Annotated in this window: 39 protein-coding genes, 4 tRNA genes, 1 other RNA gene and 2 pseudogenes; 19 read left to right on the top strand and 27 right to left on the bottom strand. The window is 71.3% G+C overall.

Annotated elements, in window-relative coordinates:
- Positions 1–397: 397 nt before the first annotated feature.
- Both ABZ070_RS10890 and ABZ070_RS10895 read right to left on the bottom strand, forming a co-directional pair.
- Positions 398–2,809 (bottom strand): annotated as a pseudogene (locus tag ABZ070_RS10890) (PAS domain-containing protein); the annotation flags it as partial.
- A gap of 168 nt (positions 2,810–2,977) precedes the next feature.
- Positions 2,978–3,454, bottom strand: a complete 477-nt coding sequence (locus ABZ070_RS10895) for an SSI family serine proteinase inhibitor (protein ID WP_356632200.1) — start codon at positions 3,452–3,454, stop codon at positions 2,978–2,980.
- Positions 3,455–3,656: 202 nt separating this feature from the next.
- Between ABZ070_RS10895 and ABZ070_RS10900 the strand changes: the two genes are divergently transcribed.
- Positions 3,657–3,747, top strand: a tRNA-Ser gene (locus ABZ070_RS10900).
- Between the two features lie 186 nt (positions 3,748–3,933).
- A tRNA-Arg gene (locus ABZ070_RS10905) sits at positions 3,934–4,006 on the top strand.
- A 77-nt stretch (positions 4,007–4,083) separates the two neighbouring features.
- On the opposite strand, the pseudogene ABZ070_RS10910 reads toward ABZ070_RS10905, so the two are convergent.
- Positions 4,084–4,242, bottom strand: a pseudogene (locus tag ABZ070_RS10910) (site-specific integrase); the annotation flags it as partial.
- 126 nt (positions 4,243–4,368) lie between these two features.
- On the opposite strand from ABZ070_RS10910, the gene ABZ070_RS10915 reads away from it, so the two are divergent.
- The 4 genes from ABZ070_RS10915 (at position 4,369) to ABZ070_RS10930 (ending at position 7,506) form a co-directional block, all read left to right on the top strand.
- Positions 4,369–5,025, top strand: a complete 657-nt coding sequence (locus ABZ070_RS10915) for a hypothetical protein (protein ID WP_356632202.1) — start codon at positions 4,369–4,371, stop codon at positions 5,023–5,025.
- A 207-nt stretch (positions 5,026–5,232) separates the two neighbouring features.
- Positions 5,233–6,099 (top strand): DUF2797 domain-containing protein, encoded by an 867-nt coding sequence (locus ABZ070_RS10920; protein ID WP_356632204.1) that lies wholly within the window; start codon positions 5,233–5,235, stop codon positions 6,097–6,099.
- Positions 6,100–6,221: 122 nt separating this feature from the next.
- Positions 6,222–6,557: an antibiotic biosynthesis monooxygenase gene (locus ABZ070_RS10925; protein ID WP_356632206.1), complete on the top strand. Its 336-nt coding sequence runs from the start codon at positions 6,222–6,224 to the stop codon at positions 6,555–6,557.
- A gap of 109 nt (positions 6,558–6,666) precedes the next feature.
- Positions 6,667–7,506: an amidohydrolase family protein gene (locus ABZ070_RS10930; RefSeq protein ID WP_356632268.1), complete on the top strand. Its 840-nt coding sequence runs from the start codon at positions 6,667–6,669 to the stop codon at positions 7,504–7,506.
- A 119-nt stretch (positions 7,507–7,625) separates the two neighbouring features.
- Here the strand turns inward: ABZ070_RS10930 and ABZ070_RS10935 are convergent, their stop codons facing one another.
- Positions 7,626–9,404 carry a S8 family serine peptidase gene (locus tag ABZ070_RS10935; RefSeq protein WP_356632208.1) on the bottom strand — a complete coding sequence of 593 codons (1,779 nt, stop codon included), beginning with the start codon at positions 9,402–9,404 and terminating at the stop codon, positions 7,626–7,628.
- A gap of 319 nt (positions 9,405–9,723) precedes the next feature.
- Positions 9,724–12,522, bottom strand: coding sequence for a LuxR family transcriptional regulator (locus ABZ070_RS10940; protein WP_356632210.1), 2,799 nt, complete (start codon positions 12,520–12,522; stop codon positions 9,724–9,726).
- Positions 12,523–12,707: 185 nt separating this feature from the next.
- Between ABZ070_RS10940 and ABZ070_RS10945 the strand changes: the two genes are divergently transcribed.
- The 6 genes from ABZ070_RS10945 (at position 12,708) to ABZ070_RS10970 (ending at position 20,989) form a co-directional block, all read left to right on the top strand.
- Positions 12,708–13,445 carry a response regulator transcription factor gene (locus tag ABZ070_RS10945; protein ID WP_356632212.1) on the top strand — a complete coding sequence of 246 codons (738 nt, stop codon included), beginning with the start codon at positions 12,708–12,710 and terminating at the stop codon, positions 13,443–13,445.
- Position 13,446: 1 nt separating this feature from the next.
- A complete protein-coding gene (locus ABZ070_RS10950; RefSeq protein ID WP_356632214.1) occupies positions 13,447–15,021 on the top strand; it encodes a HAMP domain-containing sensor histidine kinase in 1,575 nt (524 codons plus the stop codon).
- A gap of 25 nt (positions 15,022–15,046) precedes the next feature.
- Positions 15,047–16,399 (top strand): glycosyltransferase, encoded by a 1,353-nt coding sequence (locus ABZ070_RS10955; RefSeq protein WP_356632216.1) that lies wholly within the window; start codon positions 15,047–15,049, stop codon positions 16,397–16,399.
- An 80-nt stretch (positions 16,400–16,479) separates the two neighbouring features.
- Positions 16,480–18,552, top strand: coding sequence for a glycosyltransferase family 39 protein (locus ABZ070_RS10960; RefSeq protein ID WP_356632270.1), 2,073 nt, complete (start codon positions 16,480–16,482; stop codon positions 18,550–18,552).
- A 57-nt stretch (positions 18,553–18,609) separates the two neighbouring features.
- Positions 18,610–20,133, top strand: a complete 1,524-nt coding sequence (locus ABZ070_RS10965; RefSeq protein ID WP_356632218.1) for an MFS transporter — start codon at positions 18,610–18,612, stop codon at positions 20,131–20,133.
- An 82-nt stretch (positions 20,134–20,215) separates the two neighbouring features.
- The gene (locus tag ABZ070_RS10970) at positions 20,216–20,989 is read left to right on the top strand and encodes a TetR/AcrR family transcriptional regulator (RefSeq protein ID WP_356632220.1); all 774 of its coding nucleotides are present in this window, start codon (positions 20,216–20,218) and stop codon (positions 20,987–20,989) included.
- Positions 20,990–21,134: 145 nt separating this feature from the next.
- Here the strand turns inward: ABZ070_RS10970 and ABZ070_RS10975 are convergent, their stop codons facing one another.
- From ABZ070_RS10975 to ABZ070_RS10990, 4 genes are all read right to left on the bottom strand, one after another.
- Positions 21,135–21,602 carry a PPOX class F420-dependent oxidoreductase gene (locus ABZ070_RS10975; protein WP_356632222.1) on the bottom strand — a complete coding sequence of 156 codons (468 nt, stop codon included), beginning with the start codon at positions 21,600–21,602 and terminating at the stop codon, positions 21,135–21,137.
- Positions 21,603–21,612: 10 nt separating this feature from the next.
- A complete protein-coding gene (locus ABZ070_RS10980) occupies positions 21,613–22,425 on the bottom strand; it encodes a YceI family protein (protein ID WP_356632224.1) in 813 nt (270 codons plus the stop codon).
- Between the two features lie 226 nt (positions 22,426–22,651).
- Complete coding sequence (locus tag ABZ070_RS10985; protein WP_356632226.1) at positions 22,652–25,090, bottom strand: MFS transporter; 2,439 nt, start codon at positions 25,088–25,090, stop codon at positions 22,652–22,654.
- A gap of 17 nt (positions 25,091–25,107) precedes the next feature.
- Positions 25,108–25,563, bottom strand: a complete 456-nt coding sequence (locus ABZ070_RS10990) for a MarR family winged helix-turn-helix transcriptional regulator (protein WP_356632228.1) — start codon at positions 25,561–25,563, stop codon at positions 25,108–25,110.
- A 200-nt stretch (positions 25,564–25,763) separates the two neighbouring features.
- On the opposite strand from ABZ070_RS10990, the gene ABZ070_RS10995 reads away from it, so the two are divergent.
- A complete protein-coding gene (locus tag ABZ070_RS10995) occupies positions 25,764–25,985 on the top strand; it encodes a hypothetical protein (protein ID WP_356632230.1) in 222 nt (73 codons plus the stop codon).
- Between the two features lie 35 nt (positions 25,986–26,020).
- On the opposite strand, the gene ABZ070_RS11000 is transcribed toward ABZ070_RS10995, so the two are convergent.
- From ABZ070_RS11000 to ABZ070_RS11040, 9 genes are all read right to left on the bottom strand, one after another.
- Entirely contained in the window at positions 26,021–26,782 is a 762-nt protein-coding gene (locus tag ABZ070_RS11000) for a hypothetical protein (protein WP_356632232.1), read from the bottom strand.
- Positions 26,783–26,902: 120 nt separating this feature from the next.
- Positions 26,903–27,760 (bottom strand): RNA polymerase sigma factor SigF, encoded by an 858-nt coding sequence (locus ABZ070_RS11005; protein ID WP_356632234.1) that lies wholly within the window; start codon positions 27,758–27,760, stop codon positions 26,903–26,905.
- A gap of 234 nt (positions 27,761–27,994) precedes the next feature.
- The gene (locus tag ABZ070_RS11010; RefSeq protein WP_356632236.1) at positions 27,995–28,840 is read right to left on the bottom strand and encodes an RNA polymerase sigma factor SigF; all 846 of its coding nucleotides are present in this window, start codon (positions 28,838–28,840) and stop codon (positions 27,995–27,997) included.
- 178 nt (positions 28,841–29,018) lie between these two features.
- Positions 29,019–29,312: a Dabb family protein gene (locus tag ABZ070_RS11015; protein WP_356632238.1), complete on the bottom strand. Its 294-nt coding sequence runs from the start codon at positions 29,310–29,312 to the stop codon at positions 29,019–29,021.
- A gap of 27 nt (positions 29,313–29,339) precedes the next feature.
- Positions 29,340–29,504 (bottom strand): hypothetical protein, encoded by a 165-nt coding sequence (locus ABZ070_RS11020; RefSeq protein ID WP_356632240.1) that lies wholly within the window; start codon positions 29,502–29,504, stop codon positions 29,340–29,342.
- 170 nt (positions 29,505–29,674) lie between these two features.
- Positions 29,675–29,759 (bottom strand) — tRNA-Ser (locus ABZ070_RS11025).
- 81 nt (positions 29,760–29,840) lie between these two features.
- Positions 29,841–30,335, bottom strand: a complete 495-nt coding sequence (gene tadA / locus ABZ070_RS11030) for a tRNA adenosine(34) deaminase TadA (protein ID WP_356632272.1) — start codon at positions 30,333–30,335, stop codon at positions 29,841–29,843.
- A 92-nt stretch (positions 30,336–30,427) separates the two neighbouring features.
- Entirely contained in the window at positions 30,428–30,964 is a 537-nt protein-coding gene (locus ABZ070_RS11035) for a hypothetical protein (protein WP_356632242.1), read from the bottom strand.
- Positions 30,965–31,115: 151 nt separating this feature from the next.
- A complete protein-coding gene (locus ABZ070_RS11040) occupies positions 31,116–31,304 on the bottom strand; it encodes a hypothetical protein (protein WP_356632244.1) in 189 nt (62 codons plus the stop codon).
- A 119-nt stretch (positions 31,305–31,423) separates the two neighbouring features.
- Here ABZ070_RS11040 and upp point away from each other — a divergent pair, with 119 nt between their 5' ends.
- On the top strand, positions 31,424–32,059 hold the full coding sequence (gene upp / locus ABZ070_RS11045; RefSeq protein ID WP_356632246.1) for a uracil phosphoribosyltransferase: 636 nt from the start codon (positions 31,424–31,426) through the stop codon (positions 32,057–32,059).
- A gap of 103 nt (positions 32,060–32,162) precedes the next feature.
- Here upp and ABZ070_RS11050 read toward each other — a convergent pair whose 3' ends face one another.
- Together ABZ070_RS11050 and ABZ070_RS11055 are read right to left on the bottom strand one after the other, a co-directional pair.
- Entirely contained in the window at positions 32,163–32,783 is a 621-nt protein-coding gene (locus tag ABZ070_RS11050) for a LytR C-terminal domain-containing protein (RefSeq protein ID WP_356632248.1), read from the bottom strand.
- Positions 32,784–32,910: 127 nt separating this feature from the next.
- On the bottom strand, positions 32,911–33,207 hold the full coding sequence (locus tag ABZ070_RS11055) for a type II toxin-antitoxin system VapB family antitoxin (protein WP_003955420.1): 297 nt from the start codon (positions 33,205–33,207) through the stop codon (positions 32,911–32,913).
- A 96-nt stretch (positions 33,208–33,303) separates the two neighbouring features.
- On the opposite strand from ABZ070_RS11055, the gene ABZ070_RS11060 reads away from it, so the two are divergent.
- Positions 33,304–34,902: a helicase HerA-like domain-containing protein gene (locus ABZ070_RS11060; protein ID WP_356632250.1), complete on the top strand. Its 1,599-nt coding sequence runs from the start codon at positions 33,304–33,306 to the stop codon at positions 34,900–34,902.
- Between the two features lie 58 nt (positions 34,903–34,960).
- Here the strand turns inward: ABZ070_RS11060 and ABZ070_RS11065 are convergent, their stop codons facing one another.
- The 6 genes from ABZ070_RS11065 to ABZ070_RS11090 all read right to left on the bottom strand — a co-directional run bounded on the left by ABZ070_RS11065 (position 34,961) and on the right by ABZ070_RS11090 (position 41,442).
- The gene (locus ABZ070_RS11065; RefSeq protein WP_356632274.1) at positions 34,961–36,496 is read right to left on the bottom strand and encodes a M28 family metallopeptidase; all 1,536 of its coding nucleotides are present in this window, start codon (positions 36,494–36,496) and stop codon (positions 34,961–34,963) included.
- A gap of 162 nt (positions 36,497–36,658) precedes the next feature.
- On the bottom strand, positions 36,659–37,333 hold the full coding sequence (locus ABZ070_RS11070; protein ID WP_356632252.1) for an HhH-GPD-type base excision DNA repair protein: 675 nt from the start codon (positions 37,331–37,333) through the stop codon (positions 36,659–36,661).
- A gap of 112 nt (positions 37,334–37,445) precedes the next feature.
- Positions 37,446–38,678 (bottom strand): sigma-70 family RNA polymerase sigma factor, encoded by a 1,233-nt coding sequence (locus ABZ070_RS11075; RefSeq protein WP_356632254.1) that lies wholly within the window; start codon positions 38,676–38,678, stop codon positions 37,446–37,448.
- A complete protein-coding gene (locus ABZ070_RS11080; RefSeq protein ID WP_356632256.1) occupies positions 38,675–39,091 on the bottom strand; it encodes a YciI family protein in 417 nt (138 codons plus the stop codon). Before ABZ070_RS11080 ends, ABZ070_RS11075 begins: the two co-directional genes overlap by 4 nt.
- Before the next feature lie 231 nt (positions 39,092–39,322).
- Entirely contained in the window at positions 39,323–39,595 is a 273-nt protein-coding gene (locus ABZ070_RS11085) for a hypothetical protein (protein ID WP_356632258.1), read from the bottom strand.
- A 137-nt stretch (positions 39,596–39,732) separates the two neighbouring features.
- Positions 39,733–41,442: a lysyl oxidase family protein gene (locus tag ABZ070_RS11090; protein WP_356632260.1), complete on the bottom strand. Its 1,710-nt coding sequence runs from the start codon at positions 41,440–41,442 to the stop codon at positions 39,733–39,735.
- A gap of 417 nt (positions 41,443–41,859) precedes the next feature.
- On the opposite strand from ABZ070_RS11090, the gene ABZ070_RS11095 reads away from it, so the two are divergent.
- Both ABZ070_RS11095 and ABZ070_RS11100 read left to right on the top strand, forming a co-directional pair.
- Positions 41,860–43,488 (top strand): alpha/beta hydrolase, encoded by a 1,629-nt coding sequence (locus ABZ070_RS11095; RefSeq protein ID WP_356632262.1) that lies wholly within the window; start codon positions 41,860–41,862, stop codon positions 43,486–43,488.
- A gap of 238 nt (positions 43,489–43,726) precedes the next feature.
- Positions 43,727–44,194 carry a DUF3592 domain-containing protein gene (locus tag ABZ070_RS11100; protein ID WP_356632264.1) on the top strand — a complete coding sequence of 156 codons (468 nt, stop codon included), beginning with the start codon at positions 43,727–43,729 and terminating at the stop codon, positions 44,192–44,194.
- Between the two features lie 137 nt (positions 44,195–44,331).
- Here the strand turns inward: ABZ070_RS11100 and ABZ070_RS11105 are convergent.
- Positions 44,332–44,419 (bottom strand) — tRNA-Ser (locus tag ABZ070_RS11105).
- A 97-nt stretch (positions 44,420–44,516) separates the two neighbouring features.
- Between ABZ070_RS11105 and ffs the strand changes: the two genes are divergently transcribed.
- Both ffs and ABZ070_RS11115 read left to right on the top strand, forming a co-directional pair.
- An RNA gene (ffs, locus tag ABZ070_RS11110) (signal recognition particle sRNA small type) lies at positions 44,517–44,615 on the top strand.
- Between the two features lie 56 nt (positions 44,616–44,671).
- The coding region (locus tag ABZ070_RS11115; RefSeq protein WP_356632266.1) for a DNA polymerase III subunit gamma and tau at positions 44,672–45,940 on the top strand (1,269 nt) is incomplete at its 3' end.

Consider the following 45,940-nt stretch of genomic DNA (forward strand, 5'->3'; position numbering starts at 1 on the left):
TGCACGATCCGGTACGCGGCCGCCTCCACGGCGGGCGGCATCGGGGCGCCGCCCGTCTTCAGCGTCAACTCGGCGCCCGCAGTGCGCGCGAGACCTCCTGCGGTCGCGCTTGCGCCTGGCCCTGGGCCGGTGCCGCAGGCGGCAGAGGCATCGATACGGAACCGGTGTCCTGGGACCGCCCCGGCGCGGTGGTGCCCCCGCCGGTCGCGCCCACAGCGCCCTGGCCGTCGCCCGAGGTGCCGTCCTGCACCCAGTCGGCCCTACCGGTCGCCGTCGGACCTGCGGGGTCTTCCGGACCCGCCGGGACGGGAGCCGACGGACCCGTCAGGACCTGACCGGCGCCGGTCGACTGCTGCGGCACCGACTGCTGCGGCACCGACTGCTGCGGCATCGGCTGTTCGCCGGTGCGCGCACGCCTGCGTCCCGTCGGCGCGGGGTGCTGCTGCGGCGGGGTGTGGTGCTGCGTGCCCGGTGCCGTGGTCACGGCGTCGTGCCGCTCCGCCGTGGAGTCGTCCGCCGTGGCCGGCGCGGCGGGCACCCGGTCGGCCTCGGCCGGCGGCAGCGCGAACGCGGTGCGCGGTCCGCTCTCGGCCTCGGCCGGTGCGGCAGCCAGCGCACGCCTTGCGCGCCGGCCGGCCGGCTGGGCCGGCTGCTGAGTCCCGGCCTGCGGTGCCTGCGGCGGGTCGGCCGGCGCGGCGGAGAGTTCGAGCCGGCTGCTCTCGACGGCCCGCCGCGCGCGCCGCCCCGAGGGCTGGAGGCCCTGGGCGTCGACCGGTACTCCCTGGGGCGGCACGGTCTCCCCGCGCGCCGCGCGTCCGCCCGCACCCTCGGCGGCGGTCACCACGGCGCCCTCCGCGGGCCGGAGGGCGGCCGCGGCGTTCTCCGCGGGGCTGGGACGACCGCGTCGCCGACCGGTCCCGCCACTGCTGCCCGTGCCCTCGCCCGTGTCCTGCGCGGGGATGAGTTCGGCGTCCGGGTGCGTCGCCCGGCGTCGCCCGGTCGGCTGTGCGGCCACGGGGTCCTCCATGGCCACGGGGCTCTCCAGGAAGGCGTCCGTGGACGAGCGACGGGCCCGCCGTCGCCCGCCGCCCCCGGAGGTCGCGGGGGCGGGGCCGGCAGGGGGGACGGGGTCGGACGACTGCTGCGCGGGCAGCGCGGCGGTCTGATCGGCGACCGGAGCGGGCGGGACCGTTCCGGCGCCCTCGCCCAGTGGCACCTCGAGCACGTACGCGCTGCCGCTCATCCCCGGCACCTCGTGCGTCTGCAGCACACCGCCGTGCGCCCGTACGATCCCGCGCACGATCGGCTCGTGCACCGGGTCTCCCCCGGCGAACGGCCCGCGGACCTCGATCCTCACGACGTCGCCGCGCTGCGCCGCCGCGACCACGACCGTCGAGTCCACATATCCGCCGCCGGGCACCAGCCGGGCCTTGCCGGTGGAGTCGACGCCTGCCACGTCCGCGACCAGGTGGGCGAGCGCCGTCGCGAGCCGTGCCCCGTCCACCTCGGCCTCTATCGGCGGCGCGTGCACCGCGAACTGCGCGCGCCCGGGGCCGATCAGTTCGACGGCGCCGTCGACTCCGGCCGCCACGACCGCGTCGAGGAGGACATTGGACTTCGTCAGCTGCTCCACGCCCGTGTCGAGCCGCTGATAGCCGAGAACATTATCGACAAGTGTGGTCATCCGGGCATAACCGGCGGCGAGATGGTGCAAGATCTGGTTCGCCTCGGGCCACAGTTGCCCGGCCGGGTCCGCGGCCAGCGTGCCCAGTTCGGTGCGCAGCTCCTCCAGCGGGCCGCGCAGCGACTCCCCGAGCACCGCGGTCAGCTGGGCGTGCCGGGCGGCCAGATCCTCGTACCGCTCGGTGCCAGCCTCCAGCTCGGAGGCGTAGCGCTCGGCCTTGTCGGCAAGCTCCGCCTCGTACCGCTCCGTCGCGTCGGCGAGCTCCGCGGTGAGCCGCTCCGTGGTCCCCGCCAGCTCCGCGGCGTGCTTCTGTGCCTGCTCCTCGTAGGGACGCCGGTCGGTGAACGTCATCACCGCTCCGACCAACTGGTCCCCGTCGCGCACCGGTGCCGTGGTCAGGTCGACGGCGACCTTGTCACCGCTCTTCGTCCAGAGCACCTGGCCCCGCACCCGGTGCTTGCGCCCCGACTTGAGGGTGTCGGCGAGCGGCGACTCGGCGTAGGGGAAGGGCTCGCCGTCGGCGCGCGAGTGCAGGATCAGCGGGTGCAGTTCCTGGCTGCCCAGGTCGCTGGCGCGGAAGCCGAGGATTTGTGCGGCGGCCGGGTTCACGAGCACGACCCGCCCGTCGGTGTCCGTGCCCACGACGCCTTCCGACGCGGCCCGCAGGATCATCTCGGTCTGCCGCTGCGAACGCGCCAGCTCCGCCTCGGTGTCCACGGTCCCCGACAGATCCCGGACGACGAGCATCAGCAGCTCGTCGCCGGTGTACGCGTTGTACGAGTCGTAGGCCTCGCGCCCGTCCTCGAGGCTCGCGCTGGTCACCTCGACCGGGAACTCGCTGCCGTCCGTACGCCGGGCGATCATGCGGGCCGGCTTGGTGCGGCCGCGCTCGTCGGCGGCGTCGGGGCGGCGCATGGAACCGGGGATCAGCCGGGAGTCGAATTCGGGCAACAGGTCGAGCAGCCCCCGCCCGACGAGCGCGGTGCCCGGCGCCTCGAACAATTCGAGGGCGATGGTGTTGGCGTTGACGACCGTGCCGTTGGCATTGACGAGGACGAGCCCGTCCGGGAGGGCGTCGAGTATGGCTGCGAGGCGAGCAGCGCCTCGGGATGGCCTGCTGCTCACGACGACGGTTCCTCCCTGACCTACTGCGTATTGCGGACGGCCGGCCCCATCTTGCCTCTCGGGCCACGGCCTGTCACTGAGGGAGTCTAAGGGCAGCGGATGGGGCTCCGGCGGCGGATGAGGGGGAGCTCTCACCAAGGTTGTGTGCACAAGGCGTACGCCGTCGGCCTATGACCTGGTGTTCGGCAGCACCGGCTCGAGTGTCTGCCACCGCGAGATCTCACACCCGTTCGACCGGTCGAAGGTGGCGTCGATCTGCCGGCCCCGCCATGTGCCGGTGACCCGCGCCGTGGCCGGCCCGCCGAACTGCTGGGTGCACATCTGGTCCTGCGGCACCGGAGCGAACGGGTCCCGCTCCTGCTTCGCGAGCTCCTCGAGGCGGCGGCAGGCCGACTCGGCCGACGGGTGCGTCCCGCCGGCCGGTCCGCACTTCAGCTCGTATCTGCCGTCCGTCCGCGTGTTCCCGGTCTGGGAGACGGTCACCGACAGGCGGTCGGGCTGCTGCTCCGTCACCACCGGCGGTTCGGGCTGCTCCATCAGAGGCAGGGGCAACGGCAGCGGCGAGGCGGCCGCCCCCGTGGCGGGGACGGCCGCGGCCAGCGCGGCGACGGACGCGGTTGCGGTGAGAACGAGGCGGCGCAGCATGGGGGCTCCTGAAGAGTCATGGGTCCGGCCGGGGGCCGCGACGGGCCCCGGCATGTCTAACGCTGCTCACGCCACGGCGTTGCGCAACCCGGAACGCTTTGCTCTACAGGCCAAAGGGCTAGTACCGTGGACGGCGATTGGTGACAGGCCACTGGGCTGTGTCATCATCTGCACGCACCACTCGCGCCCGCGCGGGTGTGCTGGAGGCGTCGCCTAGTCCGGTCTATGGCGCCGCACTGCTAATGCGGTTTGGGTCTTAAAGCCCATCGAGGGTTCAAATCCCTCCGCCTCCGCAGTTGATCACCGAAGCCCCGGCCACACGGCCGGGGCTTCGGTCGTTCCAGCGGGGCGCCGCAGAGGCCTGTTTCGGGCGTTTGCCCAGGTCAGAGCTGGTGCGGCTAATGGATTTCGCGTGACGGCGCCGGTCATGTAATGTTGTTCCCGCAACGCCGACCGGGCAGAAAAGCCCGAGAAGCAAGGCACTCGTAGCTTAACGGATAGAGCATCTGACTACGGATCAGAAGGTTGCAGGTTCGAATCCTGCCGAGTGCACACAGGCCAGAGGCCCCCGGAGATAATCCGGGGGCCTCTCGCGTTGGGCCGTACAGTCGCGAAGTACAGCAACCGTGTCAGCCGGTGCCGCCCATGGCGTCGGACAGCTTGCCGATCGCGGCCCGTACAGCTTCCTCGCTCGCTTCGGCGTAGACCTCCACGGTCATGGCGATCTGCGAGTGCCGCAAGGATGCGCGTGCCACCTTCGCGTGGACCTTGAGGGCGACCAGGAGCGATTACGGTGACGGGCACGCATCGGCCCACGGGGTGCGACGGCGGGCGTTGTGACACGCATTTGGTGTGGTCAGCCCTCATGCGCTTGAGTGTCCACGTCAAATCGACGATGGATACGAGGGGTTGACGTGAGTAAGGCAGCACGGGGGATCGCGGCCGGAGTGGTGCTGATGGCCGTACTGACGGCGTGTGGTGGTTCGGACGACGGTCTGGACGCCTTCCGCGGGGACGGCGACAACCCCCCGGTCACGCTGACGCCGGACATGGTCCGCACCGCCCTCCCCAGCAAGGCGAGCGCCCCCAAGGGCTTCGAGGGCGACGACATCGAGGTCGAGGCCGGCGACGAGGCCGTCGAGGCGTGCACCGATTCGACCGAGTCCAACTGCGGCGGGCTGATCAGCATGGGCGGCACCGACTTCGACACGGATGACAGCGGCCGGAGCGACAGCTCCGACTTCGACGGTGAGGTCGCCTTCGGCATCCTGGCCTTCCAGAGCCCTGACGACGCCAGAGCCACGTACAAGGCCCTGGTCACCGAGGAGCGCAGCAAGGCCGAGCAGGACGGAAAGAAGGCGAAGCCGGTGGAGATCGATGCCGGTGCCGAGGAGACCGAGGCCTTCGAGGACGCCGACGGCGAGACCATGGTCATGATGCGGATCGGCAGTGTCGTGGCCGTGGTGAACGGTGACGGCACCTTCGTGGAGAAGCCGAACTACAACGACCTCGCGAAGCTCCAGATCGACCGGCTGAAGAAGACCGCCCAGGGCATGAACCCCGACGCGTGATCCCCTGAGCCTCCGGCGCCTGCCCCGGCCGGGCGTCGGCTACCGTCCCTCTGGGGCTTCGTAGCGGCCGGAACGGCCGTCGCCGGCCGATCGGGCTGGAGCTGCGGATCAGAAGGTTGCAGGTTCGAATCCTGTCGAGTGCACAGCGACCAGAGGCCCCGGACGATACGTCCGGGGCCTGTGGCGTTGTGGAGGGCCGGAGGCGTGATGTGGCGGTGTGCGGGGGTCAGATGGCCGGCCGGGGGGCGGGTGGCGGTCCTCGAGTGGGAGGGCGGGCGGGTCAGCCCGCTCGTCGCCGGCAGGGACCTGGGCTTCCGGGTGGAGGGGCCGCGCCGGTGCACCGGGGCGCGGGGCAACCCGTGTCCGCTGGGGGTGAAGGTTCCCGGGCGGGTGACGCAGGCGCGGTGTCCCGAGTGCGCGCGGTTGGACAGGGCGCACTCGGTGGCCGCCGACGCCGTACCCGACGACCCCCGTACGTACCGGGTGTATCTGGCGTGGTTCGGGCCCGGCATGCTGAAGGTCGGGATCACGGCGGAGGAGCGCGGGCCGGCGCGGCTGCTGGAGCAGGGTGCCGTGGTGTTCACCTGGCTCGGCCGGGGGCCGCTGATGGCCGCGCGGCGTACCGAGGAACTGCTGCGGGCCGCGCTGGGCGTGCCGGACCGGATCCCGTACGCCCGCAAGCGCGCGGCGCGGGCCGCCCTGCCGGACAGCGCGCAGGAGCGGGCCGCCGAGGCGGCGGCGCTTCACGCGCGGGCGCTCGCGCTGCCGGGCTGGGCGGAGTCGCTGGAGCGGCTGGACTTCGAGGCGGTCGACAACGTCGGCGTGTTCGGGCTCGAAGGGCTGCCGGCGGCGACGGCGGTGGTGCGTGAGCTCGTCGACGGCGGGGTGGTCGCGGGGCGGCTCGTCGCGGCGGCCGGGCCCGATCTGCATCTGAGCACGGCCGGGGACGGGGTCGTCGTGGTCGACACGCGTCTGATGACCGGCTGGGGGCTGGTCGGTGCGGACGCGGTGGCGGGCGTGAGCGTGCCCACGACGGATGTACGGGACGAGGGCTCGCAGGGCGGGCTGTTCTGACGTGCCGGTCGGGGCGTTCGTGTGGGCCGCGACGTGCCGACCGTGGCCCGATGGCAAAGCCTTGGATCCCTTTCGGCGATCACTCTGGACGTCGTTCGCACCCGGGCCGGAGGGTGGGCCGCATGAGCATCGAACCTGTGGCGGGTATCGAACCGCCCTACTACGCCGTTGTCTTCACCTCCGTGCACCAGCCCGAGGTCGACGGATACGCGGAGACCGCCGCCCGCATGATGGAGCTGGTGAAGGAGGTGCCCGGGTTCATCGGGTACGAGTCGGCAAGGACACCGGGAGGCCTCGGGATCACCGTTGGGTACTTCCGCGACGAGGAGTCGATCGCCGAGTGGCAGCGGAACAGGGAGCACCAGGCAGCGCAGCGGCAGGGACGCGTGGAGTGGTACGAGAGCTACAGCGTGCACGTCGCCAAGGTCGAGCGGAGCTACAGCTTTGAGCGGCAGTGAGGCGGCGAACGGACAACACGCGGCGGACGAGCGGCAGGCAGGGCACGAGCGGCATGCGCCGAGGGCCGGCGAGGCACGGGAGGTACGAGAGTTCTGGCAGCGGCTCGGGCTGCCGGGGCTCGTGGACGTCCACACGCATTTCATGCCCGAACGCGTCCTTGCGAAGGTGTGGGCCTACTTCGACGCCGTCGGCCCGATGACCGGGCTGGAATGGCCCATCACCTATCGCCACGAGGAAGAGGAACGGGTCGCGCTGCTGCGGGAGTTCGGTGTACGGGCCTTCACGTCGATGCTCTACCCGCACAAGGCGGGCATGGCGGCCTGGCTCAACGGGTGGGCGGCGGACTTCGCCGCGCGGACCCCGGACTGCGCGCACACCGCGACGCTGTTCCCCGAGGACGGGGTGGTGGCCTATGTGCGCGAGGCGGTCGAGAGCGGGGCGCGGATCTTCAAGTCGCATCTGCAGGTCGGCGCGTACGACCCCTGCGATCCGTTGCTGGACCCGGTCTGGGGGCTGCTCGCCGAGGCGCGGGTGCCGGTGGTGATGCACTGCGGTTCCGGTCCGGCGCCCGGCAAGCACACCGGGCCGGAGCCGGTCGGCCGGCTGCTGGCGCGCCATCCGCGGCTGCGGCTGGTGGTGGCGCACATGGGGATGCCCGAGTACGGCGACTTCCTCGCTCTCGCGGAGCGGTACGAGGAGGTCCGGCTCGACACGACGATGGCCTTCACGGATTTCAGCGAGGCGTTCGCGCCGTTCCCGAAGGGGGAGCGGGGGCGGCTCGCGGACCTCGGGGACCGGATCGTGCTGGGGACGGACTTCCCCAACATCCCGTACCCGTATGTGCACCAGCTGCGGGTGCTGGAGGATCTGGGGCTCGGGGACGACTGGCTGCGCGCCGTCTGTCACGACAACGGCGCGCGGCTGCTGGGGCCGACGCCGGGCCGGTGAAGGCCGGCGGGAGTCGGTGACATCCGTGGAAGGCCGGTGAAGGGCGGACACGGCAAGGGCCTGCCGATGCCCTCCTCGACATCGGCAGGCCCTGGTTTTGGCCTGGAGTTGCGGACCCGTCAGAAGGTCAGGCCCCAGGAGTCGATGTAGCCCGTGTCGCCGCTGTAGACGTCGGTCACCCGCAGCTTCCAGGTGCCGTTCGCGGCGACCCCGGAGGCGTCGACGGTGTAGGTGGTGATGACGTTGTCCGCGCTGTCGCTGGAGCTGGAGCCCTTCAGCTGGGCGGAGGAGCCGTTCGGGGCGACGATCTCGACGACGAGGTCACCGCGGTAGGTGTGCTTGATGTCGACCGCGATCTTGAGGTCGGCCGGGGCGTTGCCGCTGATGCCGGTCACCGAGAGGGAGGAGGTGACCGCAGTGCCGTTGTCGGCGATGTTCACATTGCCCGCGTTGGTGAACACGTTGCCGGTGGGTGGCTCGGGGTCGCCACCACCCGGGGTGCCGAGCGTGGCGGCGGCGTCGGCGAGGCCCGCGCCGCAGCCACCCGAGCAGGAGCCGGGCAGCGCTCGGGCGTTGCTCTTGATCGCGGACTCGATCTGCGCCGGCGTCAGTGCCGGGTCGGAGTCCACCATCAGGGCGGCGAGGCCGGCGATGTGCGGGGCGGCCATGCTGGTGCCCTGGTAGGCCACGTAGTTCTCGCTGCCGACGCTGCGGGTTCCGGTGTTCAGCGTGGACCAGATGCCGTTGGCCGAGCTGACCGCGGTCTCGCCGCCGGGGGCGGTGATGTCGACGACGGTGCCGTAGTTGGAGTAGGACGCCCGGTTGCCCTCGCGGTCGGAGGCCGCGACGGTGATGACGTTGCTGCAGCTGGCGGGGTTGAAGTTCGCCGCGTTGGCGTTGCTGTTGCCGGCGGCGACGACGACGGTCGTGCCGCGGCCCACGGCGCCGTTGATGGCGCTCTGGGTGCCGGAGTCGCAGGCGCCGCCGCCGCCGAGGCTCATGTTGATGACGTCGGCCGGGTTCGGGTTGGCGGGCACGCCCTGGACGGAGCCGCCGGACGCCCAGGTGATGGCGTCGATGATGTCGGCGGTCGTGCCGCCGCACTTGCCGAGCACACGGACGGGCTGCACGGTCGACTTGTACGCGATGCCGGCGACGCCCTTGCTGTTGTTGGCGGTGGCCGCGATGGTGCCGGCGACGTGGGTGCCGTGCCACGAGTTGTTGGTGTCCCGCGAGGGGACCGGCTGGCCGGTGGCGTCGGTGCCGCACTCGCCCCGGTTCATCCAGTCACCCGGGTCGGCGGGGTTGCTGTCGCGGCCGCCGCCGTCGTTGGCCATGAACGTGTCGGAGATGAAGTCGTAGCCGGCGATCACGTTGGCGGCCAGGTCGGAGTGGGCCACGTAGCCGGTGTCGATGACGGCGACCTTCACGCCCTCGCCGGTCGCCTTGTCCCACGCACCCGGGACGTTCATACCGGCGGTCGCCTCGAAGAGGTCCCACTGGCGCTGGTACTCGGTGTCGTTCGGAGCCGCGGCGGTGGCGTACATCCGGGTGTCCGGGACGACGTAGGCGACGTCCGGGTCGGCGCGGAAGGCGGCCATGACGTCCTCGGTGTCGGCCTTGCCGAGTTCGGCGCCGAGGTCGACGAGCGCGGCGCCGGTTCCGAGGCGCCGGTCGAAGTCGAGGGATTCGCCGGCCTTGCGGCCCTTGGCCTCGGCGTCCTTGCTCGCCGCGTCGTTGGACTTCGCCTCCGCGGCCTGTGCCTTGTAGCCGACGATCAGGCGCTCGACGGGCGCCTTGTCGGAGGCCTTGGCCGGGACGGCCGTCGGCTCGGCGGGCGGGAGGGGCGCGGCGATGGAGGTGGCGGCGCCGGCGCACAGCAGAGCGGTGGTGGTCACCGCGAGAAGGGATATGCGAAAGGGTCTGGAACCGTTCAAGGTGGTTGCTGCCTTTCAAGTCCGATCCGGCAGGCTGACCCGCGTGGGGATGGTTCGGGTCATGACAAGCCGGCCCTGCGGCCGCGCCAGGGAGGTGAGGGGTTGGGTGTGACGGCCGTGGCGCACGGGCGGGTTGGGGGCCCGGCCGTGCAGGCACCGGCCGGACGACGCGTGGTCAGCAGCTCCCCCGCGGCGGACCGCGTTCGGTCGGCCAGTGGCTGGAACCTACGGCGAGATTTCGTATACGCCTATACGGGTACGGGGCGCTACGGATACCCGATTAACCCCTAGTGCTGCGGTAATCCGCCCCATTCGCGCCGGTATGCGGGGCCGGAGGATCGGCGGCCGTGGCACGAGTCTCGGCCAGGTCCTGCCGGGACTGGGTACCGAGTTTGCGCATGGCCCGCGCCACGTGTTGCTCGACGGTCCGCGGGGACAGATGCAGGGTCGTCGCGATCTCGCGGTTCGTCAGCCCGGTCGCCGCGAGCTCGGCGACCTCGCTCTCCCGGGGCGAGAGCTGGTCCCCGTACGAGGGTCTGCCGGGCGGCCTGACCTCCCTGGCCGGCTGGTGCGAGCGGAGTACGGCACGGGCGCGGGCGGCGTCCCAGACGGCGCCGAGGTCGGCGAACTGCTGCGTGCAAGCCGTCAACTCGGCGACGGCCCGGGCCTTGAGGTCGCCGGCCGCGCCGGCCTCGTCAACGGCCCCCGTACAGGCCTTTGCGCCCGCCCCGGCCTCTCCCTCCACCGTCGCCGCATCCAGCGCGCACCGCGCCGCGCCCTCCGTGGTGAGGGCCTGGGCGTACGGGCGGGGCAGAGCGGCGTACGCCGCCGCGGCCTGGCGGTAGAGCGGGACGGCGTCCCACGGGCGCCCGCCGGCCTCGGCCAGCGCGGCCCGGCTCCAGGCCAGCGCGGCGGACGCGGCGGGCGCCTGCACTCCCGAAAGCCCCGCGGCGAAGTCGTCCACCATGGCCAGGGCCGTCGTGTGGTCGCCTGCCCGCGCCGTGGCCTCCACGGCCCAGGGTGCGAGCTCGGCGGCCCACACCCACACGCCCTTCGCGGCCAGGGCCGCCCAAGCGTTCTCGGCCTCCGCCACCGCCGCCGGCAGGTCCTGCCGGGCCAGCGCGAGGCGTATCAGCGCTCCGGACGTGGCCGCGGCCAGGGGGGCCGCCGAGTGTTCGTGGGACGAGGCGTCGGGGCCGGACAGCCACGACGAGGCGCGTCCCCACTCGCCCTGTGCCAGGGCGAGCAGCCCGCGCACCATGCGGGCGTCGGCACAGATGACGGGCATGTCGGAGGTCGCCGTCACGAACGTCTCGCACCGCTCGGCCAGACCGGCCCAGCGCCCGGTGACGAACTCGAGCAGCAGCCGGGCGCCCAGGGCGGTGTGCTCGGTGTAGGGGGCGCCGCTCTTCGCGGACAGTTCGAGGCCTTCCGCCAGGAGTTCCTCCGCGCGCTCGTGGTGGCCGAGCCACACCGCGGAGTCCGCCGCGTTGCACAGGCCGCGCGCGGCGTGCTGACGGCATCGCGGATCGGGGCTGTCCGTGGGCAGCGTCGTGACGAGATCCCATGCCCGCGGGTCGCCGCAACTCATGGCGAGGCCCACACGGTTGGCGGCGACGGCCGTGCGGACGACCTCGTCCCCGCTGTCGGCCGCGGCCTCGGCCGCGCCCTCCAGCCAGGTCCGGTGGACATCGATCGAGCACCCGGGCCAGTACGGCATGGCGAGCGCCGACATCGCCCGGGCCGCCAGGTCCGGCCGGGCGTCCCGCAGTTCGGCCGCGGCCCGCTCCAGTTCCTGCCAGCCCTTACCGCCCATGCCGACCTGGTTGCACAGCAGCAGTCCCAGATCGAGCCGGAGCTCGCCGCGCACCGCGGCCGGCAGGGCCGGGTCCTCGACGATCTGGCTCAGCACCTCGACGGTCTGGTTCGAGCGCAGACCGACGACCGCGCTGCGCGCCAGCATCGGCGCGAGCCGGGCGCGCGTCTGCGGTGGCACCGAAGGGGAGGCCAATGTCTGTTCCAGCAGCCGGATCGCCTCCTGGTGACGTCCGGCCTCCGCGGCCTCCAGCGCGGCGCGCTCCACGGCGCGCAGCCAGCCGCGGACCCGCCCGCCCGCCTTGTGGTGCCTGGCCAGCGAGGTCCAGGGCACGGGCTGTCTGCGGGCCAGTACGTCCGCCGCCCGCCCGTGCAGCTCCTGCCGCACCGGTCCCGGCAGGGACCCGTGTACGGCGAGCGCCGCGAGCGGGGCGGGCAGTCCGTAGCGGCCCTCGCCGGACTCCGTCAGGGCCGCGCCGAAGAGCGCGGCGATCAAGGCCTGCCTGCCGGTTTCGAGGCCCAGTCCCGACACTGCTGTCAGTTCGTCGCCGGTCACCGGCTCGTCCAGCACCGCGGCGGCCCAGACGATCGGCCGGTGCTCGGGGAGCAGCGCGGCCGTCCGGCCGAGAATCAGGTCGGACAGCCGGACGGGCACGCCGACGGCGTCGACGTCGGCGGCCGTGCACCGCTTCCGGGTGCTCTGGCTCAGGACCGCCAGCAGGTCGACCACGACCTGGGCCACCCCGCCCGAGCGCTCGTGCAGTCGTGTCACCGCGTCGGCCGTGCAGCGTTCGCCGAGCGCGCCCGTCGCGGCCTGCCGGACCTGGTCCGCGCTCCACGGTCGTATGCGGTGGCGCAGGACGGTCAGCTCGGGCGGGTAACGGGGCGGTGGCGCGCCCAGGGGCAGCCCGGGGTCGGGCAGTTCCTCGGGCCGGTAGGTGACGACGGCCGCCAGGCCGGGCCGCGGATGCTCCAGCAGGCGGCGAAGTGCGAGGAGTTCGTCCGCGTCCGCGCGCTGGACGTCGTCCACGACGAGCAGAACCGGCCGGCCCCGGGCCGGCTCCGGCGGTGTGCCGCCCTCGCCGCACGCCCACCGCAGGCAGGTGGCCACGGTGGCCTCCGGGAGCGTGGTCAGCTCTTGGGCGAGGCGGCTCTTGCCCGTACCGGCGGCGCCTTCCACCAGGACGAGTACCGGCGCGGCGCTGTCCGTGGCGAGCGTCCGCCGCAGCCGCTGCTGCCAGAAGGATTCGTGTGCCGTGACCACGCCGCTCGTCCCCTGACTCTCGGTTCCCGATCCCCTGAGCGATCCCCTCAGCGATCCGCTGAGGCATCCGTATGCACGGCACCGTATACATCCGTTGCCGCGGTACCCGTACCCTCTCAGCCTTCTCAGGGAATTCACAGGTTCGGAAAAGAAGCCTCTCAGGGCAAGGTCACAGGCTGGCGAACATGACGACGACCTCGCCCCAGGGGCGCACAGAAATGCTCAGGCCGGACGGCAGCCCCGTGCGGGTGCTCGTCGTGGACGACGAGGCGTCGCTGAGCGAGCTGCTGTCGATGGCTCTGCGGTACGAGGGCTGGGAGGTGCGCAGCGCGGACGACGGCGCGGGGGCGGTACGGGCGGTGCGTGAGTTCCGGCCCGACGCGGTCGTCCTCGACGTCATGCTGCCGGACATGGACGGGCTCGCCGTCCTGGGACGGCTGCGGCGCGAACTGCCTCAGGTGCCCGTCCTCTTCCTGACCGCCCGGGACGCCGTGGAGGACCGGATCGCCGGACTGACGGCCGGCGGCGACGACTACGTGACCAAGCCGTTCTCGCTGGAGGAGGTCGTGGCCCGGCTGCGGGGCCTGATCCGGCGGTCGGGCAGTGCGGCCGTGCGCAGCGAGTCGCTGCTCGCCGTCGGTGACCTGACGCTCGACGAGGACAGCCACGAGGTGACGCGGGGCGGCAGGTCGATCCATCTCACCGCCACCGAGTTCGAGCTGCTGCGCTATCTGATGCGTAACCCGCGCCGTGTGCTGAGCAAGGCCCAGATCCTGGACCGGGTGTGGAGCTACGACTTCGGGGGTCAGGCCAATGTCGTCGAGCTCTACATCTCGTATCTGCGCAGGAAGATCGACGCGGGTCGCTCGCCGATGATCCACACACGCCGCGGAGCGGGATACCTGATCAAGCCCGGTGAGTGAGATGGCGGCGAGCCGTCCGTGGTCGCTGCGGACCCGGCTGGTGGTCTCCGCCGTGCTGCTGATCGCCGTGGTGGGCGCGGTGATCGGGACGGTCACCACGATCGCGTTCCGCACCCATCTCTACAGGCAACTCGACTCCGAACTACGTGCGGTGGCGGCACGCGCCGCGGGGCCGCAGGTCAGGAACGACGGTGAGCCGCCGGGCGACATGCCGCGCCGGGGGCCGCTGGACTTCGTCACGGGCGGCGGCGCGCCGGTGGGGACCGTGGGCGCGCTGGTCGAGGCGGACGGCGAGGTCGAGGTGGCGGTAGCGAGCACTCAGGAGGAACCGGACGGCCCCGCCCCCACCGAACAGTCGCTCGAGGCGGCCCAGCGGGAGGCGCTCGCCTCGGTGGCACGCGACGGTGGGCCGCACACGGTGGAGCTGCCGGGGCGGGGCGGGTACCGGGTGGAGTACGCGGAAGGCGTGCGGGGATCGTTCCTGGTCGGGGTGCCCACGCGTGAGGTGGAGGACACGCTGGGGACCTTGGTCGTCGTCGAGGTGTCTGTCACGGGCGCCGCGCTGGTCGCCGCCGGGTTCGCGGGCGCCGGCATGGTCGGGATGGCGCTGCGGCCGCTGCGGCGGGTCGCGGCGACCGCGACCCGTGTCTCGGAACTGCAGCTCCACAGCGGGGAGGTGGCCCTGCACGAGCGGGTGCCGGAGGCCGAGGCCGATCCGCGCACCGAGGTCGGGCAGGTCGGCGCGGCGCTGAATCGCATGCTCGGCCATGTCGGTTCCGCGCTGGCGGCACGGCAGGAGAGCGAGACGCGGGTACGGCAGTTCGTCGCGGACGCCAGTCATGAGCTGCGCACGCCGCTGGCGTCGATACGCGGGTACGCGGAGTTGACGCGGCGCGGGCGCGAGAGGCATACGGCCGGCCCGGACACCCGGCACGCCTTGGGCCGCATCGAGGCGGAGGCGACGCGGATGACGGGGCTGGTGGAGGATCTGCTGCTGCTCGCCCGGCTGGATGCGGGACGGCCGCTCTCGCAGGAGAGCACTGATCTCTCGCGGTTGGTCGTGGACGCCGTCGCGGACGCGCGGGCGGCAGGCCCGGGCCATGTGTGGCGGCTGGAGCTGCCGCCCGAGCCGGCGACGGTACGGGGCGACGGGCCCCGGCTGCATCAGGTCCTGGTCAACCTCCTGGCCAACGCCCGCACCCACACGCCCCCGGGCACGACCGTCACGGCACGCGTACGCCCGGCCCCACCGGACCACCGTTCCGGGCCCGACATGCCGGCCGGCACCCCGGTCGGCGTCGTCCTCGAGGTCGAGGACAACGGCCCCGGGGTCCCCGGGGAACTGCTCCCCCACATCTTCGAGCGCTTCGCCCGGGGTGACGCCTCCCGGTCGCGGCAGGCGGGCAGCACCGGCCTCGGGCTCGCCATCGTGCACGCCGTGGTCGCCGCTCACGAGGGCGCCGTGTCGGTGCGGTCGCGACCCGGCCGCACGGTCTTCTCGGTCGCGCTGCCACCTGCGAGGCCCGCCGCCCCCCACACCTCACAGACGGTCCACAGGCTGATCACACAGACGTGACAGCGGGCCCTTCGAGGGTGTCGGTATGCGAACCGACACCCCATGGGGGACCCTGCCGGCCCGGGAGCACCTGCTCGCCGGGACGGCCGACCGACCCGTACTCGATGTGGTGATCCCCGTCCACAACGAGGAGGCCGACCTCGAACGGTGTGTGGTGCGGCTGCACGAGCACCTCGCCGGCACCTTCCCGTACGGCTTCCGGATCACCGTCGCGGACAACGCGAGCACCGACCGTACGCCCGAGGTCGCGGCCCGCCTGGAGGCGGGCATCGCCGAAGTGCGGGCGTACCGGCTGGAGGAGAAAGGGCGAGGCCGGGCGCTGCGTACGGTCTGGATCCACTCGGACGCTCCGGTCCTCGCCTACATGGACGTCGACCTGAGCACCGACCTCAACGCTCTGCTCCCGCTGGTCGCCCCGCTGATCTCCGGCCACTCGGACCTCGCGATCGGGTCCCGGCTGGCACGCGCCTCGCGGGTGGTACGCGGCCCGAAGCGGGAGTTCGTCTCACGCGCCTACAACCTGATCCTCAAGTCCTCGCTGGCCGCCCGTTTCTCCGACGCGCAGTGCGGGTTCAAGGCGATCCGGCGAGAGGTGGCACAGCGGCTGCTGCCGATGGTCGAGGACACCGGATGGTTCTTCGACACCGAACTGCTGGTGCTGGCGGAACGCGCGGGACTGCGCATCCACGAGGTGCCGGTGGACTGGGTCGACGACCCCCACTCGAGCGTCCACATCGTCAGCACCGCCGTCGAGGACCTCAAGGGCGTCTGGCGGGTGGGGCGCGCGCTCGCGGTCGGCGCGCTGCCTCTGGACCGCCTCGCGCGGCCCTTCGGCGACGACCCTCGCGACCGTGCACTGGCGGGGGTGCCCGGGGGCCTGACGCGGCAGCTCGTCGGCTTCTGTGTGGTCGGAGTCTTCTCGACCCTGCTCTACCTGTTGCTGTACTCGCTCTTCCGCGGCGGCGGCTTCGGCGCCATCGGCGGCCTCGGCCCGCAGAGCGCCAACGCCGCCGCCCTGCTGCTCTCGGCGGTCGCCAACACCGCGGCCAACCGACGGCTGACGTTCGACGTCCGCGGCCGGGCGCATGCGGTACGCCACCAGGCGCAGGGCCTCGTCGTGTTCGGCGTCGGACTCGCCCTGACCAGCGGTTCGCTCGCCGCCCTGGACGCGGCGGCCGGCAGCCCCTCCCACGGTACGGAGGCGGCCGTCCTGATCGTCGCGAACCTCGCCGCGACCGTGCTGCGGTTCCTGCTCTTCCGCTCATGGGTCTTCCCCGACCGCCGCCCGGCGCACGACGACAGGGCGCATGGCCGCCCGGCGCGCGACGACAGGGCGCATGGCCGCCCGGCCCACGACGACATGAGGTACATCCCGTGACCACGACACTTCCGTCCGCCGGGCCCACGGCGGCCCGCGGCGCCGGGCGCGCCCGCCCGCACACCGGAGCCCTGGCGGGGGTGTGGCGCGGCAGAGAAGGTGACGCCCGCTGGGTGCGGCCCGCCTTCCTCGGCCTGCTGCTCGCGACCGCCCTGCTCTACCTCTGGAACCTGAGCGCCTCCGGATACGCCAACTCCTTCTACTCGGCCGCTGTGCAGGCAGGCAGCGAGAGCTGGAAGGCCTTCTTCTTCGGATCGTCCGACGCCGCGAACTCCATCACCGTCGACAAGCCCCCGGCGGCGCTCTGGCCGATGGCCCTGTCCGTGCGGCTCTTCGGCCTCGGCTCGTGGCAGATCCTCGCCCCCCAAGTGCTGATGGGCGTCGCCACGGTCGGCGTGCTGTACGCGGCGGTGCGACGGCGGTTCACACCGGCGGCCGGTCTGATCGCGGGCGCCGTGCTGGCGCTGACGCCGGTCGCCGCGCTGATGTTCCGCTTCAACAACCCGGATGCGCTGCTCGCGCTGCTGATGACGGTCACCGTGTACTGCGTCCTGCGTGCGCTCGAGGGCGCGCGGACGAAGTGGCTGGTGTGGGCGGGTGCTGCGGTGGGCCTCGCGTTCCTGACGAAGACGCTGCAGGCGTTCCTGATCCTGCCGCCGCTCGCGCTCGTCTACGCCGTGTGCGCGCCGACGACCCTGTGGCGCAGGCTTGCCCAACTCGCCCTGGCGGGCGTCACGATCGTGGTCTGCGGCGGCTGGTGGGTGGTGGTCGTCGAGCTGTGGCCGACGTCGTCGCGCCCGTACATCGGCGGCTCGCAGAACAACAGCTTCCTGGAACTGACCTTCGGCTACAACGGGCTCGGCAGGATCAACGGCGAGGAGACGGGCAGCGTCGGAGGCGGCCAGGGCCGCGGCTGGGGCGAGAGCGGCATCGACCGGATGTTCGCGGGGAACATCGGCGGACAGATCTCCTGGCTGCTGCCCGCCGCCCTGCTGCTGCTCGTCGCCGGCCTGGTGCTGACCCGCCGGGCGGGCCGTTTCGACACGGCGCGTGCGGCGTTCGCCGTCTGGGGCGGCTCACTGCTGATGACGGCGGGGATCTTCAGCTTCATGGCCGGGATCTTCCACGAGTACTACACCGTCGCCCTGGCGCCGTACATCGCCGCGCTCGTCGGCATGGGCGCCACGATGCTGTGGGAGGAACGGGCGAAGCCGCTGTGGGCCGCGGTTTCCGCCGCGACGGTGGGGCTGACGGCGTGGTGGTCGTACGTGCTGCTGGGACGGTCCGCGGACTATCTGCCGTGGCTGCGTACGGCGGTGCTGATCGGCGGCCTCGTCTCCGCGGCGGGTCTGCTGTTCGCCGCCCGGGTGGGCCGCGGGGCGGCGATCGGGGCGGGGGTCCTGGCCGTCGTGGCGTCGCTGGCCGGGCCCGCGGCGTACTCGCTGACGACGCTTGCGGAAGGGCACTCGGGCTCGATCGTGACGGCGGGCCCCGCGGTGGCGGGCAGCCGGGGCGGCGGCCCCGGCGGCGGGCCGCGTGGCGGTGCGGACGGGGCCGACGGCGGCGCCCTGATGCGGCCGCCCGGCAGGCAGGGGGCGAATCAGGCCCCACCCGGCGACCTGGGCCAGGGCCAGGGCCGCGGACAGGACGGCCAGGGCCGGCCCCAAGGCCAAGGCCAGGGCCAGGACGGCCAGGGCCAGGGCCGGGTGCCCGGTGGCTTCCCCGGTAGCGGTGAGGCGGACGGACGCGGCGGAGGCGGCATGGGCGGTCTTCTGAACGGCTCGGACGTCGACGCCGAAGCCGCGGCCGCCCTGGAGCGGAACGCCGCCGCGTACACCTGGGTCGCCGCGGCCATCGGCTCCCAGAACGCGGCGAGCTACCAGCTCGCCACCGGTGAACCGGTGATGGCGATCGGCGGCTTCAACGGCAGCGACCCGTCGCCCACGCTCGCCCGGTTCAAGCAGTACGTGGCCGAAGGGCGGATCCACTACTTCATCGGCGGCGACGTCGGCCCGGGTGGCGGTCGCGGAGGTCTCGGCGGCAACACCGGATCGGAGATTTCGGCCTGGGTCCAGGAGACGTTCACCGAGGTCACCGTGGGTGGCACGACGCTCTACGACCTGACGGAGCCGAAAGAGCGCTATACAGCGTAGAGGAACTTCCTGTACGGTGTACGGGAACGGACCCCGTACACCGTACAAGGAGCGTGAATGACGGCAACGACCGCCGAGACCGAGAAGGCCCCCTCGGGCCACCCGCAGCGCTGGTTGATCCTCGGCGTCATCTGCCTCGCCCAGCTCACCGTGCTGCTCGACAACACCGTCCTGTCCGTCGCGATCCCCTCCCTCACCCGGGAGCTCGACGCCTCGACGGCCGACATCCAGTGGATGATCAACGCCTACTCGCTGGTCCAGTCGGGCCTGCTGCTCACCGCGGGCAACGCGGCCGACCGCTACGGGCGCAAGAAGATGCTCGCCGCGGGCCTGACCCTCTTCGGCATCGGCTCGCTGGCTGCCGGACTCGCCCAGTCCTCCGGCCAGTTGATCGCCGCGCGCGCCGGCATGGGTGTCGGCGGTGCGCTGCTGATGACCACGACCCTCGCCGTCATCGTGCAGGTCTTCGACGAGACCGAGCGGGTGAAGGCGATCGGCCTGTGGTCGACCGTCAGCTCCCTCGGCTTCGCGGCCGGGCCGCTGATCGGCGGCGTGATGCTCGACCACTTCTGGTGGGGTGCGATCTTCCTGATCAACATCCCGGTCGCCGTGATCGGCCTCGTGGCGGTCGTCGTCCTCGTCCCCGAGTCGAAGAACCCGCAGGGCGAGCGGCCCGACCTCCTCGGGGCGGTACTGTCCACGATCGGTATGACGGCCGTCGTGTACGCGATCATCTCCGGCCCGGACCACGGCTGGACGTCCACGCAGGTCCTCGGCTCCGCCGCCGTCGGCGTGCTGGTCCTCGGCGTCTTCGTGTTCTGGGAGCTGCGGATCCCGTACCCGATGCTGGACATGCACTTCTTCCGCAACAAGCGTTTCATCGGCGCGGTCGCCGGCGCGATCCTGGTGGCGTTCGGCATGACCGGCTCGCTGTTCCTGCTGACCCAGCACCTGCAGTTCGTGCTCGGGTACGGAGCGCTCGACGCCGGTCTGCGCACCGCGCCGCTGGCACTCACCGTCGTCGCGCTGAACATGACGGGCATCGGCGCCCGGCTGTTGACCAAGCTGGGCACCCCGGTCACCATCGCCCTCGGTATGGCCCTGGTCTCCGGCGGCCTCGCCGCCATCGCGGTCCTCGGGGCGAACGGCTACGGCGGGATGCTGCTCGGCCTGGTCGTGATGGGCGCCGGCGTGGCCCTGTCCATGCCGGCCATGGCCAACGCGATCATGAGCGCCATCCCTCCGGAGAAGGCAGGCGTGGGCGCGGGCATCAACGGCACCCTCGCCGAGTTCGGCAACGGCCTCGGCGTCGCCGTCCTGGGTGCCGTGCTCAACTCCCGCTTCGCGGCGCTGGTGCCCGCGGCGGTGGGCGCCGCCTCGCTGCCCGCCGCCCTCGCGGCGGCGGACGACGCGGGCGAGCGGGCACGGATCTCTGAAGCCTTCGCCTCGGGCCTCGAGACGAGTCAGCTGGTCGGTGCCGTGGCGGTACTGGCGGGTGGGCTGCTCGCCGCGCTGCTGCTGCGCAGGGCCGAGCGGTCAAACGCTCCGGGGGCCGGGGATGCTCCCGAAGCGACCGCATAGGACAGCGGAATAGCATCGTGACCGGGCGGACCGGCGTGTTCCGGCGCCGTCCGCCCGCCGGAGGAACCGAGGAGGCTGCGCGATGGTGAGTGCGACCGACCGCACGAAGCGTTCCATGAGAACCAGCGTGTGGCTGGAGGGCAAGGCGGACCGGGGGCGTAAATCGGCCCAGCCGGCCGGCCTGGACCGCGACAAGATCATCGAAGCCACGGTCCGGCTCCTCGACGCCGAGGGGGCTGCCAAGTTCTCCATGCGGAAGCTGGCCGCGGAACTGCACGTCACCGCGATGTCGGTCTACTGGTACGTGGACACCAAGGACGATCTGCTGGAACTGGCGCTCGACGCGGCCTTCGGCACGGTCCTGCTGCCCGACACGGGTACCGGCGGCGACTGGCGCGAGCAGCTGCGCGAACTGGCCGCCGGATACCGCGCACTTCTGGTCCGGCACCCATGGGTGACCCCGCTGATCGGCACCTACCTGAACATCGGGCCGCACTCCATGGCCTTCTCGCAGGCAGCCCAGCAGATCGTCCGCAACACCGGTCTGCCGCCGCACGGCCGTACGGGAGCGCTCGGCGCCGTCTTCCAGTTCGTATACGGATTCGGCACCATCGAGGGCCACTTCGTCGAGCGCTGCGCGGCGGCGGGGCTGAGCCAGGACGAGTACTTCCGCGAGGCCATGGGGTCGATCCGTGAACAGCCGCAGTACGACGAGAGCTTCGCGCAGGCCGACGAGCTGATGGAGGCCCGCGGCGGCGGCACGGTCGAGGAGATGCGCGAGCGGGACTTCGGCTTCGCGCTCGATCTTCTGATCGCCGGCATCGAGGCGATGGTGGAACGGTCGAAGGACCGGTGAGGCCCGTCGGCGCGGAGGCAGGGTGAGGACGGCCGGCTCGCGCTCGTACACCGTCCCGTACGAGCCGCGCCGGCCGCTTCGTCCTCACCGCGCCGGCCCGTCCGTACTCGCTGAGCCGGCGGTCTGTCGCCACCGCGCCGGGCGGTCAGTACTCGCTGAGCCGGGCGGGGAAGCCGCCCGTGGCGATCGGCCCCCACCGCTCCGGTGTGACGCGGATGATCGACTTGCCCTGCTTGATCATCGCCTCGCGGTACTCGCTCCAGTCGGGGTGCTCGCCGGAAATGTTGCGGAAGTACTCGACGAGCGGCTCCACCGACTCGGGGGAGTCGATCACCTCCGCCCGGCCGTCGATCTGCACCCACGGGCCGTTCCAGTCGTCCGACAGGACGATCACGCTGACCCGCTCGTCCCGCTTGGCGTTGCGCGTCTTCGCCCGTTCCGGATAGGTCGAGACGACGATCCGGCCCGAGTCGTCCACCCCGCAGGTGAGCGGCGAGCCCTGCGGCGAGCCGTCGGCGCGGCGGGTCAGCAGGATCGCCCGGTGACGGGGCCGTACGAAGGACAGCAACTGCTCGAGGTCCACCCTGGTGTTGGTGGCGATGTGGCGTGCCATGGCCGGCACCCTACGGGAGCTGCCCGCCCTGCACCGCCTGGATGTCCAGCTCCACCCTGAGCGTCGTCCCGATGGCGGAGACACCGGCCTGGACCACCTGGTTGTAGTTCATCGCGAAGTCCTCACGGTGCAGCTCCGCCGTGGCGTGGAAAGCGGCACGCACCCCGCCCCACGGGTCGGGCCCGGTGCCCAGGTAGCTCAGATCCAGGTCGACCTCACGAACGACACCGTGCAACGACAACTCGCCCCGCACGGTCCAGCGGTCGGGGCCGGCCGGGGTCAGCGCCGTGGACCGGTACGTGATCTGCGGGAATCGCTCGGTGTCCAGGAAGTCCGGCGACCTCAGATGCTTGTCCCGCAGTCCGTTGCCCGTGTCGATGGACGCGGCCGAGATCACCGCGTCGACCCGCGAGCACTCCACGTCCTGCGCGATCTCGATCCGCCCGCCGAACTCGGTGAAGCGCCCGCGCACGCTGGAGATCCCGAGATGCTGTGCGGTGGCGGCCACAGAGGAGTGCGCCGGGTCGAGCGACCAGGCGCCCGGTGGCGGCAGCTCCACTCCGCCCTGGCGGGCCAGCACCACGGTGCCGACCTCCACGCGGCCGCTCGCCGTGACGAGCGCGGTCGAGGCGACCGGCGCGTAGCCGAGTGCCGTCACGATCACGGTGTACGGCCCGGCGGGGAGCGTGGTCGTGTCGCTCACGGTGCCGTCCGCGCCGGCCTGCGCCCGCACGACCTGTGCCCCGGCCATGTCCGTCACGGTCACGACCGCGTGCTGGACCGCCCAGCCGTCGCGGGTCCGTACCTGTGCGCGAAGTGCCATGCCCTCAATCCCGTTTCTCTTTCCGGCCCTCGTGGGGCCGTGCTGCCGTGCTGGTGGTCTGTGGTCTGTCTGTGGTTGTGGCGCAGGCCGTGGTCGTCGCGAAAGGTGTCGGGCCCCGGGCTCGGGGCGACCGGCCGTCCCCTGCCTGCCGCCCCGCCCCCGGGGCCCGTCTCCGCCGGGCGGGCGTCTCGTCTCCGCTGGGAACGAGCGCCGGCACCGGAGGCTGCTACTCGCCCGGGTGGGCGAGTTCGATGTCGTGGCCGTCGACGCCGTGACCGGCCACGCTCAACTGGCCCGCCACCGGCGGGTATCCGGTCGCGATGACCGTGTACTCGCCCGCGTCGAGGTCGGCGAAGGCGTACGCCCCGTCGTCGCCGGTCGTCGTGGTGGCGACCACGTTCCCGGCGGCGTCCACGAGGGTCACCCGGGCGTCGGCCAGCGGCCTGCGGTCCACGCCGCCGCGCACGGCGCCCTGGACCACGGCTCCCGACTGCAGGGCCGCCTCGATCCGGGTCACACCCTGGCCGCCGATCTCCACGGGCAGCGCGAGCGGCCGGTAGCCGGCGGCGTTCACCGCGACGGTCACCGGGCCCGGCACCAGCTCGGCGAAGGCGAAACGGCCCTGCTCCGCGCTCTTTCCGGTGGCCAGTACATCGCCGCGCACGTCCGTGACGACGACCATGGCGCCTTCGACCGGGCTGCCGTCCTCGGCGGCCCGTACGACCCCGGCGAGCCCGCTCGTACCGGACAGGAGGATGTCGTAGGCCATCGGCTCGTCGGTGACGATCACCGTGGAGGCCTGCGGCTGGAAGCCGTCGGCCGAGGCGATCAGCACGTACGAGCCCGCTCCCGGCGCGTCCAGTGTGTAGCCGCCGTCCGCCTGTGCGACGGAGCGTCCCAGCTGCCGGCCGGTCGGCGAGATCAGGGTGACCGCCGCCTGGGGCACCGGCACGCCTTCGGAGCCGCGCACCACGCCGCGTACCGGAACACCGGCCGTGACGCGCCCGGCCTCGACCGTCGGCGCCGGGGCGGTGGCCGCGGCGGCGGGGACGGTTTCGGGGATCTCGACGGCCTCGTCGTTCGACGAACCGCTCTTCAGAGCGACCTCCTTGATGAACAGCGTGACGAGGAACGCGGCGAGTGCGAAGGGAGCGGAGTACAGGAAGATGTCGGCGACTCCGTGCCCGTACGCCGTCTCCATCACCGTGCGGATCGGTTCCGGCAGCGTGTCCAGATCGGGGATGCTGCCGCCGCCCGTACCGCCGTGGCCCAGCGCCGCGCCCTGCGGGCCGAGCTCGGCGAGCCCGTCCTTGACGTAGTGGGTGACCCGGTTGGCCATGACCGCGCCCAGCGCGGACACGCCGATCGCACCACCGAGGGACCGGAAGAAGGTGACGACCGAGCTGGCGGCACCGAGGTCCGAGGGGGCGACCTGATTCTGGGTGCAGAGCACCAGGTTCTGCATCATCATGCCGAGGCCGAGACCCATGACGGCCATGAAGACGCCGATGTGCCAGTACTCGGTGTCGTAGCGGATGGTGCCCAGCAGGCCGAGGCCCGCCGTGACCAGCGCGCCGCCGGCGACCAGCCAGGCCTTCCAGCGACCCGTCTTGGTGATGATCTGGCCGGAGAGGGTCGACGAGACGAACAGACCGCCGATCATCGGGATCGTCAGCACGCCGGACATCGTCGGCGACTCGCCCCGCGCCAGCTGGAAGTACTGGCTGAAGAACACCGTGCCGGCGAACATCGCGACGCCGACGAAGAGCGAGGCCAGGGAGGCCAGCGCGATGGTGCGGTTGCGGAACAGCCGCAGCGGGATGATCGGTTCGCTCGCCCTGGTCTCGATGAGCAGGAAGAGCACGCCGAGGACGACAGAGCCGCCGACCATCGCGCCGGTCTGCCAGGAGAGCCAGTCGTACTTGTCGCCCGCGAAGGTCACCCAGACCAGCAGCAGCGAGACGGCGGCGCTGATGAAGAACGCACCGGACCAGTCGACCTTCACCTCGCGCCGGACCACCGGCAGCTTCAGGGTCTTCTGCAGGACGATCAGAGCGATGAGCGCGAACGGCACGCCGACGTAGAAGCACCAGCGCCAGCCGAGCCAGTCCGTGTCGGTGATGACACCGCCGAGCAGCGGGCCGCCGACGGTGGCGACGGCGAAGACGGCGCCGAGGTAACCGCTGTAGCGGCCGCGCTCGCGGGGCGCGATCATCGCGGCCATCACGATCTGCGCGAGGGCGGACAGACCGCCGACACCGATGCCCTGGATCACCCGGCAGGCGATCAGCATGCCCGAGTTCTGCGAGAGTCCGGCGACCACCGAACCCAGCACATAGATGAGCAGCGATATCTGGACCAGCAGCTTCTTGGAGAAGAGGTCCGAAAGCTTGCCCCAGAGCGGGGTGGTGGCGGTCATCGCCAGCAGCGAGGCGGTGACGACCCAGGTGTAGGCGCTCTGGCCGCCGCCCAGGTCGCTGATGATCTCCGGCAGTGCGTTGGAGACGATCGTCGACGACAGGATCGCGACGAACATGCCGAGCAGCAGCCCGGAGAGGGCCTCCATGATCTGCCGGTGGGTCATCGGCGCTCCGCCGTCGGCGGCGGAGCCGCCGCCGTGCTTGGCGTGGGCGCCCCGCACACCGCTCGGTGTGGTTGTAGCCATGAACTTCCTTCGCTCTTCTATGCGGGTGTACGGGTGGCGTGGGCCCGGCAGTCCCCGACGGATTCCCGGAGGCGGGCCAGCATCGCGCTGAGCTGTCCGACTTCGTCGTCGGACCAGTCCTCGAGGTAATGGGCGAACATGTCCGTGGTCCGCCGACCGAGGGTGTCGAGCAGGTCCTCGCCCGCGGGCGTGAGCCGCAGGATGCGAGAGCGCCGGTCGTCCGGATCGGGGGAGCGCTCCAGCCAGCCGCGTTCCACCACGTGGGCCACGTGCCGGCTGGTCACCGACATGTCGACGGCCAGCAGCTCGGCGAGACGGCTCATGCGCATCTCGCCGTGCCGGCCGACGAGCGCCAGCACGGCTGCCGAACCCGAGGGGCACTCGACGGGCAGGATGCGCGCGAGGCTGCGTTTCACTGCCCCGACGGCGCTGATCTGCCGGGCAAGTTCCTCGTACTGACTCCGCTCGGCCACGACCCCTCCCACTTTTGTTGCTTAGGGCAACGATAAAAGCTATTGGTTGCTACAGGCAAATGAAAACGGGCCCAGATGGGTAAAGGAACCCAAAAGGCTTTGCATGTGCGGAGTCATGCCGTGGTCATGTCCGCGTAGGAGGCTCCCCGCCGTCCGCCCGGGGTTGGGCCCGGCACCGCCGTTCGCTAGGGTCCTGCCCCATGGCACACAACCCCCATGCTCCCCAAGGCCAGGGCCCCGAGGGCAACTACGACCCCGCGGGCAGCACCCAGATGTTCCGCGCCTTCGTCGACGAAGGCGCCCCCCAGGGCCGCGCGGCGGCGACGCCCGCGGCGACGTCCTCCTCGCGCGTCGGCCTGATCGTCGGCGTGATCGCGGCGGTGGTCGTCCTCGGCGCGGTCGCCTGGCTCGCGCTTGGCTGAGCCCCTGTTCCGGCGGCGCCGGCCGCCCGCGCTCGTCAGGTCCAGGTCGCTGTGACGTCCTGCGTCTCGATGTGCATGCCGAGCGGCACCCGCCAGGCGTCCACGCACACCGTGTACGCCTGCTTCCGTACCGCTCCGGGCGCGATCGGCGCCGGGAGCGGCTGGCGGGACTCGATGGTGGCCCAGTCGATGCCGAGCGCGCCGATGATGTGCGTTGCGAAAGTGACGGTGCCGGACGCCGCGGCCGTGCCGCCGGTGTTGCGGAACTCCACGGTGACGCGCTCGCACCACCGCTTGTCGAGGACCTCCCTGACCGGCTCGCCGAGCTGGATCACGGCGGGGCCGGTGGGTCCCGGGTCCGGCTTCGGCGCGGGGGTCGGAGCGGGAGCGGGGCGGGGGCCGGGTGCCGGCCGTGACGGCGTGGGCTCGGGGCTGCCGGGTACGCCTCCCGGCCCGCCGCCGCCCGGGGTGCCGCCCGTATGGCTCTGAGCGGGCGGGCTGCTGTCGCCCGCCTTCTCGGTCGGCTCCGTTTCGCCGGAGCCGCGCTCGGCCTTTCCTCCTGTAGGGCCCGAGCCGGGGCCGGTGCCGCCCTCGCCGCGGCCGCTCCGAGGCAGGCCGTCCAGCGGGGCCATCGAGACTTCGCCCTTCGGCGGCACGGCGGCCGTGGGAGCCCGCTCGCTGCCGGCCCCTGCGGCGCCGAGCGCCACGTCGCCCTCTCCGCTGCCGCCCCCGCACGCGGTCAGCGCCCCGCCGAGGCAGAGCGCCACCGCCACGATTCCGGTCCGTCGTCGCCGCATCGCGCAAGTGTGGCTGACGCACCGTCAGTAAGGAAGCCCCGTACGACCCCTCCTGCGGTCGTCCGACGGGCCCGAACGGTACGGCCGAGCGACGCGGCCGTACCGTTCGCCGCGCGCCGATCAGTCCGCGATCAGTCCCTCCCGCAGCTGCGCCAGCGTGCGGGTCAGCAGCCGCGAGACGTGCATCTGGGAGATGCCGACCTCCTCGCCGATCTGTGACTGCGTCATGTTGGCGAAGAAGCGGAGCATGATGATCTGCCGCTCACGCGGGGGGAGTTTGGCCAGCAGGGGCTTGAGCGACTCGCGGTACTCGACACCCTCGAGAGCCGCGTCCTCGTAGCCCAGCCGGTCTGCGAGCGAGCCCTCTCCGCCGTCGTCCTCCGGGGACGGGGAGTCGAGCGACGAGGCGGTGTAGGCGTTTCCGACGGCGAGCCCGTCGACGACGTCCTCCTCCGACACCCCGAGCACCGCCGCCAGTTCGGGCACGGTCGGCGAACGGTCGAGCTTCTGTGCCAGCTCGTCGCTCGCCTTGGTGAGGGCGAGGCGCAGCTCCTGGAGTCGGCGCGGCACCCGCACCGACCACGAGGTGTCGCGGAAGAAGCGCTTGATCTCGCCGACGACCGTCGGCATCGCGAAGGTCGGGAACTCCACGCCCCGTTCGCAGTCGAACCGGTCGATCGCCTTGATCAGTCCGATCGTGCCGACCTGAACGATGTCCTCCATCGGCTCGTTGCGGCTGCGGAAGCGCGCCGCGGCGTACCGGACGAGGGGGAGGTTGAGCTCGATGAGGGTGTCGCGCACGTAGGTGCGCTCCGGGCTGTCGTCGGCCGCACCCTCGCTGTCAAGGGCGCGCAGCCGCAGGAACAGGGAGCGGGAGAGAGTGCGGGTGTCGATGGCTTCCGAGCTGTCGGGCACGACGGGTGCGGGTGCGCCGGGAGCGCGAGTGAGCACCTTCGAGCTGCCCTGTTCTACGGACATGCCACCCCCTTGAGGTCGCGGACGGTCGCGGTGGCCGCGACCGTCTGAGGAACGCAGCCTCCACCTGAATACCGGCGGCGAGGCTGCGGCAAACGCGGTTCCAGCAGAATGTCACATGTCGGCAACACGCTGTAGTGACATGTCGACAAGTATCGCGTAAAAATGCCCAGGAAACAGGGGGTGTAAGGCTTTTGAGCTACGGTCAGCAGTTCACGAGTGGTCTACCCGTTCGAGCTACGCTTCGATCCTGTTTGCGGAACGAAGTCGAGCGAAACTTCTCGCCAGCAGCCGCGACACATGCATCTGGGAGACCCCGAGTTCCTGACTGATCTGGGACTGTGTCAGGTTGCTGTAGTAACGGAGCATCAGGATCCGCTGCTCGCGCTCCGGCAACTGTACGAGGAGATGGCGCACCAGGTCCCGGTGTTCGACGCCGGCCAGCGCCGGGTCCTCGTAGCCGAGCCGGTCCAGCAGCCCGGGCATGCCGTCGCCCTCCTGGGCCGCCTCCAGCGAGGTCGCGTGGTACGAGCGGCCTGCCTCGATACAGGCCAGCACCTCGTCCTCGCCGATCTTCAGCCGCTCGGCGATCTCGGCGGTCGTGGGTGAACGGCCGTGCGCCGTCGTCAGGTCCTCGGTGGCGCCGTTGACCTGCACCCACAGTTCGTGGAGCCGGCGCGGCACGTGCACGGTCCGTACGTTGTCGCGGAAGTACCGCTTGATCTCGCCGACGACCGTCGGCATCGCGAACGTCGGGAACTGCACGCCACGGTCCGGGTCGAACCGGTCGATCGCGTTGATCAACCCGATCGTGCCGACCTGGACGACGTCCTCCATCGGCTCGTTGCGGCTGCGGAAGCGTGCGGCGGCGTACCGCACCAGCGGAAGGTTGGCCTCGATGAGGGCCGCGCGCACCCGGGAGTGCTCTGCGGTGCCCGCTTCCAGCCCCTTGAGGCGGCCGAACAGCACCTGGGTCAGAGCCCTGGTGTCGGCGCCCCGCCGCTGCGGCTTCGCGGCCGCGGAAGCGGTGTCGTCCGGCCTTTCGTTCTGAGGTGGCACCTGAGGCGCAGTACTGGCCGACATGGTCAAGCCACCCCTTTGCGGTCATTTACGGTCAAACCCATCCGTCAAAAGCGGTCATAGCATCACAAGACATGTCCACTGTGTGCAAGCACCCGATAACGCCGTGTTGACTTGGACGTTGGGATGGAAAACCGAAAAGCCCCCCGCCGAAGAAGGCGAGGGGCGGGGGAGGGGCGGCTCAGAACTCGTAGTCGGCGATCACCCACGTGGCGAACTCGCGCCACTGTCCGGCGGCGGCCTGATGGGCCGGGTGATCGATGTACCGCTGCAGCGCGTCCTTGTCGGCAACGGCCGAGTTGATGGCGAAGTCGTAGGCGATGGGCCGGTCGGTGATGTTCCAGGCGCACTCCCAGAACTCCAGCTCCGGGACGACCCCGTCCAGTTCCTGGAAGGCCTTCACGCCGGCTGCGACGCGCGGCTCGTCGCGCTCGACGCCCTCGTTGAGCTTGAAGAGGACCAGATGGCGGATCAAGGGGCACTCCCTGCTTGGCCGGACGACCTAGTTGACGAGCTCGGTCATGAACTCTCCGACGCCCTGTGCGGCGCTCGAAATGCCCTCGAACCCTACCCCCACCAGGTCGGCGGCCCGGTCGGGGGAGTTGATGATCGTGTACAGGATGAAGACGACGACGACGTAGACGGCTATCTTCTTCGCTTGCCCCATCGGCCTCTGTCTCCCCTGCTGTCCCTGCCCCTGGCCACGGTCGCGTGAGTCTAGCCGAGGGTGTTCGAACGAGATCCTCAGGACCATGGGCCCTGTGCCGCGTGGTTTCTCCGTACCGTGGGGAAAGGCGAAGGGCCCCGGCGCGATGCACCGGGGCCCTTCGACAAGAGCGGTAGCGGAGGGATTTGAACCCTCGGTGAGTTTCCCCACACTCGCTTTCGAGGCGAGCTCCTTCGGCCGCTCGGACACGCTACCGGGAGAGAGCTTAGCCCAAGGTGGGCCGTGCTCTGAAATCGGTATCCGCGGCGGTCCGCAACGGCGCCCGCCGGCAGTGCCTCAGCAGTCCCCGGACCGGCCGTTCTCGACGGACGGATCGACCGCCGGACCGGCCGCCCGCCCGCCCGGACGGTCACGGAAGAAGGCCGTCAACTGCGACGCGCACTCCTCCTCCAGCACCCCGAGGACGACCTCCGGCCGGTGGTTGAGCCGCCGGTCCCTTACGACGTCCCACAGTGAACCGGCCGCGCCCGCCTTCTCGTCCCGGGCGCCGTAGACCACCCGCTCCACCCGGGACTGCACGATCGCACCCGCGCACATGGTGCACGGCTCCAGCGTCACGACCAGCGTGCAGCCGGTCAGCCGCCACTCCCCGACGACCGCCGCGGCCCTGCGGATGGCCACCACCTCCGCGTGAGCCGTCGGATCGCCCGTCGCCTCACGCTCGTTGTGGCCCGCTGCGAGGATCGTGCCGTCGCCGGACAGGACGACGGCACCGACCGGCACATCGCCGCCCTGGGCGGCGCGGTCCGCCTCGCCGAGGGCGAGACGCATCGCCGTCTCCCACGGACCGCGCACGGGGTCGGCCGGGCGGGGCACCGGACCGGGCGAGCTCTCCGGTGCCTGTTCTCCTGCCGGGTCGGTCACTAGCGCACTGTCTCCAGCACCTCGCCCGCGCCGAGCGCGTCCGCGATCTCCATGAGCGCGTCCGTGTCCAGCGCCAGCAGTTCCTTCTCCGACAGCCCGAGGTCAGCGAGGATCTCGCGGTCGCCGACCGGTCCCGACGGCACGGCCTCGCCGCCCTGGGCCGGGACGTCCGCCCTGTCCTCGTCGTCCTCGTCCGGTTCTCCGTCCTCCGTACCGTCGAGATTCAGCGCGTCCAGATCGTCGGCCGGGTCGTCATCGTCCCCGCCGAGCAGTTCGTTGGTGAGGATCTCCCCGTAAGAGGAGCGCGCGGCCGCGGCCGCGTCCGACACGAAGATACGAGGGTCCTCCTCGCCCTCGACCCGCAGGACGCCGAACCAGGCGTCCTCCTGCTCGATGAAGACGAGCACCGTGTCCTCGTCCACCGAGGCATCGCGGGCCAGGTCGGTCAGATCCGACAAGGTCTCCACATCGTCGAGCTCTGTGTCGCTCGCTTCCCACCCGTCTTGAGTGCGCGCGAGCAGTGCGGCGAAGTACACCGTGACTCTCCCACTGATCAGAGGTGTGACGACCGGCGGTGCGTTGCGTTCGTGCCCCGCCCACTCGGAATCGTGGCAGAAAGAGGCGCGTTGCGAGAGGTCTTCCGTCGTTGCGTCGGCCACCAGTTCTTACGGGTCTTCATGGGACGGGCTACCAGCGGAAGGTCCGCATGCGCATCTGCTGGCGCATCCGGGCGGCTCTGGCCCGTCGTGGCTGGACGCGGTCACGCAGCGCCTTTGCCTCGTTCAGCTCACGCAGGAACTGGGCGCGTCGCCTGCGGCGCTCCGCGTCGGACGCGGTTTCCTCCACATGCTCCGGTTCCGGCTCCGGCTCCGTCATCGGCCACACCACCCCACGACTGCATCCGTCGTCCCCTCCGGCGTCGCGGCCTGGGGGGACACCCCTCCACCTTCCCTCCACAACCGGTCTTGATGCGAGCGCGGGCTACTGTTGACGGCATGCGGATCCACGTCGTCGACCACCCCCTGGTGGCGCACAAACTCACCACGCTGCGCGACAGGCGCACCGACTCCCCGACCTTCCGGCGGCTCGCCGACGAGCTGGTCACCCTGCTCGCGTACGAGGCCACCCGCGACGTGCGCACCGAGCAGGTCGACATCGAGACCCCGGTGACGGGCACGACCGGGGTGAAGCTGTCCCACCCGCGGCCGCTGGTGGTGCCGATCCTGCGGGCCGGCCTGGGCATGCTCGACGGCATGGTCCGGTTGCTGCCGACCGCCGAGGTGGGCTTCCTCGGAATGATCCGCAACGAGGAGACGCTCGAGGCGTCCACGTACGCGACGCGCATGCCGGAGGACCTGTCCGGCCGCCAGGTGTACGTGCTGGACCCGATGCTCGCCACCGGTGGCACGCTGGTCGCGGCGATCCAGGAACTGATCAAGCGCGGTGCGGACGATGTGACCGCGGTCGTGCTGCTGGCGGCGCCGGAGGGCGTCGAGGTGATGGAGCGCGAACTGGCGGGCACCCCGGTGACCGTGGTGACGGCGTCGGTGGACGAGCGCCTGAACGAGCACGGGTACATCGTGCCGGGCCTCGGCGACGCGGGTGACCGCATGTACGGGTCGGCCGACTGACCCGTCCGCGCGGCGCGCCGGCAGACGCGGACGGCAGACGACGGAGGGCCGGAGGTTTCCGGCCCTCCGTCACATCGTCAGTCGTGTCGGGAGCCGTGTCGCGTCAGCACTTCCCCGAGGGCGCCGGCTTCGGCTTGGTCAGGGCCGCCAGGGCGACATCGGCGTTCGCCTTGGCGTCGAGGGCCTTGAAGGCCGTGCCGATGATCAGGTCGACGTCCGCGGTCTCGCGGGTGTCGGTCTTCAACTGGTAGCCCCGCACCTGGGTGCCGAGCACGCGGAACGCGCCCTCCCGGGCCGTTGCGGGCCCGAGGAGCAACGCGGGACCGGGCACCTTCTTGTCGTACGCGGCGGGCGCGTTGGCGACCTTGCCGATCCGGAAGCCACGTTTCTTCAGCTCGTCGGCCGTCGTCTTGGCCAGGCCGGACCGCGGGGTCGCGTTGTAGACGTTCACCGTGATCTGGCGCGGCAGCGGCGGCGGGGGCGCGGCCGAGGGGATCGGCTTGGGTTTGCACTCGGCGGCGCGCGCGCTCGCGGACGGCTTGCCGCCGCCGGTGAAGGCGTCGATGAGCTGCACGGTCCCCCAACCGGCAACGCCCAGCGCGACCACCGCGGCGACCACTGCAAAGACGATCCTGCGGCGGTTCCGGGGGCGTCGCATTCGCGGGTACTTGTCGCCCGTGATGCGGTACTTTCCGCCCATGCCGGGGGGAGTCAGCATGCTCATGGGCGCAGCGTAGTGCCGCCCGGTGGCTATGCCTACTAAACGATCAACGGATTGCGTCCGTACGGTGGTGAAAGAAACCCCGAAAGGATCAGTCGTCGGCCGGCCGCCGGGCCGCCGAACGCCGGACTCAGCCCAGCTCGAGCACGCGGGCGTGCAGCACCTGGCGCTGCTGCAGGGCAGCGCGGACGGCGCGGTGGAGGCCGTCCTCCAGGTAGAGGTCGCCCTGCCACTTCACGACATGGGCGAAGAGGTCCCCGTAGAACGTCGAGTCCTCCGCGAGGAGGGTCTCGAGATCCAGCTGGCCCTTGGTGGTCACGAGCTGATCGAGGCGGACCGGGCGCGGCGCGACATCCGCCCACTGCCGGGTGCTTTCCCGGCCGTGGTCGGGATACGGCCGCCCGTTACCGATGCGCTTGAAGATCACACGGAAAGCCTACCGGTCAAGAGGCTCATGGCGCAGCCATGGACCCGCGGTGCGATCCTGATCAAAACTTTCCAAACCGGGAAATTGGGGGCTCTCGTGAGCCGCAGCGAGCAGGCGCCGGAGCAGCAGATCGCCGCCGGATACGCCTTCACCGGGCCCGCGCTGGAGCTGGGAGCCCTGCTCTGGGACGGGCAGTGCGACCCGGACACACGGATCCGCGTACCGCTGGCCGTGCTCAACCGGCACGGTCTGGTCGCCGGGGCCACCGGCACCGGCAAGACCAAGACCCTCCAGTTGATCGCGGAACAGCTGTCGGCGAACGGCGTGCCCGTCTTCCTCGCCGACATCAAGGGCGACGTCTCCGGCATCTCCGCTCCCGGCGAGGGAGGCGGCAAGGTGCAGGAGCGGGCCGGGCAGGTCGGGCAGGACTGGACCGGTCAGGGTTTCCCCTGCGAGTTCTACGGTCTGGGCGGCATCGGGCCGGGCATTCCGCTGCGCGCGACCGTCACCGATTTCGGACCGGTCCTGCTGTCCAAGGTGCTCGAGCTCAACCGGACGCAGGAGCAGTCGCTCGGGCTGATCTTCCACTACGCCGACTCCAAGGGGCTGGAGCTGGTCGACCTGAAGGACCTGCGGGCCGTGGTCGCCTTCCTGGTGTCCGATACGGGAAAGGCGGAGCTCAAGGGCATCGGCGGTATCTCCGCCGCCACCGCGGGGGTGATCCTGCGGTCGATCACGGCCCTCGAGCAGCAGGGCGCGGCCGGGTTCTTCGGCGAGCCGGAGTTCGACACCGCGGAGCTGCTGCGGACGGCGCCGGACGGGCACGGGATCGTCTCCGTGCTGGAGCTGCCCGCGGTGCAGGACAAGCCGGCGCTGTTCTCGACGTTCCTGATGTGGCTGCTCGCGGACCTCTTCCACGACCTGCCGGAGGTCGGCGACGTCGACCGGCCGAAGCTGGTGTTCTTCTTCGACGAGGCGCATCTCCTCTTCAACGGGGCCTCGAAGGCGTTTCTGGAGTCGGTCACGCAGACCGTGCGGCTGATTCGCTCGAAGGGGGTCGGCGTCTTCTTCGTGACCCAGACACCCAAGGACGTGCCGGGCGACGTGCTGGCGCAGCTGGGCAACCGCGTACAGCACGCCCTGCGCGCCTTCACCCCGGACGACGCCAAGGCGCTGAAGGCGACGGTGAAGACGTTCCCGGACTCCGCGTACGACCTGGAGGAGGTGCTCACGCAGCTGGGGACGGGCGAGGCGGTCGTCACCGTGCTGAGCGACAGGGGCGCGCCGACACCCGTGGCGGTGACGCGGCTGCGCGCGCCGCAGTCGCTGATGGGGCCCATCGACGCGGGGACGCTGGATGCGCTGGTGAGGGACTCGCCGCTGCACGCGCGGTACGCCGAGGCCGTCGACAGGGAGTCGGCGTACGAGAAGCTGACGGCCGAGCAGCAGGCTGCGGAGGCGGCTGCGGAGGCCGCGGCGCAGGAAGCCGCTGCACGGGAGGCCGCCGAGCGGCAGGAAGCCGAGCGGGAGGCCGCCGGGCCGAAGGCGGCGCCGCGGGGCGGAAGGCGCGACGAGTCGCTGGTGGGGCAGGTCATGGGGAGCGGGATCTTCAGGTCGCTCGCCCGGTCGGTCGGCACGCAGCTGGGGCGGGAGATCTCGCGGTCCCTCTTCGGGACGGCGCGCCGCAGGCGGTGAGCCCGCGGCGCGCCGCGCCGGTGGTGCCGGTGGTGTTCACCCGGTCACGTCGGCGGTGTTACTCGGTCACCTCGTGGCCGTGGCCGTCGTGCAGGCCGCCGCCGCTGCCCGCGTCACCCTCCGTCGGGACGGTCGTGACGGGCTTGCGCAGCGAGCTGATGTCGTGGGCGTAGGTGCCCACGGCGTTGGCGATGACGCCGATGTTGGCGGCGAACGCCTCCATGTTGATGTTGTCCAGGTTGTCGCCGGCGGCGTGGTAGTTCACGTCGTACGCGATTCCCGCGACGCCGCCGAACTTCTTCGCCTGTGCCTCGGTCTTGATGCCCTCCGCTCCGGTGAACGTGCCACCGGACGGGATGCCGACCTCGATGAACGGCCCGTAGTCGGAGCGGCCGGTGAAGTCCGTGCCCTCGTGCGGGGTGTCCTGCTTGTCGAGGAACTCGTTGATGTCGCGCTCGAGCTGCGCGGAGCCCGCGGGGCCCGCTCCCGCGCCGACGCCGTCCGAGTTGTCGCCGTCGTAGACGAACAGCCCGTAGTTCGGCGAGGCGATCATGTCGAAGTTCAGGTAGAGCTTGATCTCCTTCTTGCCCAGGCTGCTGAGGTTTGCGACGTAGTGCTCGGAGCCGAGCAGGCCGTTCTCCTCCGCGGACCACCAGGCGAAGCGGACCTTGTTGGCGGGCTGCTTCTCCCGCTTGGAGAGCTCCTGTGCCACCTCCAGCAGACCGGCGGAGCCGGAGCCGTTGTCGTTGATGCCGGGGCCGGCGGTCACGGAGTCGAGGTGCGCGCCGAGCATCACCGTGTTGGCGGCGTTGCCGCGGCGGGTTTCCGCGATCACGTTGTTGGTCGCGCGCTTCTCCTGCAGCTCGCGGACCTCGAACGAGACCTTGAGCGGACCCTTGGCCAGGTCCGCGGCGAGCTTCTCGCCCTCGGCGAGGGTGACTCCGCCGGTCGGGATCTTGGCGGAGGCCTGGTCGCCGAGGGTGCCGGAGAGCAGGCCCTCGGTGTTGTTGTAGATGACCGCGCCGGCTGCTCCCGCGCCCGCCGCGGCCGCCTGCTTCTCGGCGAACGCGCAGCCGCCGCGCTTGATCAGCGCGATCTTGCCGGTGAACGTGCCCGACGCGTAGTCGGCCGCCTCGCAGCCGGTCGTGTCGTCCACCGGGACGGCGGCCAGATCGGCCTTGATGCCGCCGACGGGGGTCGACTTGGTGTACGTCATGGCTTTGATCTCGACGTCACGGGGCGCCGGTGACGTCACGGAGAGCTTCTCGGCCAGCGTCTCGGTGTAGATGAACTCGAAGCGCTGGTACGAGACGTCGTATCCGTACTTCTTCATCTGCTGGTACACGTACGCGGCCGACGCGTCGTGACCGAGCGAGCCGGCGGCCCGGTGGCCGCCCGTGCTGTCCGCTATCTGCTGGAACTTCTCCAGGTGCTCGAAAGCGTCGTCCGCGGACGACTTCTCGACCAGCTTCCGTGCCAGCTTCGACGCGTCCTTGGCGGCCCGCTCCGCGGGGTCCTGACGGTGCGCAGCGGACGGGGAGGCGGATGCCAGCAGGAGCGGGGTCGCGAGTGCGGCTGCGGCCACGGTGGCCACGGCTCTGCGATGGGTTGCCTTCACAGAGGTCCTTCCCGATGTGAACGAGGGTTGAGGGGAAGCTAGCGATCTCCACGCCTTCTGTGAACACTTGTGCCGTAACTCATGGCGCATTTCGACGCATTGACCCGCGGAGTCCCTGCATCCACTTCAATCGGCGGCTTATCGGCGCTTCTTGGGCTCGGCGGTCTTCGAACTCTTGGCCTGCGTCGTCGTGGCCGTCTTCGTCGCCTTCACGTTCCTGGCGGTCTCCGCGGCTTTGGCGGCTTTGGCGGCGGCCTTCTTCTCCTGCTTGTACGCGCGCACCCTGGCGAGCGACTCGGGTCCGGTGATGTCGGCCGCCGACCGGTAGGAGTCCTCCTCGCCGTACGCTCCGGCCGCCTCCCGCCAGCCCTCGGGACGTACGCCGTACTGCTTGCCCAGCAGGGCCAGGAAGATCTGCGCCTTCTGCTCGCCGTAGCCCGGCAGCGCCTTCAGCCTCGCCAGCAGGTCCTTCCCGCTCGCCACGTCCGCCCAGACGGCGCTCGCGTCACCGCCGTACTCGTCGACGAGGAACTGGCACAGCTCCTGCACCCGCTTGGCCATCGACGCCGGATAGCGGTGAACGGCAGGCTTCTCGCGCAGCAGTTCGGTGAATGCGTCCGGGTCGTACGCGGCGATCTCGGCGGCGTCCAGATCGTCGGTCTCCAGCCGCTGCGCGATCGTGTGCGGGCCGGTGAACGCCCACTCCATCGGAATCTGCTGATCGAGGAGCATCCCGACCAGCGCGGCGAGCGGACTGCGGCCGAGCAGCTCGTCGGCCTCCGGTTGCTGGGCCAGATGAATGGTGGCTTCCATGCCCCCGATGATCGCCCCGCGGCAGGTGCGCCGCCAGTGAGAAGCCGTCGGTCGTGGCATGCGTGGCACGGCGGCGGGTGCCCGGTTCTGCCGGTGCGGGAGCGGCGCAGGCTCACGGCGAAAGGCGCGCGGCCCGCCTCTGCAGGTAGCGGGCCTCGGGGATGCTGAGAGTGCGGGAGGCCGCCGCGCGGTACGCGGCTCTGGCCTCCTCCAGATCGCCCGCCTTCTCGAGCAGGTGGGCGCGGACGGCGTCGAGCCGGTGGTGGCCGGCCAACCGGTCCTCCAGACGGTCCACTTCGGCGAGGCCGGCCTGCGGGCCCTGGACCATGGCCGTCGCGACCGCCCGGCCGAGCTCGGCCATCGGTTCCGGGGCGCGGTCCACGAGGAGGTCGTAGAGGGCGAGGATCTGCGGCCAGTCGGTGTCGTCCGCGCACGTCGCCTCGTCGTGCAAGGCGGCGATGGCCGCCTGCAGTTGGTACGGGCCCGCCGGGCCCTGCGCGAGGGCCTCCTCCACCAGGGCGGTGCCCTCCGTGATCAGTGCGCTGTCCCAGAGGGTGCGGTCCTGCTCGTCGAGGGGGACCAGTTCGCCGTGCGGTCCGGTACGGGCGGCGCTGCGGGCCTCGGTGAGCAGCATCAGCGCCAGCAGCCCGGTCACCGCTCCCTCCCGGGGCAGCAGCCTGCGGACCGCGCGGGCCAGCCGGACGGCCTCCCGAGCCAGGTCGGCGCGGTACAGATCGCGGCCGGAGGTGGCCGTGTAGCCCTCGTTGAAGATCAGGTAGAGCACCTGGAGCACGACGGCGAGCCGCGCGTCGCGGTCCGCGGGCCCCGGCTGCCGGAACGGCACGCCCCTTATCCGTTGCTTCGCCCGGCTGATTCTCTGGGCCATCGTCGCTTCGGGCACCAGATGCGCGCGGGCGATCTCGGCCGTCGTCAGACCTCCCACGGCCCGCAGGGTCAGGGCCACCTGTGCCGCCGGGCTCAGCTCGGGATGGCAGCAGAGAAAAAGCAGGGTGAGCGTGTCGTCGTCGGACGGGGCCCGGCTCTCACCGGGGGGCGGTGCGGTGAAGGCATCGCGGGGCGCGAGCCTGCCGGCCGTCTCCTCCCGTCGGCGGCGCGCCTCCTCGCTGCGCAGCAGGTCCGTCAGACGACGGGAGGCGACCTTGATCAGCCAGCCGCGCGCGTTGTCCGGTACGCCGTCCCGGGGCCACTGCTGCGCCGCCGCCAGCAGCGCCTCCTGCACGGAGTCCTCGGCCAGGTCGAAGTGGCCGTAGCGACGCACCAGCGCGCCGAGGACCTGCGGCGCGTGCCGGCGCAGCAGGTCCTCGACATCGGTCGTGCGCCTCAACAGAGGTCGCCTCCGCCGTCCATGATGGGCCGGATCACCACCGGGTAGTCGGTGGTGCCCTCGGGCGCCGGGCACTGGGCGATGCGTGCCGCGATCTCCGTGACCCGGTCCAGGCTCTCGCAGTCCAGGACCCAGTAGCCGGCGAGGAGCTCCTTCGTCTCGCCGTACGGGCCGTCCGTGATCACCGGCCGGCCGTCCTTTCCGGCGGTGACGTGGCGGGTCTGCGCGGGCTCGGCCAGGCCCTGCCCGTCGACGAGCTCACCGGACTCGGCGAGGTCGTCGTTGACGCGTTGCATGAACGAGAACATGGCCTGCATGTCCTTCTCGCTCCAGGCGGGGGCGAGTTCGGAGCCGTTGCCGCGCATCGCCTCGTAGTCCGCCTGCGTGCCCTGAACCATCACCAGGTACTTCATGACTCGCTCCTCGAGAAGAGTGGCCGCCCCTTGTGGGCAACTCTCACAGGGGACGTCGGAGCGGGTGACGCATTCTCGACGCGGCGCGGCGGATTTTTTCGGCGGAATTCAGCCGGGCTGTGGAGGCGGTCGTGATCGACCGGGAGCCGCCGGCCGTCGTGCAGGGATCGCGGCCCATGGAGCGGCCGTGCAGCGGCCATGAAGCGGTATGCAAAGAGGGAGCCGCGCGGGTCAGTCGCCGATGGACTCCTCGACGCGCACCACGCCCCGGTGCGTCAGTGCGATCAGGCTCGGCGAGGCGGTGGTGCCGAACGTGTCGGCCTCGAGCATGACGAGCCCCTCCCCCGCGAGGTACTCGCATGCGGCGCCCATCTCCTGATCGCCGACCTCCAGGGCCTCGCGCACCCCGGCGGCGCTCACCAGGGCCGACGTCCCGCCCGACCTCTCGTACACCTCGTGGAGAATGCGGCTGCGCAGTGCTTTCCGCTCGCTGACGCTGACCATGGCGCCGCCCTTTGCTGATCGGTGTACTTCCACGGTAAGCCCGGTTTCGTCCCGTGCCATGACTTCGGCCCCCGGGAAACCACCCGGGGGCCGAGGCCTGTCATGGTGCGACGCCGGTCAAGGCGTCGAGGGGGACGTCAGTTGGCGTTCACCAGGTCGTGGGCGGGTACCGTCACGGTGCGGGCGCCCGGGCGGCCGCCCAGGACGATCTTGCGCAGCGCGCTGTTGTTGTTGACGTTGGTCTCCTTGAGCCGCTTCTCCGGGTTGGCGAGCACCTGGATGTAGTAGGTGCCGTTCGCCAGGTTGGTGATGTCGAAGGACTGGCCGGGCAGATCCTGGGTGTACGTGTCGCCGGAGCCGACGTCGAGCACCTCACGGACGGAGATCGAGTTCTCCTGGCCGCAGGCGGTGGACAGGTCGGTGCCGTCCGGGTGCCAGTTGGCGTTCTTCACCGTGTAGTCGACGGCGTCGGTGTTGGCCAGGCAGAAGGCCTCCTTGCCGCTGCGCACCGTCTCCTTCTTGTCGGCCTTGAGCAGCCGGTAGCTGGCGAAGTCGGTGAAGTGCCAGTGCTCATGGCCCGGCCGCGGGTCCCACTCCATGGTGCCGGTCGGCGTGTAGCCGACCTGCTTCCCCTTGGCGTCGTAGAAGTACTGATAGGCGTCCATCAGCTTCTTGCCGGGGGAGCGGAAGCCGTCGACCACGAGCTTCGCGGGGCCCGCATTCCAGACGTTGGCGCTGAAGGCCAGGTAGTCCTTGCCCGGGATGTCGCCCTCGCCGTCGCTGATGGTGATGCCGTAGGCGGGCAGCGAACGGAGGTCGGGCTTGGGCACGTTCGGTACGGACGCCTTGCCCGTCGGCCGCGCGGCGTTGGGCCGCTCGCCGGGCGCCTGCCGCGAACCGTCGGTCCGGCCGCTGCCGTCACCAGCCCGTGCCGCCCCGAAGCCGGCCTTCTTCAGCGCCCAGGGGAGAGCGGGCGGTGCGGGAGCGTAGGGGCCGTGTCCGATGTTGTACGACGGACCCGCTCCGGTCGTCGCGGTCGTGGGCGCGGGCGCGCGCATCGCCTTGTGACCGGAGTGCCCGGCGGCATGGGAGCCGTGCCCGGCGGCACGTGAGCCGTGCCCGGCGGACGCCGCGCCGGCGCCCTCCTCCCAGCTGCGCTCGCGGACGGTCACCTTGATCGTCTGCGGCTTGTCCGCGATGCCGAACAGCTCGCGGTAGCGCTTCGTCACGGACACCTTGGCGGTGTACTTCCCGGCGGGCAGGGCGACCGGGGCCGAGTAGTAGCCCGAGTACGTGTTGGACGCCCAGCCGTTCTCGACGCCCCACACCGATCCGAGGGTGAACGGGTTGACCGGGCAGCTCTGCGGGTACTTCGACCTGCTCGGAGCGTCGGGCCGCACCCGGCCGGACGCGTTGTTCGGGCAGAAGTCCTCCGTCTTCTTCAGCGCCGTCTTACCGGCCGCATCCGTGACGGTGATCTGCACGAAGCCCGGCAGCCCCGAGAAGTCCTTCACCAGACCCGCGGGAAGGGTCTTGGTGCGGGTCTTCTTCCCCTCACGGATGACCTGCGTGGCGACGACCGGGTCCTTGTAGGACTTACGGGTCACCTTGAGCTCGAGAGGCCCGTTCTCCGCGGTGACGTACGTGCCGAGGTCCAGGTAGACGCCGGGCTCCTCCTTCCACGAGTCGAGGGTCACCGACGTGGAGGCGGCGATAAGACCGAGCTTCGGGCCGGACGACGCCTTCGCATCATCGGGCGCGGCGGCGACGACACCGGCGGTCACGGCGATCGCCGCGGCGACAGCGAGCGCCGGACGCCACAGGCGGGTCTGGTGGGATCTGGTCATCAATCCTCGTTCTCCGAGTGCCTGACTGACGGAACGGGTGGAGCGACAGCGGCGCACGGCGGTCAGACCGTGCCGGATCGGGCACGACGGGCTCTCCTGATCGCGAAGCTGTGTCCCCGCTGTGAGAGGTGTCCGACGGCGTCTTCGGTTGTCTGCGGACGGCGAGTTGCGCATCGTTGGCCGGAAGCAGACGGTGAACGACGGATCGCCGCCACGGAGCGGCTGATTCCGTCAGGCGTTCCGCGCCGCCCCACGTCGAAAGGGCCCCACCGCGAAGGGTGGGGCCCTTTCGACGTGGGGACGTGGGCCGTACTGCGTTCGGGTGCCCAGCAGGTGCCTCCGGACCCGTGCGGTGGTGAGGTGGTCGAGACCATAGGAGTTCCGGGGGGACGACCACATTTCCCGAAGGGACACCTGATGCCCGGGTTCATATCCAGGTGGCGAGCCGGTTCGGTGGGGTGCGTCGCGCTGGTGCTGCCGTACCTACTCCTCTCCGCGGGGGTGATGGCGCCGCAGCACATTCGTGAAGGGAGCGGGGGCACCGGCGGGAGCGGCGAGGCGTCAGCACTCACGTGGCGGCCGTGCGAGGAACCGGCACAGCGGGGATTCGAGTGCGCGACGCTCACAGCTCCGCTCGACCACGCCCGCCCGGCGGGCCGGACCATCGATCTCGCCGTGATCCGGCGCACAGCCACCAACCCGTCGACGAGAATCGGTTCGCTGTTCTTCAACCCGGGCGGCCCGGGCGGACCCGGCACAGCTGCTCTGCCGGTCTGGTACCGGTTCTTCCCGGAGGAACTGCGCAAGCGCTTCGACATCGTCAGTTGGGACCCTCGCGGGGTAGGCCGCAGCACCGCGGTGCGCTGCTTCAGCGACGCCGAGGAGGCGCAGGCCTGGTGGGAACGCCAGCCGGCGGGCTTCCCTGTGGGGGACAAGGAACGCAGGACCTGGTTCGCCGGGAGGGCGGACCTGGCCAAACGTTGCCAGGAGCGCGCCGGGACCCTGCTGCCGTACGTCTCCACCCCCGACAGCGCCCGTGACCTGGACCGGTTGCGCCGGGCGGTGGGGGACGGGCAACTGAACTACTGGGGTATCTCGTACGGCACCTTCCTCGGCGCCGTCTACGCCAACCTCTTCCCCGACAAGGTGCGCGGCCTGCTCCTGGACGGCAACGTCGATCCGCTCGGCTACGTGGACGGCGCCAAGAACGGCGACGTACGAGAGACCACCTCTTTGCGTATGGGCTCGGACCTGGGGTCGGCCGCCACCCTGGGGCAGTTCCTCGAGCTGTGCGGTCGGGCCCCGGCAGCCCGCTGCGCGTTCTCCGCGGGCAGCCCCGAGGCGACCCGCGCCAAACTGGCGGACCTGATGCAGCGTCTCCGACGTCGTCCGGTGGATGAGTGGACCTACGGCAAGACCGTGGCCGAGGTTCGATCCGCGCTGTACATCGTCCACCCGGGGTGGACCGACGCTGCGACGATGCTGCAGGAACTGTGGCTCGGGCGCGCCCCGCAGGCGCCCGCTCCGTCCGCCCCCGGGGCCTATCCCGGATTCGAGCAGGAGGCCGCCGTCGTCTGCTCCGAGAGCCCCAACCCCCGAGTCCTTGGCCGCTACCCCGAACTCGAGGAATTCAGCGCGGCACGCGCGGGAGACCTCGGCCGTCGCTGGGTGTGGGACTACGAGTGGTGCGCCCGCTGGCCGGCCACAGCGGCCCACCGCTACACCGGGCCGTTCGACCGGCCCACCGCCCATCCGGTTCTGGTCGTCAACCCCACCTACGACCCGGCCACTTCCTACCAGGCGGCCGAGGCGATGACCCGCACACTCGCCGACGCCCGCCTGTTGACCCTCCACGGCCACGGGCACACCGTTCTGGGCAATCCCAGCACCTGCGTGAACCAGCACGCCGCGCGGTACTTCACCACGGGCGTCCTGCCGCCCGTGGGGGCCTCCTGCCGCCAGGACACCCCGCCGTTCGCCCCCGCCAAGCCGACCGGCGGCATCGCCGCGGGCGGCGGCACACTCGCCACCGGCCAAGGAATCTGAGACGGCCGACGTAGAGGGCCCCACCGCGACGGTGGGGCCCTTCGGCTTCGCCGGACCGGAGCGCCACGGGGCATGGCGACCGCCCGGGTACAACCTCCAAGAGCCCTTGCCTTCCGGTCCGCAGACGGCTGCGGAACCTTCGGGATCGATCACCTAGGCTGCCCGCTGACGCGTCGCGCGGTACCAACCCGTCCCCTCGTGCCGCCGTTGTCCGCCGCTGCCGATCGGAACGGATCTCATGTCCCCTGCCCTCGTCCCCTGGCTCTTCTCGCTGGCCTTCACCCCGGCAGGAGCCGTCCTCGGCGTAGCGGCGTACCGCACTGTCCGCCGGAATCGGAGTCTGCGCCGGACGGGCACGAGAGCGCAGGGCGTGGTGACCCGCCTCGAAGCGACCCGGATGCAACACGGCTCGGAAGCCACGATCACCATCCGGAGCTCCGGGACCACCGTCTGCTTCCCGGTCATCGCCTGGACCACGGTCGACGGCCGAGCTATGGAAACCAGGTCGAACACAGCCCGCCCCCGTGCCAGGACCTTCGCCGTCGGTGCCCGGGTCGAGGTCCGCTACGACCCGGCGGATCCCTCCCGCTGGACGCTCCCGGCCGAGGGCAACGGACTGTGGTGGCTCTTCGTCGCGCTGGGGGCGACCTTTGCGGTGATCGGGCTGGGGTTCTTTTTCGGGGCGCTGTTCTCGCAGGTCCTCTGAGCCGGTGATCCATCACACAGGACCCATCGCACATGATCGTTCGACGGCAGACCCGGGAGTTCGAAGCCGGGACGGTCAACGCCGAAGGGCCCCACCGCGAACGGTGGGGCCCTTCGACATCGTGCCCGGTGAGGCACTGGCGGAGGATACGAGATTCGAACTCGTGAGGGGTTGCCCCCAACACGCTTTCCAAGCGTGCGCCCTAGGCCACTAGGCGAATCCTCCGCGGCAAACAATACAAGACGTTGAGGAGTGCTCGCGAACCTGTTCCCGGCATCCCGTCCGGGGGGTCCGAGCACCCCCGTGGATCGGGTAACCTGGGGCCAGCCCCTCACGTGGCGCTATCTGACTGAACTCCCCCAGGGCCGGAAGGCAGCAAGGGTAGGTCGGCTCTGGCGGGTGCGTGAGGGGCGCTTGCGTTCCCGGGGAATCCCGGGCGGCTCCTGCTTGTCGGTGGGCCCCGATAACCTCGTAGGTGTGTCGTCCCTTGCGCTGTACCGCCGCTACCGCCCCGAGTCATTCGCAGAGGTCATCGGTCAGGAGCATGTCACTGATCCGCTCCAGCAGGCCCTGCGGAACAACCGGGTCAATCACGCGTACCTGTTCAGCGGACCGCGCGGCTGCGGAAAGACGACCAGTGCGCGCATCCTCGCCCGCTGCCTGAACTGCGAGAAGGGCCCCACGCCGACCCCGTGCGGCGAGTGCCGGTCCTGCCAGGACCTCGCACGGAACGGGCCGGGGTCGATCGACGTCATCGAGATCGACGCCGCTTCGCACGGTGGCGTGGACGACGCCCGTGAGCTGCGCGAGAAGGCCTTCTTCGGCCCGGCCGGCAGCCGGTACAAGATCTACATCATCGACGAGGCCCACATGGTCACCTCGGCGGGGTTCAACGCCCTGCTGAAGGTCGTCGAGGAGCCGCCGGAGCACCTGAAGTTCATCTTCGCGACCACCGAGCCCGAGAAGGTCATCGGCACCATCAGGTCGCGTACGCACCACTACCCGTTCCGCCTGGTCCCGCCCGGGACGCTCCGCGAGTATCTGGCGGACGTGTGCGGCCGGGAGGGCATCCCCGTCGACGACGGCGTGCTGCCGCTGGTCGTGCGGGCAGGCGCCGGCTCGGTGCGTGACTCCATGTCCGTCATGGACCAGCTGCTCGCCGGCGCGGCCGACGACGGTGTGACATACGCCATGGCGACAGGTCTTCTCGGTTATACGGACGGGTCGCTCCTCGACTCGGTCGTGGACGCCTTCGCGTCCGGCGACGGGGCCGCCGCCTTCGAGGTCGTGGACCGCGTCATCGAGGGCGGAAACGATCCCCGCCGGTTTGTCGCCGACCTGTTGGAGCGGCTGCGTGATCTGGTGATCCTCGCCGCCGTGCCGGACGCCGGGACGAAGGGGCTCATCGACGCCCCGGCCGATGTCGTCGAGCGGATGCAGGCGCAGGCCTCGGTGTTCGGGGCGGCCGAGCTCAGCAGGGCGGCCGACCTGGTCAACACGGGGCTGACCGAGATGCGCGGAGCCACCTCGCCGCGGCTGCAACTCGAGCTGATCTGCGCGCGCGTGATGCTGCCCGCCGCTTTCGACGACGAGCGGTCGGTGCAGGCCAGGCTGGACCGTTTGGAGCGGGGTGCGTCGTTCTCGGCCGGCGGACAGGGGCCGGCGATGGGCTACGTCCCCGGCCCACAGGCCCAGGCGCACGCTCCCGCGGGCGTGCCCGGCGGCGGGCCGGCCGCGGCCCGAGCC

Source organism: Streptomyces sp. NPDC006283, from assembly GCF_040613325.1.
Taxonomy (GTDB): Bacteria; Actinomycetota; Actinomycetes; order Streptomycetales; family Streptomycetaceae; genus Streptomyces.

Excerpts from the sequence above, each read along its gene's own strand:
- tadA (WP_356632272.1), bottom strand. The coding sequence starts at position 30,335 with ATGCGTCTCGCCCTCGGCGAGGCGGACCGCGCCGCCCAGGGCGGCGAT.
- ABZ070_RS11095 (WP_356632262.1), top strand. The coding sequence starts at position 41,860 with ATGCCCGGGTTCATATCCAGGTGGCGAGCCGGTTCGGTGGGGTGCGTC.
- ABZ070_RS11005 (WP_356632234.1), bottom strand. The coding sequence starts at position 27,760 with ATGTCCGTAGAACAGGGCAGCTCGAAGGTGCTCACTCGCGCTCCCGGC.
- ABZ070_RS10925 (WP_356632206.1), top strand. The coding sequence starts at position 6,222 with ATGAGCATCGAACCTGTGGCGGGTATCGAACCGCCCTACTACGCCGTT.
- ABZ070_RS10955 (WP_356632216.1), top strand. The coding sequence starts at position 15,047 with ATGCGAACCGACACCCCATGGGGGACCCTGCCGGCCCGGGAGCACCTG.
- ABZ070_RS10970 (WP_356632220.1), top strand. The coding sequence starts at position 20,216 with ATGGTGAGTGCGACCGACCGCACGAAGCGTTCCATGAGAACCAGCGTG.
- ABZ070_RS11020 (WP_356632240.1), bottom strand. The coding sequence starts at position 29,504 with ATGGGGCAAGCGAAGAAGATAGCCGTCTACGTCGTCGTCGTCTTCATC.
- ABZ070_RS11010 (WP_356632236.1), bottom strand. The coding sequence starts at position 28,840 with ATGTCGGCCAGTACTGCGCCTCAGGTGCCACCTCAGAACGAAAGGCCG.
- ABZ070_RS10995 (WP_356632230.1), top strand. The coding sequence starts at position 25,764 with ATGGCACACAACCCCCATGCTCCCCAAGGCCAGGGCCCCGAGGGCAAC.
- ABZ070_RS10895 (WP_356632200.1), bottom strand. The coding sequence starts at position 3,454 with ATGCTGCGCCGCCTCGTTCTCACCGCAACCGCGTCCGTCGCCGCGCTG.
- ABZ070_RS11050 (WP_356632248.1), bottom strand. The coding sequence starts at position 32,783 with ATGAGCATGCTGACTCCCCCCGGCATGGGCGGAAAGTACCGCATCACG.
- ABZ070_RS11070 (WP_356632252.1), bottom strand. The coding sequence starts at position 37,333 with ATGGAAGCCACCATTCATCTGGCCCAGCAACCGGAGGCCGACGAGCTG.
- ABZ070_RS10980 (WP_356632224.1), bottom strand. The coding sequence starts at position 22,425 with ATGGCACTTCGCGCACAGGTACGGACCCGCGACGGCTGGGCGGTCCAG.
- ABZ070_RS10985 (WP_356632226.1), bottom strand. The coding sequence starts at position 25,090 with ATGGCTACAACCACACCGAGCGGTGTGCGGGGCGCCCACGCCAAGCAC.
- ABZ070_RS10945 (WP_356632212.1), top strand. The coding sequence starts at position 12,708 with ATGACGACGACCTCGCCCCAGGGGCGCACAGAAATGCTCAGGCCGGAC.
- ABZ070_RS11040 (WP_356632244.1), bottom strand. The coding sequence starts at position 31,304 with ATGACGGAGCCGGAGCCGGAACCGGAGCATGTGGAGGAAACCGCGTCC.
- upp (WP_356632246.1), top strand. The coding sequence starts at position 31,424 with ATGCGGATCCACGTCGTCGACCACCCCCTGGTGGCGCACAAACTCACC.
- ABZ070_RS10975 (WP_356632222.1), bottom strand. The coding sequence starts at position 21,602 with ATGGCACGCCACATCGCCACCAACACCAGGGTGGACCTCGAGCAGTTG.
- ABZ070_RS10950 (WP_356632214.1), top strand. The coding sequence starts at position 13,447 with ATGGCGGCGAGCCGTCCGTGGTCGCTGCGGACCCGGCTGGTGGTCTCC.
- ABZ070_RS11080 (WP_356632256.1), bottom strand. The coding sequence starts at position 39,091 with ATGAAGTACCTGGTGATGGTTCAGGGCACGCAGGCGGACTACGAGGCG.
- ABZ070_RS11100 (WP_356632264.1), top strand. The coding sequence starts at position 43,727 with ATGTCCCCTGCCCTCGTCCCCTGGCTCTTCTCGCTGGCCTTCACCCCG.
- ABZ070_RS10965 (WP_356632218.1), top strand. The coding sequence starts at position 18,610 with ATGACGGCAACGACCGCCGAGACCGAGAAGGCCCCCTCGGGCCACCCG.
- ABZ070_RS11085 (WP_356632258.1), bottom strand. The coding sequence starts at position 39,595 with ATGGTCAGCGTCAGCGAGCGGAAAGCACTGCGCAGCCGCATTCTCCAC.
- ABZ070_RS11000 (WP_356632232.1), bottom strand. The coding sequence starts at position 26,782 with ATGCGGCGACGACGGACCGGAATCGTGGCGGTGGCGCTCTGCCTCGGC.
- ABZ070_RS10920 (WP_356632204.1), top strand. The coding sequence starts at position 5,233 with ATGTGGCGGTGTGCGGGGGTCAGATGGCCGGCCGGGGGGCGGGTGGCG.
- ABZ070_RS11090 (WP_356632260.1), bottom strand. The coding sequence starts at position 41,442 with ATGACCAGATCCCACCAGACCCGCCTGTGGCGTCCGGCGCTCGCTGTC.